Source organism: Pseudomonas sp. SCPG-7, from assembly GCF_002156405.1.
GTDB classification, from domain to species: Bacteria; Pseudomonadota; Gammaproteobacteria; order Pseudomonadales; family Pseudomonadaceae; genus Aquipseudomonas; species Aquipseudomonas parakoreensis.
The window spans coordinates 1-57,671 of record NZ_MVOO01000016.1; the positions used below are offsets into that span (position 1 = coordinate 1).

A 57,671-nucleotide genomic window follows, 5' to 3' on the forward strand; every position below is an offset into this window, starting at 1 on the left:
CGCGGTCGTCACCAATGGTGTGGCCGCCGGCTTCCCACAATCGGTGACTACACCGCTCGGCAGCACGCTGACTATCACCGGTTTCAACGCAACGACCGGTGTAGTGAGTTATAGCTACACGCTGGATCACAACGACGCCCACCCAACCGCCAACGGCGCCAACAACCTGCCCGAGCAGTTCGCCGTCACCGTGGTGGACGACAACGGCACAACTGCCAATGCGACCCTCGATGTGAACATCATCGATGACCTGCCAAAAGCGGTGAACGACAGCAACGCCAACACCGCGTCAGAAACCAATCTGACCTTGACCGGCAACGTCCTCACCAACGACGTACAAGGCGCCGACCGCGTACCGACCGGCCCCGTCACTGCCGGTACGTTCACCGGCACCTACGGCACTCTGGAACTGCATACCGACGGCACTTACACCTACACGCTCAACCCGACCGATGCCGAATTCAAGAATCTGCACGGCGGCGGCAATGGGACAGAGACGTGCACTTACACCATCACCGACTCGGACGGCGACACCAGCACTGCGAATCTGGTGCTGCAGATCCACAACAACGACGATCCGGTGGTCATCAGCGGCCTGGATGTAAACGGCGGCGAACTCACGGTCTACGAGAAAAACCTCAGCACCGGCAGCGCTCCCGACCCAACCGCGCTGACCCAAAGCGGCACCTTCACCATCACCGCTTTGGACGGCGTCACCACGCTGACCGTCGGTGGTATCGCCGTGGTCACCAATGGCGTGGCTGCAGGCTTCCCGCAATCGGTGACTACACCGCTCGGCAGCACGCTCACCATCACTGGTTTCAACGCAGCAACCGGTGTCGTCAGCTACAGCTACACCCTCGACCACAACGACGCGCATCCGACTGCCAATGGCGCCAACTCGCTTTCCGAACAGTTCGGCGTCACGGTGGGCGACGACAACGGCACCACTGCCAATGCAACCCTTGATGTGAACGTGATCGACGACCTGCCCAAAGCGGTCGATGACAGCAACACGGGCACGGCGTCGGAAACCACGCTCACGCTGACCGGCAACGTCCTCACCAACGACGTACAAGGCGCCGACCGCGTACCGACCGGCCCGGTCACTGCCGGTACCTTCAGCGGCACCTACGGCACCCTGGAACTGCACACCGACGGCACTTACACCTACACGCTCAACCCAACCGATGCCGACTTCAAGAATCTGCACGGCGGCGGTAACGGCACAGAGACGTTCACTTACACCATCACCGACTCGGACGGTGACACCAGCACCGCGAATCTGGTGCTGCAGATCCACAACAACGACGATCCGGTGGTCATCAGCGGCCTGGACGTGAACGGCGGCGAGCTGACGGTTTACGAGAAAAACCTCAGCACCGGCAGCGCTCCTGACCCAACCGCGCTGACCCAGAGCGGCACCTTCACCATCACTGCACAAGACGGTGTAACGAGCCTGACCGTGGGCGGCATCGCCGTGGTTACTAATGGTGTGGCTGCAGGCTTCCCGCAATCGGCCACCACGCCGCTCGGCAGCACGCTGACCATCACTGGTTTCAACGCGACTACGGGGGTGGTGAGTTACAGCTACACTCTCGACCACAACGACGCTCATCCAACTGCCAACGGCGCCAACAACCTGCCCGAGCAATTCGCCGTCACCGTGGTCGATGACAACGGCACCACGGCCAATGCGACCCTCGACGTCAATGTGATCGACGACCTGCCCAAAGCGGTGAATGACAGCAACACGGGCACGGCGTCGGAAACCAATCTGACCCTGACCGGCAACGTCCTCACCAACGACGTACAAGGCGCCGACCGCGTACCGACCGGCCCGGTCACTGCCGGTACCTTCACCGGCACCTATGGCACCCTGGAGCTGCATACCGACGGCACTTACACCTACACGCTCAACCCGACCGATGCCGACTTCAAGAATCTGCACGGCGGTGGAAATGGTACAGAGACGTTCACCTACACCATCACCGACTCGGACGGCGATATCAGCACCGCGAATCTGGTGCTGCAGATCCACAACAACGACGATCCGGTGGTCATCAGCGGCCTGGACGTGAACGGCGGCGAGCTGACGGTTTACGAGAAAAACCTCAGCACCGGCAGCGCTCCCGACCCAACCGCGCTGACCCAGAGCGGCACCTTCACCATCACTGCGCAAGACGGTGTAACGAGCCTGACTGTGGGCGGTATCGCCGTGGTCACCAATGGCGTAGCTGCAGGCTTCCCACAATCGGTCACCACGCCGTTGGGCAGCACGCTGACCATCACCGGTTTCAACGCAGCGACTGGAGTGGTCAGCTACAGCTACACCCTCGACCACAACGACGCCCATCCAACTGCCAACGGCGCCAACAACCTGCCTGAGCAATTCGCCGTCACCGTGGTCGATGACAACGGCACAACTGCCAATGCGACCCTCGATGTGAACGTGATCGACGACCTGCCCAAAGCGGTGAACGACAGCAACGCCAACACGCGTCGGAAACCAATCTGATCCTGACCGGCAACGTGCTGACCAACGACGTACAAGGCGCCGACCGCGTACCGACCGGCCCGGTCACTGCCGGTACCTTCACCGGCACCTATGGCACCCTAGAGCTGCACACCGACGGCACTTACACCTACACGCTCAACCCGACCGATGCCGACTTCAAGAATCTGCACGGCGGCGGCAATGGGACAGAGACGTTCACTTACACCATCACCGACTCGGACGGTGACACCAGCACTGCGAATCTGGTGCTGCAGATCCACAACAACGACGATCCGGTGGTCCTCAACGGTCTCGACGTCAACGGCGGCGAACTCACGGTCTACGAGAAAAACCTCAGCGACGGCAGCAGCCCGAATCCATCAGCATTGACCCAGAGCGGCACGTTCACCGTGACTGCGCTTGATGGCCTGCAAACCCTCACTGTCGGTGGTATCGCCGTGGTCAGCAATGGTGTGGCCGCAGGCTTCCCGCAATCGGCGGTCACGCCATTGGGCAGCACCCTGACCATTACCGGTTACAACCCGGCCACGGGCGTGGTGAGTTACAGCTACACCTTGGTGGACAATGAGGCTCACCCGACCGCTAACGGCGCCAACAGCCTCACCGAGAATTTCAACGTTGTCGCCACTGACGGCGACGGCAGCACCGCCAGCGGCCAGATCAACGTCAACATCATCGATGACCTGCCGACCGCCAAGGCCGACACCGGCTCGGTGGTGGAGGGCGGTACGGTGAATGTCAGCGTGTTGGGCAATGACGTCACTGGTGCGGACGGCGCAGCGGCAGGTGGTGCTGTGGTCGGCGTGCGCGCCGGCGGCGACACCTCAAGCTCGGCGATCGGCGGCCTCAACAGCAACATCAACGGCACTTACGGCTACCTGACTCTGGACGCGGCGGGCAACGCCATCTACCACAGCAATCCGAACTCGGTAAGCCCACCGGGTGCCACCGACACGTTCACCTACACCATCCGCGACGGTGACGGCGACGAAAGCACCACCACCCTCACCATTAACGTCGCTGACAGCAAACTGGTGGCCTCGGTCGATCAGGACGTGACGGTCTACGAAAAAGCCCTCGACCTGACCAAGGACGGCCAGGACCTGGCGCCCGGCACGGTCACCGGCAGCGACCCGAGCAACACCGGCGAAACCGCCACCGGTACGCTGGTCGGTGCGGTCACCGGCGGCAGCGGGGCGATCACCTATACCTTGGTCGGCAGCGCCACCGGCACCTACGGACAGATCCAGCTCAACGCCGACGGCACCTACACTTACACCCTGACCTCGGCACCGAAAACCACGCCGAACGCCAACGACGGCGCCAATACCCTGAGCGAAAGTTTCACCTACAAAGCCACCGATGCGCTGGGCAACAGCACCACCAGCACCCTCGTAGTCAACATCGTTGATGACGTGCCCAAAGCCGTGGCGTCGGACCGCTCGGTGGCGGCGGTGGAGATCGATTCCAATCTGCTGATCGTCCTCGATATTTCCGGCAGCATGGTCGACCCGTCCGGCGTGCCGGGCCTGTCGCGGCTGGATCTGGCGAAACAGGCGATCAGTGCCTTGCTCGACAAATATGACGACCTCGGCGACGTCAAGGTGCAACTCGTCACCTTCAGCAGCAGCGCCACCGACAGGACCTCGGTGTGGGTTGACGTAGCGACCGCCAAATCGATTCTCGCCGGCCTCACGGCGGGCGGCGGCACCAACTACGATGCGGCGGTGGCGATGATGCAAACCGCCTTCAATACCTCGGGCAAACTCACCGGGGCGCAGAACGTCGGTTACTTCTTCTCCGACGGCAAACCGACCACCGGCCAGGAAATCGGCACCGCCGACGAGACCGCGCTGAAGAACTTCCTCGATGCCAACAGCATCAAGAACTACGCCATCGGCCTGGGCAGTGGTGTGAGCAACGCCAACCTCGACCCGCTGGCCTATGACGGCATCAGCCACACCAACACCAACGCAGTGGTGGTCACTGACCTCAATCAGCTCAACTCGGTGCTGTCGGGCACTGTGGAAGGTGCGCCAGTCACCGGTTCGCTACTGGGCGAGGGCGGTACCTTCGGCGCCGATGGTGGCTTCATCAAATCCATCGTGGTCGACGGCACCACCTACACCTATGACCCGCGCGCCAACAGCGGCCAGGGCTCGTTGACCGCCAGCGGCGGCACCAACCACGGCACGTTCAACACCGTGAACAACACGATCAGCATCGCCACCAACAACAGCGGCACCCTGGTAATCAACCTCGACACCGGCGACTACAGCTACACCTCGCAGAAAACCACGACCACGGTGATCACCGAGAACATCGGTTTCACCCTCAGCGACAATGACGGCGACCTCGCCAGCTCGACGCTGACCGTGAAAGTGATCCCCAACTCGCCACCAGTGGCGGTGGACGACCACGTCATCACCAACGTGCTGTCGAGCAGCGTCACGGTGCCGGGCGAACTGTTGCTGGCCAACGACACCGACCCGGATGGCGACACGCTCAACGCCTCACCAACCACCTTCAACACCGGGTGGGTGGCCAAGGGCGCGGACTTCACCGGTACCGGCGCGATCACGTTCAACGGCACCAGCAACACGGCGGCCAACCAGAACCTGGCCGACGTGCGTAACGCGTTCGCGGCGAACACCGCCGCGATGACCGCGGTGCTGGTGGTCAGCGGTTACCTCGGTGCGGTGACCAACGCCAATGCCAACGATGAGGACTTGATCACCGTCAAACTGAAGCAGGGCGAAACCCTCAACCTGGATCACAACCTGGCGGCCGGCCACGTCACCATGGAGTACTCGGTCAACGGCGGCGCGTTCGTCAGCATCGCCGACGGCGGCACCATCACCGCCAGCGCCGACAGTACCTACCAGATCCACGTGACCAACATCAGCAATACCAGCGGCAGCAATCCGACGGCAGCGGAAAACTACCAACTGACCATGACGGTCAATTACGCCGGCGCCCACGACGTGACGCCGGACTTCAACGGCACCTACACCGCCAACGATAACCATGGCGGCAGCGACACCGCCAATGTCAGCATCACCTATCAGGATGGCCACACCCTCACCGGTACTGCCGGGGATGACATTCTGGTAGCAGGCAGCGGCAACAACCTCCTCAATGGTGGCGACGGCAACGACGTACTGACCGCCGGTTCCGGCAACAACGAGATGCACGGCGGTGCGGGCAACGACTTGCTCTACAGCGGTCCGGGCAACGACATTCTCGACGGCGGTACCGGCATCGACACGGTCAGCTATGCCCATGCCACCGCCGGGGTTACGGTCAACCTCGGCCTGCTCGGTGCGCAAAACACCATCGGCGCCGGCACTGACACGATCAGCAACATCGAAAACCTGGTCGGCTCGAACTTCAACGACACCCTGACCGGCGACAACAATAACAACGTGATCAACGGCGGGCTGGGCAACGACATCCTCAACGGTGGTGGTGGCGATGACCTGCTGATCGGCGGCATGGGCAACAACACCCTGACCGGTGGAGCGGGAGCGGACACCTTCCAGTACCTCAAGGGCAACACTGGCCACGACACCATCACCGACTTCACCCCCGGCACCGACAAGCTCGACCTGTCGCAACTGCTGCAAGGTGAAAACGGCACCACCGCGTCGCTCGACGACTACCTGCACTTCACCGTCACCGGCAGCGGCGCCTCGGTGCTCACCAGCATCGACGTCAGCGCCCTGGCCGGCGCCACGCCGAACCAGACCATCGACCTCGCCGGCGTCAACCTCGCCAGTCATTACGGTGTAACGCCAGGGGCGGGTGGAGTGGTAGCCGGTGGGCACGACACGGCGACGATCATCAGCGGCATGTTGAATGATCATTCGTTGAAGGTTGACACGGTTTGATCAAGGCCTGAAACGACAAAACCCGCCGCTCCGGCTGATTGGAACGGCGGGTTTTTCTTTGCTCAGGCGAGAGTGGCGCCTCAGCCTTCAACTGCAGATTATCCGGCACCCGATTCACCGCCGGCCCACCCAGCATGATCAGCTGCGCAATCCTCGACAACACATGCCGTTGCAATCCGTCCATCGGCCCGGGAAAGTCATTGGCCATGACCTTGGCCGAGTTCAGTGTCTCGCACCCATCGACCAGCAGTTCTTCGCTGTCGATACCGGGGCGATGAGGTACCGGGCACTGGCGCTAGGATGCGCAGCCTGATTCAGGCTCCGATCCGGTTTGTTGAACCGCTCTGTTCATGCCGTTCTGCAAGGTGACAGCGATCCAAATCTCCGACGAACGGTAGCAAAACCTGTAATTTCTGACAGTAGCCAGCGAATATACAACGCCGTTAAATCACTTCAGAGCAACGAATCCTCAACCTGCCGATAACGGGCAGATGTTTTGGGAGCGTGGGTCGATATCGTGAGAGGGCGTCTGCAATGCCGATGACTCAAAAGCTGGCCGATCCTGAGGATCCCGTCCTGGAGAAACCCAGAGTTCCCATCATTCTCAAGGATGAAAATGGCAACGAGAGCCCCGATGGGCTGCTGCCGCGCAATGCTCTGAACGATGATGTGAAAGTGATTGTCCCCAATTGGAAGCCGGCTTACTTCGATGCTCCGATCCCCTACATCATTATCATCAGTTGGGTGTTTGAGGGCGGCCCGTTCACTGAGGTCTACCGCGAGACATTTGATGAACCGGGGGAGAAGGTCTTGAAAGTCCCGCAGGACAAGCTGGATCCTGGCACTTATGACTTGTCCTACGAGCTGAACTACGGCGGGAACAAGGAGTATTCTTTTCGTAAACGAGTGACGGTTGATCGGGTCCCTCCGAATGATAATCAGCAACCGACAGCCCTGATCATGCTGAACGTTCCGGGCGATATCACCGATGACTATCTCATTCGTTTTGGCGAGGTCCGGTTTCAAGTCCCGTTCTATCCGGATGCCAGGGCACGGGATCGTGCGATCTATTTCCTGACCGAAAAAGAAAATCCGCCGGACTCCGAACAGGAAATACGTGAGCAAGCATTCAGCCAGCAGGACATCGATCAGAAGCAACTGATCATCACGATTTATGAAGCGGACATTCGGGCCAAGGGACACGGCCCACGTTACTTTTATTACAAGTTGCGGGACTGGGCCGGCAACATCGGACCGCGCTCTACTACGTTGCCGGTGTTCGTCGATTTGAAACCCGGGCCCGGCAAACTCAACCCGCCACGTGTCCCGTTATCGGCCAGGGGATTGATCGACCGCGAGCATGCCCGCGAAGGGGCTTCGAATCAGCAGGCTGTTACGGTCGAAATCGATAACTATGACAACCCGGATGCCTCCGACAAGCTTTTGATTCGGTGGAATGGTCATGATCTGGCACCGCTCGATGTCGATCCTTCGAAGCCGGTACAGATCGCGGCCGTGCCCTGGTCAACATTGACGGCCGACGGGCTCGGTCCCATGGACGCGCGTATCGACTATCGCGTCAGTCGGGGCGGGACGCCGACGCCGCCGTCACCGGAAACAACCGTGCCCTTCAACTTTACGGTCGCGGGTCAAGACCACCCCGATGCACCTGCGCTGTTGAACACCAGGCTGGCGAAGGTCGAGATTTACGGAGCCGTTTCAAAACAGCTGAACAAGCTGCTTCCCGACGACTATGAATTAAACGCCGATGGGTACCTGGCGCTGCATGACAACCCTTTGCCAGGGGAAAAGGTCTTTGTGTTCTGGGGAGCCATCAGCGCACCCGTCGCGGAGTATGAGGTTAGGCCCGGTGATACAGCCGGGAAAAAAATTCCCTTCAGCATCCCTTGGGAGTTTATCGACCAGGACAAGGAAAATCCGGCGCTGCCTGTGCATTACCTCACCGATAACGGTGTGAACCAGCAACTGGCCCGGACTACTCGGGTGGACGTGGCAATCGTCATCATCAGGAATATGCCCGAACCAACCTTCCCGGATGGCGGGCGGGAAGGGCTCCTCGATTGCTGCGCCAACCCACGGTTGTGGGTGCATGTGAAAGTTCATATCGAGGGTAATGACGCGTTCGATGAGAACGATATTGTCGAGCTGCGTTGGCAAGGGTGTCAGGGCCCCAACGGTACCTCTCCTATTTCGGGCGTCGCGGACTCGTTCGAAACGAAGCTGACTCTTGATCAGGCACGCAATGGCTTTGACGTGCTGGTGACGGACTATCAACGGTTGATTGAGCCCATGGTGAATAACGGGTCGGCGCTCTGTCAGTACTTTTTGAGAAAAAGTAATGGCGGTCGTGGAGTATCGAAATTCGATTTTGTAATTATCAATAGAACAATGCCCAGCGGCGCAGTTTGCGGGCCGGATGTGGATCTTTGTTCGAAGTAATATCTGTGGCGCCGGATCGTTTGAGTTGCCGGACGCTGACATAAGTTGTGCTGACTGCTGTTGAGGCTTTTGCAGTTCCCTGAAAGTTGTCAGTTTTCAATGAGTGCTGGTGCAGGCTTATAGCACCCTTGGCCAGCTATTTAAATTTGGAAAGGATAATGACAATGACCATTTTTAAACCGTTAAGTCCCGCAGAGAATCGTGCACGCTATCTCAGGGTTCGCCAAAGCATGGCTGTCGCTGATCTGGAACCACCCAAGTTGCATGCGGATAATCCTCTACTTGGCGACGAAGCCGATGACTTGCCAAATCAATTGCACAGCAGTCTTCGGGGCGCTGCACTCAAGGTTGTGATTCCTCGTTTTCCCAAGGCAGATGATCCCAATTCAGTACCGGGTTTTTTACGGTTGACCTGGGATGCTACTCCTACAGGAACTCGATTTAACTACACCACGCCGATTGATTCGGCAATAACTGAATTTGATCTGGTGCTCCCTGAGGGTTTGACGGTCGATCCAGGCTCGCATGAACTGGGTTATGTATTAAATCATGGTGGCAATACTGATCCGGTAGAATCTCTGATAATCAATATTGATACCCAGGCTCCTACTCCAAATGGTTTGGTGACACTTCCGCCCGAAGTGGAGCAGTTTGGTATTACTAAAACCTATCTAGATAACAATGGTGGTGTTGTGGTGGTGGGTATTCCTGAATACCCTACAAAAAAAATCAAGGATACCGTTCGCTGTTACTTCGGAGTCAGTTTGCCAAGTGCTGTCTTGATTGGAGAGTTTGAGCGTCCAGATACAACTACACCGGTAACTTTCGATCTGACCAGCGACCACATTGGAAAGGAGGAAGGCGAAAAAGAACTTTGGTATACGCTGGAAGACCGCAAGGGTAACCCGAGTGCACCTTCTCCATTCAAGAAGGTCAACATATCGCTGACAGATCCTCCTGCGGGATTGCTCCCACCTGATATCCCGCTGTTTGATGACGATACTCCCATTAAACTGGTAGATCTGGCGGATGCCCGGACGCCATTGGGGATCGGTATAACAACTCAGTACACCAACTTCATCGATGGCATGGATGAGTTGGAAGTTACCGTTGATGGCACCACATTAAAGGCTGTTCAAATTACAGGTTTTCCTTACTATCTGGATATTCCTTACGCTGCACTGTTCAACGACAACCTTGGCCCCAAGAAGATTACTACCAGCTATCAGATAAAGCGCGGGAATGCTCGCCATCCATTAACAGGGCCTCTCACAAAAGATATTGATGTCGATCTTCGCAGGCCCGGTCCAGGAGAGGGGGGAGAGAACCCTAACCCGGATCTCGCTCCGGTGACAGTTCAAGGGCAAGGAGGCAATCTTCCAAACGTTCTGTCTGAAGACGACATAGACCAGACGGTATCAGTGAAGGTGGCAGTTTTTGATGATGTGAAAGATGGGGACATTGCGACACTTATCTGGAAGGGCGTAGAAGTTTCCCAAGCGGACGGTGGTGTTATCGAGTTGGATGGAACGGAGACCGGTGAGCTGGAGTGGACTATTGAATGGTCGGTTGTCGACTTTGGAGGGAATGATGCAAAACTACCGGTAAGTTACAAGTTGACCAATCCAGCTGTTAACGATAACGAAGAGTTTTCATTGCCTCGGGAGGTTGAGGTGTTCATTCGTCCAAGCGTAGCGCCAGCAGTAACCTTTCAATATATGGACGATGATTTTGATCCTCCTCTGCTCAACTGTAATTCGTTACGAACAGATGCTGTCCTTGTCAAGTGTGCTCACGCGCTGGTTGCAGGTGGGGAGAATCAATTGAAGGGTCAGACCCTGTCTTGCGTTTATCAAGGTTATACCGATGAGGCGGGCGCTACGGAAAAGCCGAATACAAAATACGCTTTCACTTATACACCTACCGATCAGGAGGTGGATGCTGGGTTCATTTTGAAAATCCGTTATCAGGAACTGCTTGCAACAGGCAGTGCGTGGGGGAAGATCAGTTATGTGGCTGATATTGATGGAAGACCGGTGGAGTCCAGCGATTTTGTCAGGGTGCATATGGAATCAGGCAGTGGTAATCCTTGCCCGATTTAAGTGAGGAAGACGGGAGGTTCAATACCTCCCGTTTTTTTGCGGTAGTGCTCGGGTTATTTCCTCTTTGGCTTTCGGACTTTTCCTACAGTTTTTTGTGGGGGATCCGACTACTGTTCGCGCTCGATTTTTCATGCAGATGCTTCTTGCATTTTTTTGTAATGGTTTTGGAGGTGGACAAGTCATGAAGGCGTTGAGTGTCTGGTTTAATGGACCCGTTGTAAAAAGCACGTTGGGTGCGTTTATATTCATACCTGCATTCTCTTTTTTCGGTAGTGGTGTGCAGGCAGCTGTTATCGTCAACAACACTTCACTGGATATCGACGCAACGACTGCACCGATCGATTATCTGGTGCGCAACAGAGGTGTGTTGAACGTCAATGGCGCCACCACCCAATCGATCACCGTTCAGTCCGGCTCGACGCTGAACATCAATGGCGCCACGGTCGCCAGCAATCCTGGCGTCGAAGGTATTCTGGTCACCAGCAGCCGGGGCACCATCAACCAGGCCACTGTGACCAGCGACGACATCGGTCTGGCTGTCAACCGCTCTTCAATTGCCGCTGGCGGCTCCACCGTGGATGTTTCCAACAGTCAGATCCGTGGTGATGTTTTCGGTGCGCAAGTCACGGGGCTGAGCACGTTGTCGCTGGTCAATACGCAAGTGACCGGTACTGGCAGCAATGGCATTGGTGCGAATCTTCTTGGCGGTGCGCTCAACGCCTCCGCCGGGTCTGTCATCAGCGGTCAGGCGACAGGCGTGCGCATTGTCAACGACACGGACAATGTCGGCGCCCGTTCGCTCTCGCTGGATAACGCCACTGTACAAGGGATCAATGGCTCAGCAGTTCTGGTTGATCGCGGTACCGATGCCACCATCAACCTGTCGAACGGCGCCAGCCTGCTCGCCGGCAACAACAACCTGCTCGACGTCCAGGGCGCCTCCACCGCCACCATGACCGTCGCCAACAGCAACTTGCAAGGCAACATCAACATCGCCGGCAACAGCACCGGCAACCTGACCTTCGATCAAGGCCGGATGACCGGCGATGTGCTGGTCGAAAACGGTTCGACCGCCAACGTCACCCTGCAGAACAGTTCGCAGTTCACTGGCCGTCTCGACAAGGTCGATGGCGTAACCGTCAACAGCGGTTCGATCTGGACCCTGACGGGCAACGACACCGTAGGAACTCTCGCCATGAGTGGTGGGACGGTTCGCTTTGGTGCGCAGGATGTACCGAATACCTTCTACCAGTTGAACGTCGGTACGCTCGCCGGTTCGCCGGACGGTTCCAGCACCTTCGCGATGAAGGGCAACTTCGCCACGGGCCAGCATGACTTGCTCAATGTCACAGGTGTGGCGACCGGGTCGTTCGGGTTGCTGGTGGCGGCGTCCGGTCTGGATGCAGTGAACCCGCAGCAACTGACTCTGGTGCGCACCGCCGCTGGTGATGCGCAATTTGCTTTGACGGGCGGGCGAGTGGATCTCGGTACCTGGTCCTATGACCTGGCCCAACGACAAGGTGGAACGGGCGGTACGGAATGGTTCCTCGACCCGACCACCCAGGTGATCAGCCCCGGCGCCAGTGCGGTACTGGCCTTGTTCAATTCTCCGATTACCCTGTTGTACGGCGAAGCCAGCTCATTGCGCAGCCGCATGGGTGAGTTGCGGTTCAACGGTGGCCAGTCGGGCGCCTGGGTACGCACCTATGGCAACCAGTACAACGTGTCCGAAAGTTCCGGTGTGGCGTACAAGCAGAACCAGCAAGGGCTTTCCCTCGGGGCCGACGCCCGACTCAATGACAGCGATGTACTGGGGGGCGTGATGGTGGGCTTTAGTGAGTCCGATCTGAGTCTTGAACATGGCACCTCGGGCACGGTCAAGAGTTATTACTTCGGGCCGTATGTGACGTGGATGGACCGCGACACCGGTTACTACGTTGACGGTGTGCTGAAATTCAACCGTTTCCGGAACGAGGCCAAGGTCGGTTTGAGCGACGGCACGCGTGCCAAGGGCGATTACGATAACTGGGGTGTCAGCGCGTCGGTTGAAGGCGGTCGTCACATCAAGTTGAGCAACGATTACTTCATTGAACCCTTCGTTCAGTTTTCGGCAGCGCAGATCCAGGGCAAACGCTTCAGCCTGGACAACGACATGCAGGCCGAGGGTGATCGTACCCGCTCTTTCCTGGGCAAGGCAGGCGCCACGGCCGGGCGCAACTTCGACATTGGCAATGGTGCCGTTGCGCAACCTTATGTACGTGCAGCGATAGCTCACGAATTTGCCAAAAACAACGAAGTGCAGGTCAACAATAACGTGTTCAACAATGACCTGTCGGGTTCACGGGCGGAGTTCGGCGCTGGTGTGGCGGTGGCCATGTCGGACAAATGGCAGGTGCATGTCGATCTGGATTACGCCAATGGCGAGCATATCGAGCAGCCTTGGGGGGGGAATGTAGGGGTGCGGTATAGCTGGTAAGTCACGGCCCCCGAATATAGGAAAGCCGCTACTCCTTCAGGGAGTAGCGGCTTTTTTGTGCCTGGCCTTTATGCGCGTCGAATGCCTACGCCACCGGCGGAGCCGCCGGCGCCACCGAAATCGGGTCGGGTCTCAGTCTGGCCTGTGGCCGGGTAGATCACCATCCGTTTGGCGAAGCCGCCCGAGTCAGACGCCCAGCACCAGCCTTCGATCGTGCGTTGGCCGGCGTAGTTATTGATATAGGCTCGCCATTCGGCCAGAGAAGGAATTCTTCCTCCCATACCGGCCGCCGCGTTTGCACATGAGGTGTGGGTACCGAAGATGCCTGTGCCAAACAGATGGTCCACGTTTGAAGTGGTGACGGTGTAACTGGCGGTTTGATTGGCACCGTCCGTAACCGTGATGGTTGCCGAACCGTTGCCCTTGGAAATGACGCGCCCGCTGCTGATGTTGACTTCCGCAACGTTGGGGTTGCTGGAAGCATATCTGTAGGGAGGCACGCCGCCACTTGCCGATCTGTCGCCAAAGGCGCCGGAAGGAGGGTTGGTTGGTGTGTTGCCATCCCTGAAGTGCCAGGCATTCAGACTCATGGGTGCCGGGTTGATGGTCAGTGGCGGAATCGGTGAGATAACCCTGAACGTGCGCGCCCCCGAGAACTGCCCGGTGCTCACGGCCTTCGCCGTGATCGAGTGCGGGCCCAGCCCAACACCCAGTGTTGTGGTCCAGGTACTGCCTATGGCACGCACTGTGTGTTTGGGCGAGTTGTTGTCGTGGATTTGCACCTCGAAATCAGGGGTGACATTACCTCGCAGTGTGACGGAGGTGCTTTTGGTTTCCGCACCGTTCAGCAGCTCGCTGATGCCATCGTGCACAGACGTGATCGTCACTGGGGTGTGGGCGGCCACATTGAAGTTGAACGGCTGACTTTCGACCGGATCAACGGGGTAGAGCGCCTTTGCCGACAGGCTGTGTGACGTCACTCCCAACCCTGTGACAGTCGAGCGCCATTGCCGATCGACACCGACAGTGACGGGCGGGCCGATAGCTGTACCTTTGTTGTAAACCTGAATCTGTTCTTTGGGTGTCGCCTGTCCCAGCAGAGCAACCGTTGAGTCATAGGTGGTTTCGTTCTGCCTTAACGGCCCTCTGCTGTCGGTCACCGAGGTGATGCTCGGGGAAATGAACGCGGCAACGGTGAATACCCTCGGTGGTGCAGAGACAGGTTCGCTGCCGTACTCGGCTTTGGCTGTCAGACTGTAAGTTTTTAACGTCAGATTGCCGTAGGAATATTCCCAGTCGCCGCTGGGTTTGACGTCTACCGTGTCTATCGCAGTGTTTCCATCGCTAAGCGTGATCTTTTCATTGGGACTGGCTTTGCCGTGCAACGTGACACTCTTGTAGTAGGTCGTCCCGCCCGCTTCGACGTCGCCTTTCACATCGACCACACGAGAAATGGTCGGTGTGACGGCTTGCCCGACGCGAAAAGGATAGGGGGGGCTCAGCTCTGGTTGAATGTCATAAAGCGCCTTGGCATTGAGTACGTAACTTTTTACCGTCAATCCGGAAAGTGTACGTCGCCAGACTCCGCTTGGGTCGACAGGGAGGTCGATGATTGGTGTCCCGCTTTGTTGAAGCTGAATCCGCTCGTTGGGTGTAGCGCTGCCTTCGATCGCGACACTGTTGTCGTAGGTGATGGCGTTGGGGGCGACCAGGCCTCTGGAGTCGGTCACTTTGTTGATCTCCGGGGTTTCAGCGAACTTGACCTCGAAGGTTCTGGGATTGCTGGTGACCGGATCGGCGCCGTACAACGCCTTGGCGGTAATGCTGTAGGGTTTCTCGGTCAAACCGCTGATGATGCGGGTCCATTCGCCTTTTTCATCTACGGACGCGGTGCCCAGGGATGTCGAAACTGCATCAAAAAGCTCAACCGTTTCATCGCGAGTTGCAGTGCCTTTGACAGTGACCTGCTTGTAACGGGTTTTCCCCCCTTCGGGTACGTCGCCACGGGCATCTGTCACGCTGGTGATGACAGGCGTCACCCAGTCATATCGGGTTCTGATCGTCAGCGGCAACCTCGGAAACTCAATCGCATCGGCTTCTTGAGCACTGCCATCAAACGAGACTTTGCAAATCACGTTTGCCGGTGAGGAATGCCCCAGTTTCATCAATTCGCTTCTGAGCAGGATTTCATTCAGCCCGCTGCCGACCTGCGCCGGAGTGATCTCGTCGCCATCGAGCATCCGGATGACGTAGTCGCCGCCCGCCGTTGTCTTGCCTTCCACTTTGAGCCAGAGGCGTTGTTTGAGGGCAATGTAATGCCACTTGGCAACGAGCGTTGTGGCGTTCCCGTTGAACGTCATCAGATCCAGGACCCGGTTGCTGTCTGACTCAGATACGTCAGGGCGAGGCAGATCCTTCTCGGGGTCGTCGAATCCCGTGACTCTCAGGCCCAGCGACTCTGATTCAGTCTCGTGGCCATAGCGGCGCACCAAGTACTTCACGTCCACGGTTTTGTTGATGTTGGGGCCAATGAGCGTTGGGGGAAGATGAACGTCCACGCTGCCACTGCTGTGCCCGGGAAACTCAATATCTGTTGATGTACCGGCGCCTGGAGTTCCGATCCAGTGCAGGGGGATGATATCGAGGGCGGGATCCATACTGTCGTAGCTGACGTTGACGTCCACACCGTTCAACCCATCCATTGCTTTGAGTACGGCGTTCGGTGCCTGTTTGACTTGCGGCGGTGGCAATTCACCTACCAGCGACCCGATCAGCAGATTGAGTACGGCGGAGTGACTGTATAAACCTGTGGACGCGTGCTTTAGCGAGTAACGCACCTTGACGTACTGCCCGATGCTGATCGTCACGAAGTTCGCGGGCACTCGAAAACGCAGCGCTTTACCGGCGCTCAGCGAGGTGATGGGCACCCAGTCGCTGGTGCTGCCGAACGGGTGGGTCGCTTGCCAGTACCAGGTCACGATGTCGTCTTTTTGCGTCGGCGGATTTTCGATGAGTATGTGGACGACATCGAAGACTTTGGAAGGGTCGAGCACATCGGGGTTTTTGTCGGCTTCCTCCACCTCGGGCCTGGGCAGTGTCGCGGTGACGGCTTGCACCTTGACCAACAGATGCTCTGAATCACTGACGCCGAAGAGCTCCGACTTGTCATTGGACACGGTGTACCAAAGATCGAGACTGCCGTTGTCGAGCACGCCGATGTGCTCTGCGTCGACGTAAGCAGTGAAAAAGCCTTCCTTCGCCTCGTTGGCACTGACGGTGTGCGTGAATTCATGGACATAGGGCTGATCGTTGGACTTTTTTCCTATCCAGTGAATGGCGACCAGATCGCCATTGGCAATGCTCAGGTACTTGATCAGTACCGTAGCGTAGGGCCTGTCCGACTCGAGTAGGTCACCCAGTAACTCGACAATCGTCGGTGCGTCCGGCATCGAAACGTCACCCACCACGTCGGCGAATTCGCGTTTGGAGGATAACGGCGGACTCCCGTCTGCCTTCGTCAGCACGTAGGAGGCATCAGCCCGGCCCATGGCGATGGCGCGGACTTGCGCGTACGGCACCTTGAATTCCATGACACTCGGAATGTTCACCACCAGTCTGGTTTCGGTGTGAATCAACGGATTTCCGCTGAAGGGGGTGCCGATCCAGGTCATTTTCACAGAGTCGTTCAGCGCGAAATCCGAGCCCTGGATGTGGACCTGGACCGTGACGTCCTCCTTGTTCAAGTTGATGATCGTGATGATCTGATTGACCGACTCCTTGATAATCGGGGCAGCCAGGCGCCAGGCGCCGGCGTCGACGGCGACCCGCGTGCGTTTGGAGTGCCGGGAAGACCAGTTCCATACTTCATCGTGAGGGTCGTACTTGATTTCCAGTGCCGCGCTGTCGCCACCGGCCAGAATGTCTTCCTGCGTGGCGACGATCACGATGGGATCCCTGCCTTCCGCCTGCGTGAGTGTGACGAGGTGCGGCGCCAGGGTATGGCTGCCCCAGCGCATCAGAATCGTGTCTCGCACCCTGATTTCCGGATAAGCAGGAACCGTGAGGGGAACGCCTTTTTTTGCCCACTCCGCGTCGATCAATCCCTGATCGATGATTTCCTGTGGCAATTGCGCGATGTGCAGTTCGGAGTGCCCGTCGGGCAGATGAGGTTCCCTGTCTCGGCCACCGGGGTTGGTGAGCTTGACGAGAAACAGCGACACCACAGAGGGATCGTCCGGGGCGGTTTCGCCGAACCGGGTCAACTCATAAAAACACTCATGCAGACCGGGAGTGAACAGCGCTTTGTCCAGGTAAAAGAACAGGTGCGTGTCTTTTTCCCCCGCTTCAACCTTTCGGGTAAGCACAGGAGCGTCGTCCCAGTAAACGACATTTTCATCACCCTCCAGCATGTCGAGGTACGCCACAATTACGCACAGCACACCGCTGGCGCTTTCCTCGACCACTGCAATATTGATCCCGCCATCGGCCTCCTCGACTGGCGTGACTGCGCCGCTGATCTGCATGGGCCGAAGCGCCAGGGTGACGGGCTGGTCGAGATGGGGAAACAGAAGCGGACTGGGGGTGAGCATGACGAAACTCCTGAACGAGCACGCAATGGGATCGCAGACGGTTTTTTATTGAACCTGAGGGGCGGGGAGAGGGGTACTGTCAGATCTGACAGGTGCGCAGGGTCTTTCGACCAACGGTTCCAGGATCATGGTCTGCGTGCGTAGCCGTTCTGGATCCCGGGGCTATCACCCTAGTCGTCCCGCATCGCCCTTGGCTGGAACGGGATTGCTGTCGACAAAGCCTGCGTGCTCGAATCTCCCAGAGCCTGATCCTCGACGTCATAAGTGAACGTCGAACCAGGTGCTGCCGTTAACAGCACACGCACGACCGGAAGGAAGCGCCCCGTGACCTGGAAATAATCGCGTTGAATGTATCGAGCCCCTACCAGCCCGTCTCCAGCTTGGTGAGAGGGGGTGAAAACGGCGAACGCCTCGAGTGGCAGGTGTTGCGGATCGTCTTCGGTCCACGCCGCCATGATCAATTCGTTCCAGCCCAAAGGATCAGTGGCGTCGGGCCGTACCGTGGTCGCCAGCTGAAAGTTTTGCGCTTGGGTGTTGAACGCGCACGTGCGGGTGGGGCTGGTGGCGTAACGTGCAATCCACAGCTCCCGGGTGGTGATACCCAGCTCCTCGCACTGGCCGCCGTGGGTTCGACAGATATCGGCCGAGCCGGAGGTGCCGGCGTCAAACGGGTACAGACAGCGAACGGTCAATGGTTTGCCGGAGGGGGCAAAGGACTCCCGGACAATGAACCCCTGTGGCTTGTAAGTGCGGGTAATCCGTGTACCGTCCGCGATGTAGGTGAACGAAACCCCATTGCCGTTTATGGAGCTGTCACTGGGATCCCAGGAGTGATAGGCGGTGGAGACATTGGTCGAGCGCACCAGTACACCACTGCAGTGGAATGCAGCGCTATTGCCCAGACAGGTTGTTCGCGTGTCCACTGATCGCGCATTCAAACGCGCAACCACATCGTAGCCGATGTACAACTGGTCCTGAAGGTTGAAACCGAACACCCTGTCCGCAGGTTGGCCGAGATCCATGCGCAGGATCGGCAACCACTCACCGGTAGCCTTGAAATAATCGCGTTGATCTTTCTGTGCTCCGAGCAGTGAGCCGGTCTGCGTCACGTCATAAAACAATGCTTGCAGTGCCAACTTCGCAGGGTCCAGTTCGTCCCAGTTACGCACCTGCACCCGCATCGGCCGTGCAGACCACGTGGTGTCGAGCCCTTGGTGTGCAAGCAGGCTGGCCTTGAACTGTGCGGGGTTCTGGCTGCTGAGTGAGCATTGCGCGACAGCCTCATTGGATTGCTGTGCGAAGTGCACGAGCCAGCCTTGTGCGTCAGTCACGCCCAGCGCCGTGCAGGAACTGATGTCCGGCGCTCGTTGCACTGCGGCGGCGGCCCAGCCGCAGCCCATTTCCGGTCTGGTGGCGGGTATCGGAAATTCGAACGGATAGACGCACAGGACATCCAGCGATTTGCCCAGGCCGATCGCGCTGAACTGATCATTGAATACCGCACCGTATGCTTGCGCCAGCGTGCGGGTGTCGAGGTCGGCGCGCAGATAGTTCATGCCCTCTGCGCCGAGTTGAGTGGTGTCTGCATTGTGCTTCCAGAACTCTTCAGCTCCCTGGCTGCCACGCAGCAATACACCGCTGCAAAAATACGCCGGGTTGTCTCCTGGACACTGGCTGAGGGTACTCTGGTAGCGCTGGTTGAGCAGGTGAGCGGTTTCCGGACCGGTTGCGGCTTGGCTGACACTGCCGAACAGCGCCAATCCGAGCAACAGACATCTGATTTGCGATGTGCTGCGCATGGTGATCTCCACAAGTCTTTGGTCGCAGTCGCTCAAGTCTGGGAGATACCCAAAACCTGCCAGAACGAGGCCATGTCCTGGCTGGTGGCGTTGTCATTGACCGATGAACCGTTGAGGTCGTAAGTCCAGGCGGTATTGGCGCCAAGGATGTCGGCGGTCCATACCGGGTAGTTCAGCCACTCGAGGAAATCCGCGACGGGGCCGCTGTCGGGGAAATAAAGCGTCCATAGGCGTTTCGTCTGGGCGAGGGTGATCGGTTGCAGTTTTGCAGCGGTACAAATTCTGGTCATGCCCTCCCAATCCGCACCGGCACTCAGGAAGTGCACTTCCTGAATACCCTTGACGGTGAGTGGGTACTCGCGGCTCTGGCTCTGGCTGTCGGTCGCGCGAATCGTGCAGGCGCCGTTGCTGAGGGCGGTGATCTCGCCCGATTCTGCATCGGCACTGGCGATCAACGGATCGGTGCTTTCGTAGGTGTAGGGCGCCTGGCCCCACGTGGCTTTACGGGTCATGCGCGCCGCCGGCGGAGGCACAGGCGGGGGCTTGTCGACAGATACGACGTAGTGTTCAGTGCTCAGATCCAGTGTGGCGGCAGCGTCGAAACCCGTCTGCAATTTCAGATTCAGGGTGTCCGAAGGTTCGCGGGTACTCTGATACAGCTGCACTTCGTAGCGAATCGGTACGATGTCATTTTCGTCGGCAACAAATTCCGACGCGTCGACCTTGAACACGACATCCTTGTCGACTGCGCCGGCGCTGATCGGCAGGTCATCGGTGTAGGTATCGCCGACGAACAAGTAAACGTGATCGCGGAACGTCATGGGCGTCCAGGGTTTTATCCTGACGGTCGCTCCCCCGGGAGGAAGCGTTTGCGGATCCAGAATACCGAGGGGCGCTTCGTCTACAGAGGGCGCCCGCAGGTTGTTCTTGGTCTGGCTCATATCTCCCTCTCCTCAGAACAGATAGGCGGCGCTCGGGTGAGCGCCGCACAGCAAGGCATCGTTGAGAATGTCAGGGGGTGTTGAGCCTGGCCAAACGACTGGCCTTGAGGGCCAGGCCGCGGGTGGCCGCATTGGCGTAGTACGACACCTGGCCTTTGAGCCGGTCTTGAGCGGCGCTGCTGTCGCCGCCGGCGAGAGCATTGCCCCAGGTCACTACTTCGCCGTCGGAAGTGAGCGCCGTAAAAGCATGACGGTTGGCGTAGATGGCGGTGACGTTGAGCAGTTTGTCGGCTACGGGCGTGGTATCTCCGCCGAGCAACGGGTCTCCCCAGGCCACGACGGTCCCATCTTTGCACACAGCGGCGCACGCTCCAGCGGTAGCGGCCAATTGAACAAGATCGTCCCTGCCGGCGATCGTGTCAGGTATCAGGCCACCCGAATTGGCCGCGGGCCATCCAACGACGTGACCGCTGTGTCGAAGCGCTGCAAAGGCATTCGAACTGGAGACGACTGAGATGATATCCGTCAGGGAACGGATTTCAGCAGGAAGTTCGCCGCCATACGTTGAGGGCCCCCAGCCTGCGATTTGTCCGCTCATGAGCATGACGATAAAGGCTTGAGCATTTGCACAGGCAAGCGCCTTGATGTTGGTCAGGCCGGCGACATCGTCGGATACGGCGCCGCCTTTCACGGGATCACCCCAGGCGACCACACTGCCGTTGTTCCGAAGTGCAGCGAACGCGAAGCCATTGCCGATCACGTGTTTAATATCGGTCAGGCTGGCGATCTCTGGAGGAACAACACCGCCGAACTCCGTTCCACCTCCCCAGGCCATCACCTGGCCGGTCGTTCTGAGGACGGCGAGAGCATTTCCGGCGGGCGTCAGTTCGACTGCATCTCTCAAGGCCAGGATTTCGGCGGACGGGGTTCCGCCTTTGTCAGCGGTGCCCCAGGCATGGACTGTTCCATCGGTTTTGATGCCCGCAATTGCAACGCTGTTGCCCGCAAGCAGTTTGAAGTTCGTAGGGTCCACCGTGCCCATTTCTCCACCCTGACCTGCAGTCCCGGGCCATGCCACGGTGAAGTTGTTGGTGCGAATCACCGCGTAAGAACTGCCTGAACAAGCCGCCCTGGCAATGTCGGTGAACGTCTGAAAGGTTGGCGGGATTTTCTGGCCATTCAATGGGTTACCCCAGGCTGCCAGATTGTTCCTGTCCCGCAGCGCCACGAATGCCCCGTCATTGGCGGGAGTGCCAGGGCCGCCGGTGCCAAATATATTGACTCTGTTCAGGGTGACCTGGTCGTCGCTGGTGCGAACTTGCAAGGGGGCATACGGGTCGGTATCAGCCCAGATCTGCGCTTTCGTCCAGGTGCTGTCGTCAGCATATTTCCACTCTGCCTCTACGCGTTGCAAGGTGTCTGCGTTGAAGGCGGATATGAGCCAGCTGGAACTGCTCTCCCGATAAATCCCCTTGTTGTAACGCGCCCCGATGACCCGCAACTTGCCGCTGCCGATCACCTTGCGCACATCGTAGACCGTCGGGTTGGAAGGACCATCGGTTCCGCCAGCCTTGCGTTTGATTTCGTAGCTCAAGGCGATGCTTCGCCCGTCGTTGGCGTTGATCACGCTATGCGGGACCTTGATCACGGCCAGCTCTTTGTCGGCTTGCGCGGACGTCACGGTATGCGGATACGTGGTAGTGGTTTGACCCTCGACCGTTACCCTGATTTCGTCGTCTGTCTTCAGAAGGGCGGTTGCCGGTATCACCACCGTTGCGCCGTCTGGATAAACATCGTCGGGGTTCAACTGGTCTTTTTGAAGACCGGTTGCCTCCCTGAACGTGGCGTCTGGCAGCTTGAACTCCGTTGCCTCGACTCTCAGCGGATAATCCGCACCGGGGGCCTGGCCACCCTCCAACAATGCTACGTAATAACTGATCACCACATCTTTGTTCAGGCAGGCGAGCAGGATGGATTGCTCTACCGTGAACTCGACGGGTTTGCCCTGGTTGTTTGAGCTGACGGATCTGTCAGCCGTGTGCACGGTCACTCCGTCCGTTGTGGCCCACGTCATGTAAAAATGATCGCCGGCGTTTTCTGGCCGGTTGGCGGGAATTTTGACGGTTGCACCGTCCGGGGCATCGGCGGGGTCGAGGATTCCACCGGGGGCTTGCACCACTTCCGCTGGATCCAGCAGTGGTTGCTCTGCCTTGCCGACGACAAAGGTCAACGGATTGGAGTAGCTGGTGGTATCGGTTTCCTTGCGCCAGATCCGGTAAGTGACAGTTATCTTCTTTCCGCGATTGGGTTCAATGTGTGCCGCTACGAAGGCGGCATTCAGCGTGAAGGGCACATCCTTGTTGGCCGAGAGGGCGTTGAGAGAGATGGAGTCTTCCTTCTTGCCTGTGACCTCGCCATCCCACGTATAGGTGACTATGTCGCCAGACTTGCTTGGCGTACCGGTGGGTCTTGGCGCAGTGAGTTTACTGGCGCCTGCGGGAAGGTCGCCGGGTTCCAGTCCACCATTCTGCTCTCCCAGAACGATGGGCTGCACCAGCTCGAACTGCGGTTCGCCGATGTTGACGGGGGCCGCGGTTCGAGAGCGGCGCCTGATGATTTCGCCGTCTTCGTCCGCCAGCAGTGTATAGGACCCGTCGACAGTTCCGCCGTTGAGGGTGGAAATGTGCATGCCGTCGATAGGAATGACAAAACCATTTTCGTTGCTTACTTCGTCCTTGTCCGGAAAATACCAGTCGAAGCTTGGGTTATAGATGGTGCCATTTGGGCGCTTGCCGAACCATTCAACTTCGATTGCCATGCCTACTTCAATAATCGGATCGTGTGGAATCCGAAAAGCGGTTTGAGTGAGTTCGGGGTCAATAGCGCCATTTTCCTCATCATCGAAAGTTGGTGCGGCCAGTTGATCCGGTTCGCCCACAATCTGCACGAATTGGCCTTTGGATCGAAGCGGGTCTGCGCTTCCATCGCGTATCAGGCGGTAAGAGAAAGTGGCTTGGGTTTTTGCCAGCTTTCGCGCATCCGAGTTCTGGATTACCAACTCGTAGGTGTGTGGCAAGTTGTCAATGGTCACCAAGGGAGCAACGGCCTCGATCGGATCGCCCTCTACCGTGGTGCCGCGCATCTTCAGTTCGATTTTGTCGCCAAGCTTGAAGTCCGGGGCTCTGGCTACCACTTGAACGACGACGTTGTCGTCACCTAATTTCTCAAGATCAAGCACGTTGTTGATGGCCGGCGCGACAATAGGGGCGAGCAGAAGATTTGTGCCCACCGAGACTACGATCCGGGTTTCCGTGCACCAGTCTTCTGCGAAGTTTCCCGTGATGTCGAAAGCAATGAAGCTCACAGCAAGGCCTGAATCATCGGTATCGCCGGCCTTCTCGATCATGGCTTTGTCGACCACGATTTCGATCGGATTGTTGACGGGATCACTGATTTGCTCGGCGGTGACCGGATCGGATTCTTTGAACACTCCACCCCACGTCACCTTCATCCTGTCACCGACCGCCACATCAGGATAAGGCACACCGGAACCGGATTGAGCGCGGACGATAATCGGCACACCTTCTTCAGCGATGTCCTTATCCACGCCGCCATTGACAATTTCCGGATCGATATACATATACAGCCCGGAGTGGCCGGGGCCTGGCAACGTATCTTGCCCGCCCGGAATCTCGAGTTTTTCGTATATTGCGGTCGGGGGATTCTGGGGTTCCCACGCTTGATTGATTCGTTTAACTCGGTAATTCAGGGTATGTGAGCCGGTCCGGGCGTGCCGGGGGGCGACGAATAGTGTCACGCGCTGATTCACCTCGGCAGCTTCCCTGATGGTGGTCTGAGCAACGACGTTACCATCCTTCAACAGTTCGACGTCGTCACCGATGCCCATCTCGCCCCATGGCAGAATGTAAGTCAGCAGTCCTTTTTCGGGGTGTACCCCCATCGCCGCGGCCCAATTGATCCCCCACTCACCGGAAGGCAGTTTTTCGGGCTGCTTGTCGGGGATTTCCAGCTCGGCGAGTGCCAACGCGGGATTTCTTTTCGCAGGTTTTTTCAACATGGCAGACACTCCTGTCGAGGGATGGGCGACGGAGTGATTTAAGGATTGAAGCCGATCGCCTGGCTACTGTCAGATCTGACAGGTGAGCAGGGTTTTTCGACGAACGGTTGCTGAGCGCTCATCGTTTGTGCAGGGTTTTCTGTCGCAGAAGGTACACCGTCACCAACACCGCGCTGGTCAACATGAACCCCCGTGCCCAAGGCAGCGGCACCAGGTAGCACGAGAACAGAATGCTCGCCCACATCAGCCCGATCGCGTAGACCTTGCCCTTGAGCGGAATGCCGTTGCCGTCGAGGTAGTCGCGGATCCATGGCCCGAGCTTCGGGTGCTCGACCAGCCATTGATAGAAACGCGGAGAGCTGCGCGCGAAACAGGCGGCCGCCAGCAAAAGGAAAGGGGTGGTGGGCAGAACCGGCAGGAAAATCCCGATCACCCCCAATGCCACGCTGAGCCAGCCGACGGCCAGCAGGAAGTAGCGCAACATCAGGGGGCGGTTGCCTATGGGGTTGTCCATAGGCCGGATCTTAGTGGTGACGTGGCTTGAGGATCGCCGGTTTTTCGTCGGGCGCCTGACACAGCAGGTACAGCGCGGTCAGGGCCTCGGGGATCTGCACGATCATGTCGTCCATCAGGTTGGCGTCCTTGGCGATGTCTTCGAACTCTGGCTGCTCGTCGAACAGGCCGGAACCGACCATGATCGGCAGGAGCATTTCGCTGACTTCTTCTTCAGCGGTTTCGAACCAGGCCGCTTCACGCAGGAATACGCCTTCCATGAAACCGATGCACCAGCCGCGCAGTTCAGAGTCGTCCGGCTCATCACCGAGGTCCAGATCGCACGGCAGTTCGAATTCTTCGTCGGACGCCAGCTGACGGGCGATGTGTGCCTTGAGACCGATCAGCGTGGCTTCGATTTCTTCGCGCTGGGCCTCGCTGCTGTAATGCGGCTCTTCGGCGAACAGGGCGTCGATCCACTCACGCTCCGGTACGTCTTCTGCGCAGATCGACAGGGCGGTCAGGTAACCGTGGGCGGCCACGTAATCCAGCGCCTCTTCGTGCAGCTCGTCGGCGTCGAGAAAGACTTGCAGGCGGGTTAGTTGCTCAGCGAAGGACATTACGGGGCTACCTTGGGGGAATAAACAATGCGGGAATTCTAGGCCTTCTTGAGCGCTCAAGCCAGCCGCACGGCAGATTTGCCCCGCCACGGCCCGCAGATGCACCGCCCATCCCTGTAGTAGCTGCCGAAGGCTGCGATCTTTTGATTTTGTTTTTCAAGATCAAGATCAAAAGATCGCAGCCTTCGGCAGCTCCTACAGCAGAGGTGCAGGAATGAGTCTTCTCAGCGGCACCCCCTGCCGGGAAGGGCTCGGGTATACTGCCGCGTTTTGCGCTCCCTGCTCGTATTGCGGCTGTCATTGCAATGCGTTCTTACGTTTTGTTTAAGCAGCCCTGGCTGTTCTGAACCAGCCTGTGCAGGGATGTTTCGGTAGATTTTTGGAGTTTTTATGCTCGAACAGGCTCAACGCGTCCTCAAGGACATCTTCGGCTACGACAGTTTCCGTGGCCGTCAGGGTGCAATCATTGAGCGCGTAGCCAGCGGCGGTGATGCGCTGGTGCTGATGCCTACCGGTGGCGGCAAGTCCCTGTGCTTTCAGGTGCCGGCGCTGCTGCGCGAAGGCCTGGCAGTGGTGGTGTCGCCGTTGATCGCCTTGATGGACGATCAGGTCGCTACCCTCGAAGAGCTGGGTGTGGCGGCCGCCGCACTGAACTCCACCTTGAGCGCTGAACAGCAGCGTGATCTGGCGGCACGGATCAAGCGTGGTGAAGTGAAAATGCTCTATCTGGCGCCCGAGCGTCTGGTGCAGCCGCGCATGCTGTCGTTCCTGCAAGGCTTGAACATCGCCCTGTTCGCCATCGACGAAGCGCACTGCGTGTCGCAATGGGGCCACGACTTCCGCCCGGAATACCTGCAACTGGGCCAGTTGGCGGAAATGTTCCCCGACGTGCCGCGCATCGCCCTGACCGCCACCGCCGACAAGCGTACCCGCGAAGAAATCGTCACCCGCCTGCACTTGCAGAACGCCGAGCGCTTCCTGTCGAGCTTCGACCGGCCGAACATCTTCTACCGCATCGTGCCCAAGGAGCAGCCGCGCAAGCAGTTGCTCGCATTCCTTGCCGAACGGCGCAGCGATGCCGGCATCGTCTATTGCCTGTCGCGCAAGAAGGTTGAAGAAGTTGCCGCGTTCCTCAGCGAGCAGGGCTTCCCGGCGCTGCCGTATCACGCCGGTCTGCCCAATGATTTGCGCGCCTATCACCAGAAGCGCTTCCTCAACGAGGAAGGCCTGATCATGGTCGCCACCGTGGCGTTCGGCATGGGCATCGACAAGCCCAACGTGCGTTTCGTCGCGCACCTCGATCTGCCCAAATCCCTTGAAGCCTACTATCAGGAAACCGGGCGCGGCGGCCGTGATGGCCTGCCGGCGGATGCGTGGATGGCCTACGGTCTGCAAGACGTGGTGATGCTCAAGCAGATGCTGCAGAACTCCGAAGGCGACGAGCGCCACAAACGCCTGGAGCAGCACAAGCTCGACGCCATGCTCTCGCTCTGCGAAGAAACCCGCTGCCGCCGGCAGACTTTGCTGGCGTATTTCGATGAAGACATGCCCGAGCCGTGCGGCCACTGCGACAACTGCGTCGACGGCGTGCAGACCTGGGACGCCACCGATCCGGCGCGCCAGGCGCTGTCGGCGATCTATCGCACCGGCCAGCGCTATGGCGTCGGTCATCTGGTGGATGTGTTGCTGGGCAAGGACAACGAAAAGGTTCGCAGTTTCGGTCATCAGCATCTGTCGGTGTATGGCGTCGGCAAGGCGCTGAGCGAAAGCGAATGGCGCTCGCTGTTTCGTCAGTTGGTGGCGCGTGGTCTGGCCGACGTCGATCACGAGGGCTATGGCGGCCTGCGCCTCAGCGACACCTGCCGGCCGTTGCTCAAGGGCGAGGTGACGCTGGAACTGCGCCGCGACCTCAAGCCGCAGGTCACCGCCAAGACCGCCAGCAAGAGCCCGGCCAGTCAACTGGTGCGTGGCGAAGAGCGCGAGCAGTGGGAAGCCTTGCGCGCCCTGCGACGCAAACTCGCCGAAGAGCATGGCGTGCCGCCGTACGTCATCTTCCCCGACTCGACGCTGCTGGAAATGCTCCGCAGCCAGCCAACCTCGCTGGCCGACATGGCGCGTGTCAGCGGTGTCGGTGCGCGCAAGCTGGAACGTTACGGCGAAGCCTTCCTCGAAGTGCTCGGCGGCGAGGCCGAGGCGCCGAAAGTGGTGGCCGACGTGCGTCACGAACTGATCACTCTGGCTCGCGCCGGCATGACCCCGATGCAGATCGCCGGGCAGTTGCAGTGCTCGGAAAAGAACGTCTACACCATGCTCGCCGAGGCCATTGGCAAGCAGCAATTGTCGCTGGAGCAGGCGCTCGACCTGCCTGAAGAACTGATGGGCGAAGTGCAGGATGCGTTCCTCGACGGCGAAGGCGAGTTGCCGTCGGTCGCCGAAGTCGCCGAGCTGTTCGCCGGTCGGGTTCCGGAAGGCGTTCTTTATTGCGTCAGAGCCGCGTTGCAATCTGAGTTTGAAATGTAAGAGGGCGTTTGCGCCAACCGTCAGGCAGTTGTAACGATTCAGTACAGGTCGGCTCTTGCCTATAGCCAAATGTCATGCTTAGCTGACTAATAATTAGTTTTTCTCTATTTGTCAGTCTACTCATGAGTGTTTTATGCCGTTAACCGATCAACACCGCTTTGGCATGCAACTGGCCCAGATGTCCCGTGGCTGGCGCGCCGAACTGGATCGCCGACTGGCGGGTCTGGGATTGTCCCAGGCGCGCTGGCTGGTGCTGCTGCATCTGGCGCGATTTGAAGATGCGCCGACCCAACGCGAGCTGGCGCAAAGCGTCGGCGTCGAGGGGCCGACCCTCGCGCGTTTGCTCGACAGTCTGGAAAGCCAGGGCCTGGTGCAACGCCAGTCGGTGATGGAAGACCGCCGGGCGAAAAAAATCGTGCTCTGCGCGCCGGCGCTGCCGCTGATCGAACAAATCGAAACCATTGCCACGCAACTGCGCCACGAATTGTTCGAAGGCGTCGACGAGGCGGATTTGAAGGTGTGCATGCGGGTTCACGGGCACATTCTGGGCAACCTGGAAAAATCTTGAGGCATAACCGCGTGCCGGTTTTTTGAGAGATCGCGCTGAGCAGACTATAAGAACTACTGGGCAATATCGTGTTCGTACCGGATGTGCGAACGCATAGAAACCGGTTTTGCTTATCTAAGGGATGCTCATGCACGCAAGTCGGCACGTGGTACTGCGCAGTGGCGCCAAATGGCTGCTGGTCGCTGGCGTATTCAGCTATTCGACCTGGTCGATGGCACTGGGCCTGGGAGACATCACGGTTCACTCGGGTCTCAATCAGCCATTCAAGGCCGACATTGCGCTGGTGGATGCCGCTGGCCTGAGTGCCAGCGATCTCTCGGCCAGCCTGGCCACGGCAGATGAATTCGGCCGGGCCGGGGTGGAACGGGTGTTCTTCCTCAATGACCTCAAGTTCACCCCGATCCTGCATGGCAATCGGCAGATGATCCGGGTGACCTCGCGCAAGCCGGTCAAGGAACCCTTTCTGAATTTTCTGCTGCAGCTTGATCAGCCCAATGGCCGCCTGCTGCGCGAGTACACGGTGCTGATCGATCCGCCTGGATCGCCCAGTATCGTACCGGCCACGGATGAACCCGATCCCCATCCGCAATCCTCTGAATTTCCCGCCGTCGAGCCTGCCACCGCGGCGCCTCAGGCAGCCCAGGGCAAACGCGAGGCGCCGTCCTCAGCGCCGGCATCTCCAGCGGCGGCTTCACCCGCCAGCGATGCCCTCGCGGAGCAATTGGCGGCCAGCGTACTGCTCAATCAGCAACTGCAAAAGACGGTGGACGAACTCAACGTCAAACTGCAGGCGCAGGATGTGCAGATTGCCGACGGTAAAAAACAGGTCAGTGATCTGCAAACGCGGTTGACCGAAGTGCAAAAGCCTCCGGCACCGGTGGTTACGCCGCCAACCCCAGCGCCAGCACCCGCCGCGCCGCCAGTCGAGGACAATGATCTCAACTGGCCGCTGTTCGGCGGCTTGCTGCTGTTGTTGGGCTTGCTGGTGGGTGGGCTATTCGTGCGCCGTCGCCGTCAACTGGCCGAAAATGCAGCGCCGCTGGCGCTTGCCCCGACCGGTCACGAGCCGGATCTGGACGACAGACCCGCTGCGCCCTCGATCAGCCTCAGTGCAACACCCGAGCATCGTGAAGAGCCGGCGGCGGGGGATGTGCTGGAGGCGGTGGGGATTTATCTGGCCTATGGACGCCTGAACGAGGCCGTCGGACTGTTGCGCGATGCCTTGGACAAAGAGCCGGAGCGAACCGATCTGGGCGTGCAATTGCTTGAAGTGTTGGGGCGCCAGGGCGACAGTGCCGCTTATGAGCAGCAGGAAAGCCAATTGCGCGGGGCAGGAGTCGATCCTCTGCAACTGGAGGCGATCCGGGCGCGTCATCCAAAGCTCACCCGTGTTGCCGCGATCACACCGGTGTTGCCTGTCATCGCTGCAGCACCGATTGCGCCAGCAGTACCACCAGCGCCTGAGGATGACTTCGAATTGAACCTGGGCGAGCTGTCGATGGCTTCAAGTTGGGATCTTGAGGACAGTCGTAAGGCCGCAGATCAGCCATCCGCGGGCGCCCCCGCGTCGGACTCAAGCCTTGAAGTGCTGCCGGTGGACTTTGAGTTGCCCGAAGCCACCGTGAATGACGAGGCGGAGCTGGAGTGGATTCCCGAACCCGACGCGCAGCCGCTGGATGATGACTTTCTCAATGAATTTGGTGACCCGCCGCCATCACTGGCGCTGGAGCCACTGACGCTGCAGGAACCGGAACCTGCTGTCGGTTCGGTGAAGCTTGAACAGGCGCAAACCTGTATTGATGACGGGGATATCGACAGCGCCATTGCCTTGCTCAATGAGTTGCTCAAGGAAGGAGACGAGCCCCTCAAGCAAACGGCGCGGACGTTACTCGCGGGTATTCGCTGATGGTTGAGTCACCGCAATTGCGCGGTGACTGGGCTATCGCCTTCGCGAGCAAGCTCGCTCCCACAGTTGGAATGCGTTCTATTGTGGGAGCGAGCTTGCTCGCGAAGGCGTCAGGGCCGACAACATCAATCCACCTGAATGATCAGAACGTCTGCCCCAGATTCAGATAAACCGCCTGCTCATTCGCATCATTCAAGCCATAGGTGAAATTCAACGGTCCCAACGGCGTATCGAAACCGATGAACACACTGGCGGCATTGATGTAGCCGCTGTCGAATTCGTTGTCGTTGTTCCACGCCCGGCCGCGTTCCAGCGAGGCGCCGGCATACAACGGGAAGTCCAGTGGCAGATACGAACGCGGGGTCAACCGGCGGTAATACACCGCGCGCATCAGGCTGACGTTTTGCCCGGAGATCGAATCCTCGCGAAAGCCCGACAATTGCCGTGCGCCGCCGAGCAGGAAGCTTGAGGTCACCACGTTGGTGTCATCCAGCGTACGTCCATAGCGGCCACCGAGAATCAGCGTATCCGGACCGCGACTCATGGCTTTGTCCAGCTTGAACTCCCACTGGCGGTAACGCGTGTCCGAACCCAGGCTTGGTTCGAATTGCAGCAAGGTCAGGCTGATGTCTTTGCCGTCGTGGGGGTAGTAAACGTTGTCCAGCGAGTCGAACGAATATTTCAGCGAATAGAAGCCCTCGTTGAAGTGTTCGCTCGGCAGGTCTTGATCTCCAATGCGCACGTCGGCCTTCCCCCAGGCTTCGCCGACGCCGAAACGCACTTCGCCGTTGTTGCCGATCTGCCGTCCGACATTCAGGGCCATACCGTAGCGTTCGACCCGGTATTGGGCGATCGGATCGTTGTCGAGCACCGCGTCGACGTTCTGCGCCTGGAACACCAGAGAGGGCGCGATGAAGTAGCGCGAGCCGACATCCAGCGGTTGATAGAACTCGGTGTACAGCTCCTGTTTGTCGCCGATCTGCGCCCGGGTCAGCCATTCCGCGCCGAGACGGTTGATGCCGTTGATGCGATAGCTGGCGCCGAGGTTGAAAGCGCTGTCGCCGCGCATGTCGTCCGACAGGTTCAGGCCGACCCGCAGGTAATCGGTACCGCTGCGTTTGCCTCGGGCGCTGATCACCAGCGTGTGATCCTGGCCTTTGTGCACCACGCGGTACTGCACCTGTTCAAAGTAATCGAGGCCGTACAGCGTGCCCATGTCCGAATGCAGTCGACCGAGATCCAATGGCTCACCGATGGGCTGGCGGATGTAGTAGCGGATCACGTCGTCACCGACTTTCGAATTGTTCTCGACCTTGATCGCGGTAATGATCGGCGTGCGCTGGCCCGGGGCGCGGGCCGCATTGAGTTCGGCGTCTTGAGATTCGTGAGGTTTGAGCTGAGCGAGGCGGGTGTCGAGAATCCGCGTGGCGCGGTAACCGGCGTCGATCATTTCCTGGGCTTTGCCGAAATCAGTGACCCCGAATGCCGCCAGCGCCGGCTGGATCAGCACGTCGCCGGGTTTGAGGGCGGCCAGTTGCTCTTCGGAGTTGCGCCGGGTCATCAGGGTGATCGACTGGTTCAGCACATCGACCACGGTGGTCAGTTGCTTGCGGTTGCGCAGCGGGGTGCCGATGTCGACCACGATCGCCACATCGACCCCCATTTCCCGCGCGACGTCGAGCGGGATGTTATCGGTCATGCCGCCGTCCACCAGCAGCCGGCCGTCCAGTTCGACCGGGGCGAACACCGCCGGGATCGACATGCTGGCGCGGATCACCTGCGGCAAGTGACCTTTGCGGAACACCACTTTTTCGCCGTTGGCGATGTCGGTGGCGACCGCGCGGAACGGGATTGGCAGCTTGTCGAAGTCGCGGGTGTCGCTGGTATGCGCCAGCAGGCTTTCCAGCATCAGCGCCAGGTTCTGGCCCTGAATCACCCCCAGCGGCAGGCCGAGGCTGCCGTCATCGCGGAAACTCAGTTGCTGTTTCACCAGAAAGTCGCGGTCGTCCTGTTTGCGGCGAAACGGCACGTCTTCCCGGGGCGGGGCGTCGGACAGTGCCTGTTGCCAGTCGATGTTCAACGCGAGTTTTTCCAGCTCATCGATCTTGTAGCCCGAGGCATACAGGCCACCGACCACTGCACCCATGCTGGTGCCGGCAATCGCATCGATCTTGATGCCTTGCTCCTCAAGGGCCTTGAGCACGCCAATGTGCGCCAGACCACGGGCAGCACCGCCGGACAGCACCAAGCCGACTTTCGGGCGGGTGGCTTCGGTGGCATTCACAAATAACGGCAGCAAGCCAAGCAGCAGGCAGAACAGCAAACGGCGCATGGTGAGTCTCGGGGCAAGCGATAAAGCCGGCTATTATAGCGGCGCCCTCTGTCTCAGGAGTTTCAGCGAACATGTCTGTTGCAAAACCGGAAATCGTCATCACGTATTGCACCCAATGCCAGTGGCTGCTGCGCGCCGCGTGGCTGGCGCAGGAACTGCTCAGCACTTTCGGCGACGACCTCGGCAAGGTCTCGCTGGTGCCCGGCACCGGCGGGGTATTTCACATCAGCTGCGACGATGTGCAGATCTGGGAGCGCAAGGCCGACGGCGGCTTTCCCGAGGCCAAGGTGCTCAAGCAGCGAGTCCGCGATCAGATCGACCCTGAGCGCGACCTCGGCCACAACGATCGCACTCAGTGAGACGCCGCTTCGGCCGCGACGGTTTTCTTGTCGGCGCTGCCTGACATCCGCGCGGAGACCACGATGGCGACGATGATCAGCGCGCCGCCGACCAGCATGCGCACAGTCGGGTTTTCATCGAACAGCAACCAGGCGACGGTGATGCCGTAGACCGGCTCCATGGCGAACACCACGGCGGCGGTGCGCGCCTTGATCACCGCGAGGCTGGCGACAAACAGGCTGTGCGCAACGCCGGTGCAGAACACCCCGAGCAGGCTGATCCACAGCCAGTCCATGGCGCGTACTTCGCTCAATTGCGGGGCCGCGATCGGCAGCAGACACAGCGCCACCACCACGTTTTGACACAGCGCCGCCTGCACCGCCGGGATACGTCCGGAGCTGGCACGGTTGGTCAGCGACAGCAAGGCGAACAACAGGCCTGAGAGTACCGCCCAGAGCAGGCCGGTGGTGGCGCCGCTGGCCAGATCGAACGCCGGGGTGACCAACACCAGACCGACGCTGACCAGCACCACCAGCACGACTTCATTGGCGCGGATGCGTTCGCGGAAAATCAGCCCTTCAAGAATCACCGTGAACGCCGGGAAACTCGCGAAGCCCAAGGTCGCAATCGCCACCCCGGCGACTTTCACCGCGATGAAAAAACTCACCCAGTGCCCGGCCAGCAACACGCCGCTGAGTGCCAGACGGCGCCAGTCGACCGCCTGCAGTTTCTGCCAGCCGTGCTGGCTGGCGAAGCGGGCGAAAAAGGCCAGGGCGAGCACGGCAAACGCCGCACGTCCGAAGACGATCACCGCCGGTGAGGCGGCCGCGAGTTTGCCGAACACACCGGTCAGGCCGAACATCAGAGCGCCGATATGCAGGGCGCCGAGGGCAGTACGCGGAGTCATTGCAATCCTTAATCCGAACACGGTTTCAATGTTGCCCATTGAAACGTGTTGCGGCGCAGAAGTCTGTCGGCGAACTAGCGTTTTTTGTCGCAGGAATCGCGGCGTAACTGGCCCGGTGATGCGCCAAACTCCCGCAATACCGCCGCCGCGAACGCACTTTGCGAACTGTAGCCGACCCGGCAGGCGATTTCGCCGATGGGCAGCGCCGTGTCACGCAGCAGGCAAACCGCCTTGTGCAGCCGCCGGCTGCGAATGTAGTCCATCGGCGTCTGCCCGCATTCCGCCATGAACCGTGCGTGCAGGCGGGCGCTGGACAATCCGGCGATCTGCGCCAGATCGGCCACTTGCAGCGGGTAGGCGGCGTATTGTTCGATGTGCGCATCCAGCGCCGCGTAGGGCAGACGCCGCGCCGAGTGTTCGGCAGGTCTGGCGTGATTCAGGCTGGCGAGCAGCAACACCGCGCCTTGCTGGGCGATCAGCGGATCCGTGACCGGGCTGTGCGCCAGCCAGTTGACCAACTGGCTTTGCCCGGCATCAAGGGACAACCGCGCAGGCTGGTCGAGCAAGCGCTGACTGGCGTCGGCGTGCTCGCCCAGCGAGTCGTTCAGCCATGGCCCGTCGGGTACGTCCAGCACCAGACAACGGCTGCCATCGGGGCTGCCGCAGGCGTGATGCGCGCCGCCGGGGACGACCACGAAACTCTGCTGGCGCACCTGGCTGCCCTGACCCTCGACTTCGAAATCCAGCGCACCGGACAGACCGAACACCAGTTGCGCGTGGTCGTGGCTGTGGACGATCAGGTCGTGGGTGTATTGGCGCAGAGTCAGGATCGGGCGCATGGCAGAGGTCTCCGAAGTGAGCGCCAGTCTACACCGGGGCAACGGGCTTGCGCGCTGTCACACGACTGACGCCTGCCTGTCATGGTCGATTCACCCGGCGCGTGCACAGTGGCGAAAACATCGCAGAGGGTTGCCCATGACCAGCGCCGAGCTCGCCAGACCCAGCCGTAAACAACGGGTGCGCACCTTGTGGATTTCCGATGTGCATCTGGGCACACGGGACTGCCAGGCCGAGCACTTGTCGCAGTTTCTCAAGGGCTACCATGCCGACAAGATCTACCTGGTCGGTGACATCATCGACGGCTGGAAGCTGCGCGGCGGCATGTACTGGCCACAGGCGCACACCAACGTGATCCGTCGCCTGCTGACCATGAGCAAGCGCGGCACCGAGGTGATCTACGTCACCGGCAACCACGACGAATTCCTGCGCCGTTATTCGAAGCTGATCCTCGGCAACATCCAGTTGGTCGATGAGGCCGTGCATGTCACGGCGGATGGCCGGCACCTGCTGGTGATTCACGGCGATCAGTTTGACGTGATCACCCGCTATCACCGCTGGCTGGCCTTTCTCGGCGACTCGGCCTACGAGTTCACCTTGACCCTCAACCGCTGGCTCAATCACTGGCGTGCCCGTTATGGCTACGGCTACTGGTCGTTGTCGGCGTACCTGAAACACAAGGTGAAGACGGCGGTGAGCTTCATCAGCGACTTCGAAGAAGCCATCGCCCACGAATGTGTGAAACGCGAATTGCACGGCGTGGTCTGCGGGCATATTCACCATGCCGAGATCCGCAAGGTCGGGGAGGTGGACTACCTCAACTGCGGCGATTGGGTGGAGTCGTGCACGGCGTTGATCGAGCACTGGGATGGCACGATCGAGCTGTATCGCCTGGCGGATGCGCAGGCGCGGGAGGCGCAGCTCAAGGCGGCCAAGGTCGCCGAGATCGCCTGATTTCTCGGCTATACAAAAGGGCCTCATCGCTGGCAAGCCAGCTCCCACAGGTCTTGCGAACGCCCCCGATCACTGTGGGAGCTGGCTTGCCAGCGATGAGGCCGGTACAACATCAGGCCGGGGCGTGTTCTTCCATCGCCGCCTTGTAGATCGAATGCTTGGGCTGCGCAAACAGCCGTTCCATCATCGGCTCGAAGAAACTCAGCGGCAGGCTGTCATACGCCGGGTCGAACGCCGCCGCATCGTATTTGGCGCAGAATTCCGCCGTCGCCTGATACTGCGGATGCTCGGCGAATTGCTCGCGCAGGTGCCGATCCATGCCCAGATGATGGAAGAAGTAGTAACCCTGAAAGATCCCGTGCTTCTCGACCATCCACAGATTTTCGGCGCTGACGAACGGTTTGAGAATCGCCGCCGCGATGTCCGGGTGGTTGTAAGAGCCCAGGGTGTCGCCGATGTCATGCAGCAGCGCACAGACCACGTATTCTTCGTCACGACCATCGCGATAGGCGCGGGTCGCGGTTTGCAGCGAGTGGGTCAGTCGATCCACCGGGAAGCCGCCGAAATCACCTTCCAGCAACTTCAGATGCGCGACGATCCGCGACGGCAATTGCCGGGCGTAGGCGCTGAAGTCTGCGGCGATGATCGCCCAGTCTTCCTGCGTGCCATCCTGCATGTGGGTGAAGCGGGCATTGGCGTTCATCGGCAAGCCTCCTGGTGTGTCGGGTTTCAGAACGCCACGCGGCCGAGGATCATGTCGCGGTACATGACGAAATCGCCGAGCAGGCTGTACAGCGGATGCTGGAAAGTCGCCGGACGGTTCTTTTCAAAGAAGAAATGGCCGACCCAGGCGAAGCTGTAACCGGCCAGCGGCAGGGCCAGCAACAGCAGCCAGGCGCCTTTGGCGATGGTCATGGCCAGAATGAAAATCACCAGCGTGGTGCCGATAAAATGCAATCGGCGACAGGTACTGTTGGCGTGTTCGCTGAGGTAATACGGATAGAACTCGGCGAAACTATTGAATGGCTTGATGTTTTCCACGACTGCGATCTCTGTGGTTATTGTTCTGACGGCAAGTTGTTCGGCGGGTAGCCTATTTGAGTCTAGAGTGAACACTGGTATCAGCCAGTGACAATGGGCGCCACTTTAGTATCCTTCGCTAATCGGGTCGCAACATGTGATCCATCATGTAAAAGAATAACGCCATGAGCGAACGAACGACTTCTGCAAGCTGGGCGATGGGGATTGTCAAAGCATTGGAGATGGACGGCCTGGATTGCCGGGTACTGTTCAAGCAACTGGGGCTCGATTACGCCGCCCTGAATGATCCGGATGCGCGCTTCCCGCAAGATTCCATGACCCGCCTCTGGCAACGGGCGGTCGAGCTGTCCGGCAACCCGGCGATCGGCTTGAACATGGGCAAAGTGGTGCGTCCGGCCTCGTTCCATGTCGCCGGCTATGCCTTGATGTCGAGCAACACCCTGGCCGAAGGCTTCCAACGGCTGGTGCGCTATCAGCGGATCATCGCCGAGAGCGCCGACCTGAGTTTTCGCCTGCTCGAAGAAGGCTACGCGCTGATTCTGACCGTGCATGGCGATCACCTGCCGCCGACCCGGCAGAGCGCCGAAGCCTCGCTGGCCTGTGCGTTGGGCCTGTGCAGCTGGTTGACCGGGCGCACGCTGCATCCGGTCAAAGTGCTGTTCCAGGGCGACGAGCCCGCAGACCTGCAACCTTACAGGCAAGCCTTCCATGCGCCGCTGATGTTCAACGCACCGTACGATGCGTTGATTTTCGAAAGGGCCGACATGGAGGCGCCACTGCCCACAGCCAACGAAGCCATGGCGCTGTTGCACGACCGGTTTGCCGGGGAATACCTGGCGCGGTTTTCCGAAAGCCGCGTGACCCACAAAGCGCGCCAGGTGTTGTGCCGTTTACTGCCGCAGGGCGAACCCAAGCGCGATACGGTGGCGCAGACCCTGCATCTGTCGCAGCGTACCCTGCAGCGGCGGTTGCAGGAGGAGGGCACGAGTTTTCAGCAGTTGCTCGACGACACCCGCCGTGAACTGGCCGAGCAGTATCTGGCGCAGCCGAGCATGACCTTGCTGGAGATTGCGTATCTGCTGGGGTTTGCCGATCCGAGCAACTTCTTCCGCGCGTTCCGTCGCTGGTTCGATACCACGCCCGGCGATTATCGGGCGCGGCTGTTGCAGGCGCCGGTCAGTGACGCCAAAAGGCCGGAATACACAGCACAAACACCGTAATGATCTCCAGTCGGCCGAGCAGCATGCCGAACGACAGGATCCACTTCGCTGCATCCGGCAGGGTGGCGAAGTTGCCCGCCGGGCCAATGGTCTCACCCAGGCCCGGGCCGACGCCGGACACGGTGCTGGCGGCGCCGGTCAGTGCAGTCATCCAGTCCACGCCGAGCAGCGACAGCAGCAGGGCGATCACGCAGATGGTGATGGCGAAGAAGAACGAAAAGGTCAGAATCGAGCGCACGATCTCTTCGTCGAGACGGTGGCCGTTGTACTTCTGCTTGATCACCGCACGCGGGTGAATCAACTGGTTAAGGTTGGCCTTGAGCAGGATGTAGGCGACCTGGAAACGGAAGATCTTGATCCCGCCCGCGGTCGAGCCGGAGCAGCCGCCGACAAAGCCCAGATAAAAAAACAGCATCAGCGAAAAGTTGCCCCACAGGCTGTAGTCGCCGAGGGCGAAACCGGTGGTGGTGACCACCGAGGTCACGTTCAGTGCCACGTGCCGCAGCGCCTCCAGCCAGTGCAGCTTGGTGGTCCACCAGTACCAGGTGCCGAGCACCAGCCAGGTCACCAGCAACATGCCGAGCAGGCCCTGCACCTGCTGATCCTTGATCAACGCCTTACGGTTGCCGCGCATGGTCGCCACATACAGGGTGAACGGCAGGCTGCCGAGAATCATCACGACCACCGCGACCCAGTGCACCGCCGGTTGCGTCCACTTCGCCAAGGACTGGTCGGAGGTCGAGAAACCGCCGGTGGAAATCGCCGACATCGCGTGGTTGATCGCATCGAACGGGCTCATCCCGGCCCACCAGAACGCCAGGCTGCCGAGGATGGTGATACCGACGTAAGCCGCGACTATCAGGCGCGCCACCATGTGCGAACGCGGCATGACCTTTTCCGAACGGTCGGACGATTCGGTCTGGAACAGGCGCATGCCACCGATGCGCAGCAACGGCAGAATCGCCACCGCCATGCCGATGAAGCCGATGCCGCCGAGCCAGTGCAGCAGCGAGCGCCACATCAGAATCCCCGGCGACATGTTGTCGAGCCCGCTAAGCACGGTCGAACCGGTGGCGGTGATGCCGGACATGCTTTCGAAGAACGAGTCGGTGTAGCTGATGTGCTGGGTCAGCAAAAACGGCAGCGCGGCGAAAATACACACCACCAGCCAGCTGCTGACCGTCAACAGGTACATGTCACGCGGGCGCAGATGGATGTGTTCCGGGCGTCCGGGAATCACTAGCGCAAGGCCGGCGAGGAAGGTGATCATACTCGCCCAGAGGAACGACGGCAGGTCACTGGTGCGCTCGAAAATCACCAGGGTGGCCATGGGCACGACCATGGCGACGGCCAGGGTGATCAGGAAGATGCCGATGATGAAACCAATGATCCGTAAGGTCGGCAACGCCATGAAGTCCGCTCGGGCTGAAGTGGGAAGGGCGCCATTCTACCCGTGAGGCAAGGCATGTAAACCGGCATCCCGTTGGCAGATGAAGCTAGAATAGCCGCACATTTTTCTCAGGAGGTGGCCGATGCAGGCTCTCGACGCGTTGCTCAACCGTGTTTCCGTTCCACGCCTGGTCGAACCAGCCCCCACTGCCGAGCAGCGCGAAGCCCTGTTTGGCGCAGCCCTGCGCGCACCGGATCACGGCCACTTGCAGCCGTATCGTTTCCTTACAGTCGAAGGGGCGGCGCGCGAGAAAATGGGCGAGTTGCTGGCCGAAGCGGCGCAGATGCAGGAAGGTGAAGTCACTGAAGCGATGATCGACAAGGCGCGCAACGGCCCGCTGCGGGCGCCGCTGGTGGTCGTGGTGATCGCGAAACTGCAGGAACACGTCAAGTATCCGAAGGCCGAGCAGTTGCTGGCGGCGGGGTGTGCGGCGCACGGGATTCTGCTGGCGGCGTACGCGCAGGGGATTGGTGCGGTGTGGCGTACCGGTGATCTGGCCTATTCGGCGCATGTGGCCAAGGGGCTGGGCCTGGCTGAAGGCGAGCAGGTGATTGCCTTCCTGTACCTCGGCACGCCGCAGAAAGAGCCGCGCGTTGCCGAGAAAGTCGACCAGGCCGAGTTCGTCAGCGCCTGGCCGTCCAAGGCTTGAAGATCAAAAGCCCCTCGCCCTAACCCTCTCCCGGAGGGAGAGGGGACTGATTGGGGAATACTCCAGGGATGCGCCGACCGGAGCGATCTTCGCTGAATCCATAGTCGACACGGCTTGCCAGGTCGATGCAATTCGCATAACACCTCGGTCGGCTCCCTCTCCCTCCGGGAGAGGGCTGGGGTGAGGGGCTTTTAAGGCTGGACAATAGCGCCTGGCACCAGCGGCAATTCCAGGCTGGCAATAAACCCGCCCTCGGGATGATTGGCCAGGGTCAGACTCCCGCCATGCCGCTCCGCCGCCCGCCTGGCAATTGCCAGGCCCAGGCCATGTCCCGCCGCCGTTTGCCCCGGCGCCCGGTAAAACGGTTCGCCCAACTGGCTCAGGTGCTCGGCCTGCACGCCCGGCCCGTGATCACGCACGCTCACGACAATCCGCTCGCCCTGACGCGTAGCCTGCATCTCGATCGCCTGGCCCACCGGGTTGAAGCGCTGGGCATTGCGCAACAGGTTGTCGACGGCGCGCTCGATCATGGTCGGCCATCCGGTCAGATTCAACTGAGGCTCGGCGTTCAGGCGCACGGTCTGTTCGGGTGAGCCGAGCTGGGCATCTTTCTGCAAGGTGCCGAGCAGGGCGTTCAGGTCCACCGCTTCGGCACTGGCGTTGTCGGCATCGACCCGCGCCAGCACCAGAATTTCGCTGATCAGCGCTTCCAGCCGATCACATTCGCGGGTCAGGCGTGGCCAGAGTTTTTCCCGTTCTTCAGGATTGGCCCGTTCCGCCAGCGCCAGCGCGATGCGTAGTCGTGCCAGAGGTGAACGCAGCTCGTGGGACACATCGCGCAGCAACTGGCGCTGACTGCCGATCAGGCTTTGCAGGCGCGCACCCATGCGGTTGAAGTCGTTGGCCAGCACGCCGAATTCGTCGCGACGGTTGGCCAGTTTCGCCAGGCTGTTCTGTTGATAGGTGGTCTGCCCCAGATCATGCACCGCACCGCGCAAACGGCTGAGCGGGCGAGTGATGGAGAAGGTCACCAGCAGGCTGAACAGGGTCAGTACCACCAGCGCGATACCCAGCGCACTCAGCGGCCAGAGCAGGCTTTCACGGTGCCACGCATCGAGCTCCGGGTGCGGGATGCGGAAGATGAACAGGTAGGTGTCGCCGGTTTTTTCGCTGGTGAATTCGTCGGTCAGGCGGCGCCAGGGCAGACGTCGGTCATCGTTGTTCTGCCTGGCTTCGAAGGCGGCGGCGCGACGCGGGAAGGTGCCACGCACCACCGGGTCGCCGCTTTCATTCAGCACCTGGACGTCAATGTGGTACTGGCGTTTGCGCTGTTGAAGGATGTCCTGCGCGGCGTCTTCGCCCTGGGCTTCGTAGGTTTGCGTCCATTCGGCGGCCAGCGTGTTGAGGCCCGGATGGCGGCTGAGGATCCACGCGTCCTGATTGAGCATGTGCCCGAGCAGGATCGACAGCCCTGCGACCAGGGCGATGGCCAGCCAGAAGCTCGCGAGAATACGCCAGAACAATGAACGCACAGAAAATCCTCAATCAAACGCTTAACCCCTGTAGGAGCTGCGGCACGCTGCGATCTTTTGATCTTATTTTTCAGAAGCAAAATCAAAAGATCGCAGCGTGCCGCAGCTCCTACAGAGGGCGGATGTGAACAGGCCCGACGGTGTCAGCCGTCGGGCCTGTGATTAGAACATTATTGCGCCTTTTGCGGCTGTTGCGCTTTCCACGCCTTGAACTCGGCCCATTCGGCGCGACGTTCAGCCTGTTTCTTCTGGATCTCGTCGAATTTCTTCTGTTGATCCGGTTTGAGCAGGTTGCGTACGTCAGCTTCGGCTTTCTTGTGGTTGGCGGCCATCTCGTCTTTCATGGCTTTCTGGTCAGCCGGCGAGAGTTTTTCCAGGTACTTCTCGACTACCTGGCGACGCTCATGCATCTGCTCGCCCATGATCTTGCGGATCTGATCACGTTGTTCACGGGACAGGTCGAGTTGGCTGTACGGGCCTTTGCCGTGCTCGCCGTGCATCTGACCGCCGTGGCGTGGGCCGTCGAGCGGGCCACCCATCGGGCCACCATCCTGTGGCATGGCCATGGCGACGGTGGGCAGAGCGGCAGCGAACATCAGAGCGATAAGAGTCTTGCGCATGGTGTATCTCCTTGTCTCGTTCCCGGTACGTTCCGGATGAGTACAGATTACGGAGATCAAGGTCAGCGGCGGTCAGCGCTGCGTAAAGCTTGGGTAAAGACGCTTCGTACCCTGCCTGACAAATATCACCGGCAAACCGGCGTGTGGCGAGGGAGCTTGCTCCCGCTGGGCAGCGAAGCGGCCCTCGCTTTTCGAATCAAAAACGAGGGACTGCTGCGCAGTCCAGCGGGAGCAAGCTCCCTCGCCACATATAGCATTCAGGCAGGTCTTTCCCGATTTACAGGCTGTAGTAGTAACCGCGGCTGCGCAGGGCGACGATGCGTGGGCGGCCGTCGGGGTGCGGGCCGATCTTCTTGCGCAGGTTGCTGACGTGCATGTCGAGGCTGCGGTCGTACAGGGTCAGTTTGCGCCCGAGGGCCAGTTGCGCCAGTTCCTGCTTGTCCAGCGGTTCGCCGGGCTGCTTGAGCAGGGCTTCGAGCAGGCGGCTTTCGGAAACAGTGAGGGTCAGTTCTTTCTCGTCGATGCTGACCACGCCGCGCACCGGGCTGAAGCTCAGATCGCCGAGTTCGAGCTGGGTCGATACGGCGGCCGGGTGACTGCGGCGCAGCACGGCGCGCAGGCGCGCGGTGAGTTCACGCGGATCGCAGGGCTTGGCCAGGTAATCGTCGGCACCCAGTTCCAGACCGAGAATGCGATCCAGCGGTTCGCCACGGGCCGAAAGCATCAGCACCGGCAGCTCTGCGTGCTCGCTGCGCAATTGCTTGAGCAGTTCCAGACCGCTGCCATCGGGCAGCATCACGTCCAGCACCACCGCCGCCGGGGCCGATTCGGCCAACGCCTTGCGCGCGCTCTGGCCATCGTGGCAGGCACGCACCAGGAAGCCTTCCTGGCTCAGCCAGCTACTCAGGAGTTCACACAACTCCTGGTCATCATCAATCAGTAACAGCTCGCTCATGACTCACTCAATTTAGCCATTGCCGACGTTTTCGGCTTGCTCCACTGGCAAAGATACCGCACAGCAGCGCCAATAGCGCTACCCCGGCGCCCGTAACGAACCATTGCTGCTGTTCGGTCAGCAAACGCGGCAAGGGACTTGCCTGGGCTTCCTTGAGTTGCAGCTTCAGGCGCTGATTCTCTTGGCGCAACCGGGCGAGCAGGGCGCTTTCGCGGGTGTTGTCGGCATTTTGCAGTTGTTTGCTCAATTCTTCCCGCTGCTGCTCGCTGGCCTTCAGGCGCTGCTGCAACTCGGTAATCTGGCTGCCGGCACTTAATGACAATGGCGTGGAGCTGCCGCTTTCGGTGGTTTCTTCACCATGGGCGGGCGCCATGATCGTCAACGTGACCCACATCAGACACAACGGACCTTTGCGCATTGCGATTCCTGCTAGCAAATGGATATTGGGCAGGTTGTCGGCAGGCAAACGAGAATAATGAGCGATTGAGAGCGGTGAGAAGCGGGAAGGTTCAGTGCCAGAGGCAATGTCGAGCGTGGTGAGTTGAACAATTTGAGCTTGGGGAGTCATTGTGGCGAGGGAGCTTGCTCCCGCTGGGGCGCAAAGCGCCCCCCGCTTTTCAACTCATAGGCAATGGGACTGCTGCGCAGTCCAGCGGGAGCAAGCTCCCTCGCCACAGAGTCCCTCGATATCTTTTGAAGCTGGTTACGGCAGAACTTGCTTGAACGGCTTGACGATCACGCTGGCGTACACGCCTGCGGCGATGTACGGATCGGCGTCGGCCCAGGCCTGGGCGGCGCTCAGGGAGTCGAATTCGGCGACGATCAGGCTGCCGGTGAAACCCGCAGCGCCCGGATCATTGCTGTCGACCGCCGGGTGCGGGCCGGCCAGTACTATGCGGCCTTCGCCCTTGAGCACTTGCAGGCGTTCGAGGTGGGCCGGGCGCGCGGCGAGGCGGGCTTCGAGCGAGTTGGCGACGTCGGTGGCAATGATTGCGTAGAGCATGTCAGTCCTCGGTTTTTGGCGTTGTGGTATCGGCGTCGTGCAGATGGCGGGACAGGTAGATGCCCTGACCGACCAGGAACAGCACGGTCATGCCCAGGCTGCCGAACACCTTGAAGTCGACCCAGATGCTCTGGAAGGTAAATGCCACGAACAGGTTGGCAGCGCCGCAGAACAGGAAAAAGGCGATCCAGGCGATGTTCAGGCGGGTCCAGACCGGATCCGGCAGGGTCAGCGCGTGGCCCATGATGCGTTTGATCAGCAGGCGGTCACCGATGAAGTGGCTGCCGATGAAGGCCAGGGCGAACAGCCAGTTGACCACCGGGGCTTTCCATTTGAGGAAGGTCTCGCTGTGGAAGGCCAGGGTCAGGCTGCCGAACACCAGGCAGGCGATCAGGGTCAGCCATTGGCTTTTTTCCAGCTTGCGCTGCTTGATGAACAGCGCGCCGTAGACTACGAGGGAGCTGATGATCAGCATCGCCGTGGCGCTGTAAATACCGCCTACAGTCACCTCATGGCCGGCGATGTCGACGACCCGTGGATCCAGTTTGTAAACGATGAAAAACAGCAGAAGCGGGATGAAATCGATGAATTGTTTCACAGTGAGAGCCAGAAGCTGGATGTGGCGGCATAATAACAAACATATGGGCGCGCGATAGCGCCAGCTGATTTGAGGTTACAACTCCCCGTGAATGTTGATTTGCACTGCCACAGCACGGCCTCCGATGGCGCCTTGGCGCCGGCGGTTCTGGTTGCGCGTGCGTTTGAAAACGGCGTGCGAGTCCTGGCGTTGACCGATCATGACACCCTAGAAGGCCTCGCCGAAGCGCGCAGCGCTGCCGAAGAACTGGGCATGCAGTTGGTCAACGGCGTCGAACTGTCCTGCACCTGGGGCGGGGCGACCATCCATGTGCTGGGTTACGGTTTCGACGTCAACGCCGCGCCACTGGTCGAGGCCATCGCCAAATTGCACGATGGCCGCTGGCTGCGGTCGGAAGAAATAAGCCGCAAGCTCGGCCTCAAAGGTATGCCCGGTGCCCTCGACGGCGCCCGGCAGATCCAGCAGGAGCTGGGCGACAGCGGCAACGCCCCGGCCCGTCCGCATTTTGCCGACTGGATGGTGCGTGAAGGTTTTGTCAAGGATCGCGCCGAGGCGTTCCGTAAATGGCTCGGCGCCGGCAAGCTGGGTGACGTCAAGCAACACTGGCCGACGCTGGAAGACACCGTCAGCACCCTGCGCGCCGCCGGAGCGTGGGTCAGTCTGGCGCATCCATGGCACTACGATTTCACCCGCAGCAAGCGCCGAAAGCTGATTGCCGACTATATTCAAGCGGGCGGGCATGCAATCGAAGTGGTCAATGGCCATCAGCCCGCGGAACAGGTCGGCAGCCTGGCAATCCTTGCCCGCGAGTTCGGTCTGCTGGTCAGCGCCGGCAGTGATTTCCATGGCCCTGGAGGCTGGTCGGAGATTGGCCAGTACCGGCCGGTTCCCGAGGACCTTCCACCCCTGTGGTGTCGGTTCAAACATGACACAGTTATTGCCGCCGTCTGAACAGGTAGAAAACGTGAGTCAATTTTTCCAGATCCATCCGGAAAACCCGCAAGCGCGCCTGATCAAACAGGCGGTCGAGATCATCCGCAAGGGCGGGGTGGTGATTTATCCCACGGACTCTTCCTACGCCATCGGTTGCCAGATCGGCGACAAGACCGCGATCGAGCGCGTGCGCCGTCTGCGTCAGCTCGACGAAAAGCACAACTTTGCGCTGATCTGCAGCGACCTGTCGCAACTGGGCAACTACGCCAAGATCGACACCGGCACCTTCCGCATTCTCAAGGCGCATCTGCCGGGGCCTTACACGTTTATCCTCAACGCCACCCGCGAAGTGCCGCGCCTGTTGCTGCATCCGAAAAAACGCACCATCGGCCTGCGGGTGCCGAGCCATCCGATTGCTTTGGCGTTGCTGGCCGAACTCGGCGAGCCGCTGATGAGCGTGACCCTGATCATGCCCGGCGATGAAGATCCGCTGAGCGATCCGTACGAAATGCGCCAATTGCTTGAACATCAGGTGGACCTGATCATCGACGGCGGTTTCGGCGGGATCAAGGCATCCACCGTGATTGACCTGACCGGCGACGACCCGGAAGTGATCCGCGTCGGTTGCGGCGACCCCGCGCCGTTCATGGTCGAGGCCTGAATGTCCGCAGTGGAAACCGTTGTCGATCCCCAGGCCGGCGCCCAGCAGGAACTGCCGTTTGCCATGGTCTATGGCCAGGCTGTCACGGAAATGCCGCTGGACCTGTACATCCCGCCGGATGCGCTGGAAGTGTTTCTCGAAGCCTTCGAAGGCCCGCTTGACCTGCTGCTGTACCTGATCCGCAAACAGAACATCAACATCCTCGACATCCCGGTGGCGGAAATCACCCGTCAGTACATGGGCTATGTCGAGTTGATGCAGTCGGTGCGCCTGGAGCTGGCCGCCGAGTACCTGGTGATGGCGGCGATGCTGGCCGAGATCAAGTCGCGGATGCTCCTGCCACGGGCCGAAACCGTCGAAGACGAAGAGGACGACCCGCGCGCCGAACTGATCCGCCGCCTGCAGGAATACGAGCGCTTCAAGGCTGCCGCCGAAGGCATCGACGGCCTGAGCCGGGTCGGTCGCGATGTTGTGGTGCCCAAGCTCGACGCCCCGGAAGCCCGGGCGCGCAAGCTGTTGCCGGATGTCGCGCTGGAAGAAATTCTGATGTCCATGGCCGAAGTGCTGCGCCGTGGCGACATGTTCGAGAGCCATCAGGTCAGCCGCGAGGCACTGTCGACCCGCGAGCGCATGAGCGATGTGCTGGAACGGCTCAAGGGCGGCGGTTTTGTACCGTTCGTCGAGCTGTTCACCGCCGAGGAAGGTCGCCTCGGCGTGGTGGTGACCTTTATGGCGATCCTTGAACTGGTCAAGGAATCCTTGGTCGAGCTGGTGCAGAATGAGCCGTTCGCCGCGATCCACGTGCGAGCCCGAGCCGAATAACGAGTCGAAACATGAACCTGACTGAACCCCGCGAGCTGGCGTCCCTGCTTGAAGCCTTTCTGTTGGCCTCGGGAAAACCGCAATCGCTTGAACGCCTCTACGAACTGTTCGAAGAAGGCGAGCGCCCTGAACCGCCGGTCTTCAAGAAAGCCCTGAGCCTGCTGGCCAAGTCCTGCGAGGGCCGCGCGTTCGAGCTCAAGGAAGTCGCCTCCGGCTACCGCTTGCAGATCCGCGAGAAGTTTTCGCCGTGGGTCGGGCGTTTGTGGGAAGAACGTCCGCAGCGCTATTCCCGTGCGCTGCTGGAAACCATGGCGCTGATCGCCTATCGCCAGCCGATTACCCGGGGCGAGATCGAAGACGTGCGGGGTGTGGCGGTCAACACCAACATCGTCAAAACGCTGATCGAGCGCGAGTGGATCCGCATCGTCGGTTACCGCGACGTGCCGGGCAAACCGGCGATGTTCGCCACCACCAAGGCGTTTCTCGATCACTTCAATCTGAAGAACCTCGAAGACCTGCCGCCGCTGGCCGAACTGCGCGAGATGGAAACCGAGCCCGTCCTCGATTTCGACGACGCACCGGTGCCGCAGGGCCTGCAGGAACAGGCCGACGCCAGCGCCGAGCCGGAAGAACCGAAAGAAGAAACCAGCTTCCACAGCTTGCTGCTGGAGCTGGACAGCATGGAGGAGGGGATCAAGACCGACTTCGATGATTTGTTGCGCGATGCGGCGGATGGTGAAACGTCGACGACTGAGCCGGAAGTCGAGACCGTCGAGCCGGCGATTGAAGTTGAACTTGAGGCCGAGCCTGAAGCCGAACCGGAAGAAGATATTCTTGGCGTTGCCCAGGCCCGGGAAAAACTTCTGGCTGCCGTCGCTGCCCTCGAACAACCGACGCCCGAGCCCGAGCTGAGTGAGGAAGAAGCTGAAGCCCGCGCCCTGGCCGAAGCCATCGAAGCCGAACGCCGCGAGTTCGAGGACTGACCGAAATCCGGGGAGCAATGAGGCCCCTGTGGGAGCGAGCTTGCTCGCGAAAGCGGAGTGTCATTCAAAGATGATGCGTCTGACATGCCGCCTTCGCGAGCAAGCTCGCTCCCACAGGGCTCAGCGTAAGCCAGGAATATCAAATGAGCTCAACCAAAGACCCCTGCATCAGCCTCTGCAAATTCACCGACGACATCTGCCTCGGCTGTGGCCGCAGCAAGCGCGAAATCCGCGCCTGGAAGAAACTCGACAAGGACGACAAGCGCACAGTGCTGGCGGAAGCCGCGCTGCGCCTGATCAAACTCGGTGGCGCCGGTCGGCGGAAAAAGAAATAACTGTCGATCGATCAGCTAGTCTCTGATGCGCGATGGCGCACATCCGCGTATGATTCGCGACCCTTCGGCGATCCCTTCGCCCGAAAACCAGATTTCAATGCTTCAGGCGCCGCCTGAACAGACCACACCGGGAGGTGCCCAGATGAGTGACATCAATCAGAAAGACGACCAGGAAATCGGCCCAGCAGGCGAAAAACTGCAGAAAGTCCTCGCCCGTATCGGCGTCGGCTCGCGCCGTGACGTTGAAGCCTGGATCAGCCAGGGCCGGATCAAGGTCAATGGCAAAGACGCCACCCTCGGTCTGCGCGTCGACATGCACGATGCCATCACCATTGATGGCAAAGTGATCAAGCGCGAAGAGGCGGCCGAGTCGGTCCGCCGCGTGATCATGTACAACAAGCCCGATGGCGAGATCTGCACCCGTGACGACCCGGAAGGCCGTCCGACCGTGTTCGACAAACTGCCGCGTCCGAAAGAAGGCCGCTGGATCAACATCGGTCGTCTCGACATCAACACCACCGGTCTGCTGATGTTCACCACCGACGGTGAGCTGGCCAACCGCCTGATGCACCCGTCCTACGAGATGGACCGTGAGTACGCCGTGCGTGTCCGCGGTGAAGTCGACGATGAAATGATCGAGCGCCTGAAGGCGGGCGTGGTGCTGGAAGACGGCCCGGCGCGTTTCACCGACATTCAACAGGCGCCGGGCGGCGAAGGCTTCAACCACTGGTATCACTGCGTGGTGATGGAAGGCCGTAACCGTGAGGTTCGTCGTCTGTGGGAATCCCAAGGGCTGGTGGTCAGCCGTCTGAAGCGCGTGCGCTTCGGTCCGGTATTCCTCAACTCCGACCTGCCGATGGGCCGCTGGCGCGAAATGAGCCAGTACGAAGTCGACGTGCTCAGCGCCGAAGTCGGCCTGACGCCGGTGGCGATGCCGCAACTCAACGCCAAGAGCAAAGACAAGCTGGAGCGTATGCAGCGTAAATCATCGCGGCCGATGGCCAAGACCGAGCGCGTGCGCACCCTGCGTCCCGCCGCTGGCGCGCCGACCGGTCCGCGTCCGAGCCGTGAGCCGCAGATCGAAGGCGAGCGTCCGGGTCGCAAGCCAGTGGCCCGTGACGGCGAGCGCGCACCGCGTCCGGCCAACGGTCGCACCGAGCGTGGCGAAGGTCGTGCGCCGGCCGGTCGCGGTACGCCAGTGGCGGATCGTCCTGCGGACACCACCAACAAGCGTCCGGCCAAGCCAGCACCGAAGCGTCCGGGGATCAAACTGGTCGACGGCGACAAGCCATCGGGCAAGCGCCGTGGCGCACCGGCCGGTTCTGGTCAGCGTCCAGGCTTCGGTCGCAAGAAGCCAGAGTGATCGGGTTTAGTGCCTGAATGAAAGACGCCAACCGCAGGGTTGGCGTTTTTTTTCGTCTGGATTATTGGCGCGCTATTCCTGTAGGAGCTGCGGCACGCTGCGATCTTTTGCTCTTCAAAAGCAAGATCAAAAGATCGCGGCCTCGTTTTACTCGAGAGCTCCTACAGGGAGCAGTGGTTTCAAAACAGAAATTTCTGCTTAAAAGACAAAGCGTCCGTCAAACACCGGCTTGTCATCCAGCGCCAACACCCCGCCGGAGAAAATCAGGTCCAGGTGATGACTGCCCTTGGCCCCACCGCCGAGGCCCAGATGCAGCCCGCAATGGCGCTCCTCGAAACCGGCATTGCGCGCATACAGGTCTTTAACCCCTTCATTGGTACCAATCCCCAATTCCTCAATGCGCCGGTTCGACGGATTGGCGTCCAGGTACTTGTTGAAATCATGCTCCAGCCCCGGCACATCAGTGGCGATGCGGCTGATGGTCGAGTTTTCGATCCACAACTCCAGTGGCGACTCCAGTACGCCGTACTTGCGCGCAAACGGGATGGTGCTGAGGAACGTGCCCTTGAATTTCACATGGCCGTTGATGGCTTCGCTGTGGGTGGCGATCTCGCCGGGGGCCAGGTCGAAGTTGCCGACGCCGTTGATGTCGGTCCACTTCTTGATGCTGCTCAGCGGCGTTTCAAACCATGAGCCGTGGTCGTCCTTGAAACTCAGCGTGGTCGCTTGGGACATGCGCTGGATCAAGTGACTGTTGAGCCCGGCGATACGCTGCGGCGTCACGCTGAAGGTGTCGTAAAAATAGTCGCCGTAATCTTTGAACAACAGCGACTTCTTCCAGTTTTCCGCCATCACGCCTTGCAGGGCGCGGACGAACTCCGGGCCGTCGGGGCGCGGGTTGGGCAGCGTGGAAGAGTCATAGAAGAAAATGTACAGATCGCTGTCGGCAATCGCCGCCGTCAGCGTTGCGGTGCTTTCCAGGTCCAGGCGTCTGGCGCTGAAGGTGAAGCGGGGATGATCGCCGGCCTGTTCGGCGATGGCGCCGGTCAGGGCTTCGTAATCGGCGGTGTGGCCGAGCAGTACCTTCGCCGAGTCGAGACCGGCAAGGGCAGGGTGATGTTCGAGGTAGTAAAGGAAATGCGAGATCGCGCGGGGCTTATCCATGAGTCCTCCCTGACTGACCGTGAGAAAGCGGCAGGCACGACCGGCCGGATCGTGCCTGCCCGGGGATGTCTTACAGAGGCCACATCGCCGTGCCGAACGGAACCACCGCGTCGGCTTGCATCATTTCCACGGCGGCCTCATGGGTCGGTGCTTCGAACCATTCGTCCAGTTGCAGTTCGGTGTCCAGGTCTTTTTCCAGTGCTTGCATGGTCGATCTCCTAGATGACGTTCACGGTTATGACTGGCCGGTCGAGGTGGCCGGCAAGACGTGAAGAACCTAGTTCAGGGTGTTTTGTAATGCAAAAAATTATTTATTTAAAATTTAAATAAACTTTTTATTCTGTTTTTAAGCGGCGGTTTTCTTATTTGAAAACAAAAAACTAAGCGGCCACTTTCATTAGCAAGCTAGCTACCGTCAATTTGCAGACGTCCTACAGAATTTTCCGAAATGGAAAATCTGCGTTACGCGTTGTAAAGAAAAGTTTACGAAAACCCCGGTAAAGGCCAGTGGATTCACCCCGTTGCCGACTCTGTAAGGAAAACCTGCCGGGGCCAAGCGGCAAAGGCCCCGCGCAGGGCTCTGGCGCGCTTGTTTCAGCCTCGTTTGCAGGGTGAGATGCGCCTCATGCCTGTCGTGCAGGTGCATAACAAGAAGGAGGCGCAATGAACGCCGAGATTGATCTTCACTTCTCTCCGTGGGGCGGTTTTTCGCTCGTCCCCGTCGATGGCCTGCAAAGGCCTGACTCATTTTTTGCAGTCGCCCGAGTGTCTCGAGGCGGACCCACGCAATCCCGGCAGGCGCCACGCTGATCCAGCGGAGTCTGGCAGCAGGGGGTTAGCGGTGTACAATGCGCCGCGTTTTAACTGTGACCCTCTGCGTAATCGCGCAAACCTCAAGGCTATCCGCCTTGTTCACTCCGCCACGTCACAAGCGTGTCGGGTTCGATTTCGTCACAGATAAAAACAAACAGGTGACGCATGACCGTTGTAAAAACGCTGAATTCCTGGTGCTTGCGCTGGGGTTTGATCGGGGTTGTCTGAAATCGCAACCTTGCAGCAACGTCTACTGAACATCATCAAACCTTGCGTGGGACCTTTTTCATGAGTGGACAAAACTCGCAATCAGGCGAGCTGAAACGCGGCCTGAAAAATCGCCATATTCAACTGATCGCCCTCGGTGGTGCGATTGGTACCGGATTGTTCCTCGGCTCGGCCGGGGTCCTGAAATCCGCCGGCCCGTCGATGATCCTCGGCTACGCCATCTGCGGCTTCATCGCCTTCATGATCATGCGCCAGCTCGGCGAGATGATCGTCGAAGAGCCGGTGGCCGGTTCCTTCAGCCATTTCGCACACAAGTACTGGAGCGGTTTTGCCGGTTTCCTGTCGGGCTGGAACTGCTGGATTCTGTACATTCTGGTGGGCATGTCGGAGCTGACCGCGGTCGGCAAGTACATTCACTACTGGGCGCCGGACATCCCGACCTGGGTCACCGCCGCTGCATTCTTCGTGCTGATCAACGCGATCAACCTGGCCAACGTCAAAGTCTTCGGTGAAGCCGAATTCTGGTTCGCGATCATCAAGGTCGTGGCGATCGTCGGCATGATCGCGCTGGGCAGCTACCTGCTGGTCAGCGGCCATGGCGGCCCGCAGGCCTCGGTCAGCAACCTGTGGTCGCATGGCGGGTTCTTCCCCAACGGCGTCAGCGGTCTGGTGATGGCGATGGCGATCATCATGTTCTCCTTTGGTGGTCTGGAAATGCTCGGTTTCACTGCAGCCGAAGCCGACAAGCCGAAAACCGTGATCCCGAAAGCGATCAACCAGGTGATCTACCGGATCCTGATTTTCTACATCGGCGCGCTGGTGATCCTGCTGTCGCTGACCCCGTGGGACAGTCTGCTGGAAACGCTCAATGCGTCCGGCGATTCGTACAGCGGCAGCCCGTTCGTGCAGGTGTTCTCGATGCTCGGCAGCAACACCGCCGCGCACATCCTCAACTTCGTGGTACTGACCGCGGCGCTGTCGGTGTACAACAGCGGTACTTACTGCAACAGCCGCATGCTGTTGGGTATGGCCGAGCAAGGCGATGCGCCTAAGGCCTTGTCGAAAATCGACAAACGCGGCGTGCCGGTGCGTTCGATCCTCGCGTCCGCGGCGGTCACGCTGGTGGCGGTGTTGCTTAACTACCTGATGCCGCAACAGGCGCTGGAACTGCTGATGTCGCTGGTGGTGGCCACCCTGGTGATCAACTGGGCGATGATCAGCTTCTCGCACTTCAAGTTCCGCCAGCACATGAACAAGACGCAGCAGACGCCGCTGTTCAAGGCGCTGTGGTACCCGTACGGTAACTACGTCTGCCTGGCGTTCGTCGCGTTCATCCTCGGCGTGATGTTGCTGATCCCGGGCATCCAGATCTCGGTGTACGCGATTCCGGTGTGGGTCGTGTTCATGTGGGTCTGCTACGTGATCAAGAACAAGCGCGGTGCGCAACAGGCGCTGCACGCGGCGAGTGCTTCGAAGTAAGCGCTGAGGCAACAAACAACAAACCCGGCCAATGTGCCGGGTTTTTTATTGCCCCTTCGGCAGCTCCTACAGGGTTGATGGCGTATCCTGCTGCTTCTGAATACGGACGCTTTTCCATGCTGGTGATTTCCAACAATGTGCATCTGCCGGATGCCGAGATCGAACTGACGGCCATTCGCGCGCAAGGCGCCGGTGGGCAGAATGTCAACAAGGTCTCCAGCGCTGTGCACCTGCGCTTCGACATTCCGGCCTCGTCCTTGCCCGAGTTCTACAAGGAGCGGCTGCTGGCGCTGCGCGACAGTCGCATCACCAGCGACGGCGTGCTGATCATCAAGGCCCAGCAATACCGCACGCAGGAAGCCAACCGTGCCGATGCGCTGCAGCGTCTGACCGAGCTGATTCTCAGCGCCGCCAAGGTCGAAAAGAAACGCCGCCCGACCAAACCGACCCTCGGCTCGAAGAAGCGCCGGCTCGAATCCAAGACCAAGCGTGGCAGCATCAAGGCCGGGCGGGGCAAGGTGGATTTCTAATCTTCTCGGTACTTCGCCGTGTGCTTGTAAAGGTAAACGCTCAACGCCAGACCGCTCAGGGAGGCGAGGGCGGCGAACAGGAAGATCGAGGCAAAACCGAAGCCCGACGCAATGGCCCCGGCCAATGGCCCGGTAATCCCCAGCGACAAGTCGATGAACAGCGAATAAGCGCCCACGGCCGCGCCTCGGCTGGAGGCCGGCACCAGGTTCACCGCTTCCACGCCCAGCGCCGGGAACACCAGCGAGAAGCCGAAACCGCTCAGCGCCGCCCCGGCCAGTGCCCAATGTGCATCCGGTGCCAGCCACAGCAGCAACAGGCCCAGGGTTTCCACCGACAGGCAGGCAATCGCCACGCGAAAGCCGCCGAGGCGGTTGATCAGGTTGCCGAACAGCAGCCGCGCGCCGATGAAGCTGGCGCCGAACAGGCTCAGGCACAACACCGCGTTATCCCAGTGCCGAGTGGCGTAATACAGGGTGATGAAGGTGGCGATGGTGCCGAAACCGATCGAGCCCAAGGCCAGTCCGCAGCCGTGCGGGAACACGCGACCGAGCACATGCATGAACGGCAGACGCTCGCCGGCGACAATTGGCGCGGCGGTTTTCGGCCACGCCAGCAGCAAGCCCAGCGCCGCCAGCAGAATGATGCTGACGCCCATGCTCCACAATCCCAACTGGCCGACCAGCCACACGCCGAACGGCGCACCCACCGCCAGCGCGCCGTAACTGGCAATGCCGTTCCACGAAATCACTTTGGCGGTATTCGCCGCACCAACGCGGCCGATGCCCCAGCCGATTGAACCGGAGCCGACCAGGCTTTCCGCGCTGCCCAGCACCAGACGGCCGATCAACAGGCTGATCAGGCTGAGCATCGGCAGGTTCGGTGTCCACGCCGAAATCAGCATGAACACGCCACTCAAGCCGCAACCGGCCAGACCAATCATCACCGCGCGCTTGCTGCCCTGGTTGTCGATGATCTTGCCGGCGTACGGACGGCTGAGCAGGGTGGCGAGGTATTGCACGCTGATCACCAGCCCGGCGATCACCGCGCCAAAGCCCAGATCACTGTGGACGTAACCGGGCAACACCGCGAGCGGAATGCCGATGTTCAGGTAGCCGATGAAAGTGAAGAGGACGATGGAAACGACTTGCAGCGTGACCGCCAGGGGGCGCTGGGGTTGTGGCATAGAGGACGACATGGGGAACGATCCACGGCAAAGCAGGATTAGATAGGCTGCTTATGATACCGGCGCGAACGCGTCTGGGGCGGGGAAAAGTAAAACTATTTGCCGGACGGGGATGTCAGGGTTTGGCCGGGGCGACCAGTTGCGTGGTGACGAGGGCGGCGAGGGCGTTTTCTTCGCTGCCAAAACGGGCGAGCAAAGCAGCCTGTTTTTCCGGAGAGAGGCGCTGCCAGATCTCGATCATTTTCTCGGTGGCGCCGATCAGGACGGCGGCTTGGCTTTCGGAGAATTCGTCGGTCATGGCGGGCTCGGTTTCAGGCAGTGTGGAAAGCGCATCTTAGCGCTTTCCACACGGTCTGTACGGCGGGGTTTTACTCTTCGTGGTCGGCCTTGCGGCTGTCAACGGCTTCTTTCGGCTCGGGCTGTTGGGCACCGGCTTGTTGCGTGGTCGTCTGCTCAGGTACGTGCAGGCTTGGGAAGGGGAGATTAGGAATCTCGTGCATGGTTGCGCTCCTCGCTAAGTCTGTTGATAGATCTGGTAGATCCGCGCTTCTTGAAAGCCTGCGCAGGATACAGCAGGAAAAATGACAATCAGACTTTTAATTCAAAATAATGCGACAGATGGCCGCAGGGGGGCAAAAACAACTGTGGGAGCGAGCTTGCTCGCGAAATCGGTGTATCAGTCAACATATCTGTCGAATGACACTCCGTATTCGCGAGCAAGCTCGCTCCCACAGGGGGTTGTGTAGCTGGATCTACTTGCTGACGTCAGCGATGGCTTGTGCCAGCAGTGCCAGGCGCGTGGCATCGATCCCGGCGACGTTCGCCCGGCCCGAGCTGACCATGTACACGCTGTGCTGCTCACGCAGTTGTTTGACCTGCTCCGGCGACAGGCCGGTGTAGGAGAACATGCCGCGTTGCACGCCAATGTGCGCAAAACGCTCGCGCAAGCCGTGCGGTTCCAGCGCTTCGACCAGACCGCTGCGCAACTGCGCGATGCGCAAGCGCATGGCTTCCACTTCGTCGGCCCAGCGGGCTTTCAGCTCCGGATCGGCGAGGATGGTCGCGACCACGGCCGCGCCGTGATCCGGTGGTGTCGACCACAGGTTGCGCGCGATGTTGGCCAGTTGGCTGCGAATGTCGATCAGTTTGTCGGCGGTTTTCGCGCAAACAATCAGCGCCCCGGTGCGGTCGCGGTACAGGCCGAAGTTTTTCGAGCAGGAGCTGGTGATCAGCAACTCGGGCACTTCGGCAGCGAACAGCCGGGTCGACCATGCGTCCTGCTCCAGCCCGTCGCCAAAGCCCTGGTAGGCGAAGTCGATCAGTGGCAGCAGGTCACGCCGGCGCACGACGTCGAGCACGCGTTGGCAGTCGTCATGGTTCAGGTCGAAACCGGTCGGGTTGTGGCAGCAGGCATGCAGCAGCACCACGTCGCCTTGCGGCACTTGGTTGAGCACGGCAAGCATCGCATCGACGTCGAGGCGGTTGTCGCTGCCCACGTAGGGGTAGTGACTGACCTTGACCCCGGCGGCGGCGAAAATCGTTTCGTGGATCGGCCAGGTCGGGTTGCTCAGCCAGACGCCCTTGCCCGGCAGGCACTGGGCGATGAAGTTGGCTGCCAGACGCAGGGCACCGGTGCCGCCCGGAGTCTGGGTGGCGCCGGCGCGCTGTTCGGCGATCAGCTTCGAGTCGGCGCCAAGCACCAGCTCATTGATGACCTTGCCGAACAATGGGTTGCCGTGCCCGCCGATGTAGGTCTTGGTGTCCTGGCTTTCGACCAGTC

Annotated in this window: 43 protein-coding genes and 1 pseudogene (1 of these 44 running past the window's edge); 19 read left to right on the forward strand and 25 right to left on the reverse strand. The window is 59.9% G+C overall.

What is annotated here, in order from left to right; genetic code table 11:
- Positions 1–6,408, forward strand: a pseudogene (locus tag B1722_RS23380) (Ig-like domain-containing protein); the annotation flags it as partial.
- Here the strand turns inward: B1722_RS23380 and B1722_RS30190 are convergent.
- Positions 6,362–6,673, reverse strand: coding sequence for a DUF6124 family protein (locus B1722_RS30190; RefSeq protein ID WP_371851400.1), 312 nt, complete (start codon positions 6,671–6,673; stop codon positions 6,362–6,364). The pseudogene B1722_RS23380 and the gene B1722_RS30190 sit on opposite strands and share 47 nt — an antisense overlap.
- 269 nt (positions 6,674–6,942) lie before the next feature.
- Between B1722_RS30190 and B1722_RS23390 the strand changes: the two genes are divergently transcribed.
- The 3 genes from B1722_RS23390 (at position 6,943) to B1722_RS23400 (ending at position 13,446) form a co-directional block, all read left to right on the forward strand.
- Positions 6,943–8,868: a hypothetical protein gene (locus B1722_RS23390; RefSeq protein ID WP_086794519.1), complete on the forward strand. Its 1,926-nt coding sequence runs from the start codon at positions 6,943–6,945 to the stop codon at positions 8,866–8,868.
- Between the two features lie 164 nt (positions 8,869–9,032).
- The gene (locus tag B1722_RS23395) at positions 9,033–10,970 is read left to right on the forward strand and encodes a hypothetical protein (protein WP_174376942.1); all 1,938 of its coding nucleotides are present in this window, start codon (positions 9,033–9,035) and stop codon (positions 10,968–10,970) included.
- 277 nt (positions 10,971–11,247) lie between these two features.
- Positions 11,248–13,446 (forward strand): autotransporter outer membrane beta-barrel domain-containing protein, encoded by a 2,199-nt coding sequence (locus B1722_RS23400; RefSeq protein WP_256198934.1) that lies wholly within the window; start codon positions 11,248–11,250, stop codon positions 13,444–13,446.
- A gap of 68 nt (positions 13,447–13,514) precedes the next feature.
- On the opposite strand, the gene B1722_RS23405 is transcribed toward B1722_RS23400, so the two are convergent.
- The 6 genes from B1722_RS23405 to B1722_RS23430 all read right to left on the reverse strand — a co-directional run bounded on the left by B1722_RS23405 (position 13,515) and on the right by B1722_RS23430 (position 25,965).
- Positions 13,515–18,035, reverse strand: coding sequence for an Ig-like domain-containing protein (locus B1722_RS23405; protein ID WP_086794521.1), 4,521 nt, complete (start codon positions 18,033–18,035; stop codon positions 13,515–13,517).
- Positions 18,036–18,205: 170 nt separating this feature from the next.
- Positions 18,206–19,834, reverse strand: coding sequence for a hypothetical protein (locus B1722_RS23410; RefSeq protein ID WP_052510609.1), 1,629 nt, complete (start codon positions 19,832–19,834; stop codon positions 18,206–18,208).
- Between the two features lie 32 nt (positions 19,835–19,866).
- On the reverse strand, positions 19,867–20,775 hold the full coding sequence (locus B1722_RS23415) for a hypothetical protein (RefSeq protein WP_086794523.1): 909 nt from the start codon (positions 20,773–20,775) through the stop codon (positions 19,867–19,869).
- Positions 20,776–20,845: 70 nt separating this feature from the next.
- Positions 20,846–24,853, reverse strand: a complete 4,008-nt coding sequence (locus B1722_RS23420) for a hypothetical protein (RefSeq protein ID WP_086794525.1) — start codon at positions 24,851–24,853, stop codon at positions 20,846–20,848.
- Positions 24,854–24,971: 118 nt separating this feature from the next.
- Complete coding sequence (locus B1722_RS23425) at positions 24,972–25,367, reverse strand: YbaN family protein (RefSeq protein ID WP_086794527.1); 396 nt, start codon at positions 25,365–25,367, stop codon at positions 24,972–24,974.
- 10 nt (positions 25,368–25,377) lie between these two features.
- Positions 25,378–25,965: a YecA family protein gene (locus tag B1722_RS23430; RefSeq protein ID WP_007962155.1), complete on the reverse strand. Its 588-nt coding sequence runs from the start codon at positions 25,963–25,965 to the stop codon at positions 25,378–25,380.
- A 390-nt stretch (positions 25,966–26,355) separates the two neighbouring features.
- On the opposite strand from B1722_RS23430, the gene recQ reads away from it, so the two are divergent.
- The 3 genes from recQ to B1722_RS23445 all read left to right on the forward strand — a co-directional run bounded on the left by recQ (position 26,356) and on the right by B1722_RS23445 (position 30,959).
- On the forward strand, positions 26,356–28,485 hold the full coding sequence (gene recQ / locus B1722_RS23435; RefSeq protein WP_086794529.1) for a DNA helicase RecQ: 2,130 nt from the start codon (positions 26,356–26,358) through the stop codon (positions 28,483–28,485).
- Positions 28,486–28,618: 133 nt separating this feature from the next.
- On the forward strand, positions 28,619–29,053 hold the full coding sequence (locus tag B1722_RS23440; protein ID WP_027613988.1) for a MarR family transcriptional regulator: 435 nt from the start codon (positions 28,619–28,621) through the stop codon (positions 29,051–29,053).
- A gap of 127 nt (positions 29,054–29,180) precedes the next feature.
- A complete protein-coding gene (locus B1722_RS23445; RefSeq protein WP_041073110.1) occupies positions 29,181–30,959 on the forward strand; it encodes a FimV/HubP family polar landmark protein in 1,779 nt (592 codons plus the stop codon).
- A gap of 142 nt (positions 30,960–31,101) precedes the next feature.
- On the opposite strand, the gene B1722_RS23450 is transcribed toward B1722_RS23445, so the two are convergent.
- Complete coding sequence (locus B1722_RS23450; protein WP_086794531.1) at positions 31,102–33,291, reverse strand: patatin-like phospholipase family protein; 2,190 nt, start codon at positions 33,289–33,291, stop codon at positions 31,102–31,104.
- A 71-nt stretch (positions 33,292–33,362) separates the two neighbouring features.
- Here B1722_RS23450 and B1722_RS23455 point away from each other — a divergent pair, with 71 nt between their 5' ends.
- Positions 33,363–33,650 carry a SelT/SelW/SelH family protein gene (locus B1722_RS23455; RefSeq protein ID WP_041073093.1) on the forward strand — a complete coding sequence of 96 codons (288 nt, stop codon included), beginning with the start codon at positions 33,363–33,365 and terminating at the stop codon, positions 33,648–33,650.
- Here the strand turns inward: B1722_RS23455 and B1722_RS23460 are convergent.
- Together B1722_RS23460 and B1722_RS23465 are read right to left on the reverse strand one after the other, a co-directional pair.
- Positions 33,644–34,537, reverse strand: a complete 894-nt coding sequence (locus tag B1722_RS23460) for a DMT family transporter (RefSeq protein WP_086794533.1) — start codon at positions 34,535–34,537, stop codon at positions 33,644–33,646. The two genes, B1722_RS23455 and B1722_RS23460, sit on opposite strands and share 7 nt — an antisense overlap.
- A gap of 74 nt (positions 34,538–34,611) precedes the next feature.
- Positions 34,612–35,376: an AraC family transcriptional regulator gene (locus B1722_RS23465; RefSeq protein ID WP_041073089.1), complete on the reverse strand. Its 765-nt coding sequence runs from the start codon at positions 35,374–35,376 to the stop codon at positions 34,612–34,614.
- 136 nt (positions 35,377–35,512) lie between these two features.
- On the opposite strand from B1722_RS23465, the gene B1722_RS23470 reads away from it, so the two are divergent.
- Complete coding sequence (locus tag B1722_RS23470) at positions 35,513–36,328, forward strand: UDP-2,3-diacylglucosamine diphosphatase (protein WP_041073087.1); 816 nt, start codon at positions 35,513–35,515, stop codon at positions 36,326–36,328.
- 112 nt (positions 36,329–36,440) lie between these two features.
- Here B1722_RS23470 and B1722_RS23475 read toward each other — a convergent pair whose 3' ends face one another.
- Positions 36,441–37,031, reverse strand: coding sequence for an HD domain-containing protein (locus B1722_RS23475; protein ID WP_041073085.1), 591 nt, complete (start codon positions 37,029–37,031; stop codon positions 36,441–36,443).
- Positions 37,032–37,057: 26 nt separating this feature from the next.
- Positions 37,058–37,369, reverse strand: a complete 312-nt coding sequence (locus B1722_RS23480; RefSeq protein WP_041073083.1) for a DUF962 domain-containing protein — start codon at positions 37,367–37,369, stop codon at positions 37,058–37,060.
- 164 nt (positions 37,370–37,533) lie between these two features.
- Between B1722_RS23480 and B1722_RS23485 the strand changes: the two genes are divergently transcribed.
- Entirely contained in the window at positions 37,534–38,589 is a 1,056-nt protein-coding gene (locus B1722_RS23485; RefSeq protein ID WP_198759098.1) for an AraC family transcriptional regulator, read from the forward strand.
- Here B1722_RS23485 and B1722_RS23490 read toward each other — a convergent pair.
- Positions 38,546–40,000, reverse strand: a complete 1,455-nt coding sequence (locus B1722_RS23490) for a TrkH family potassium uptake protein (protein WP_086794535.1) — start codon at positions 39,998–40,000, stop codon at positions 38,546–38,548. The two genes, B1722_RS23485 and B1722_RS23490, sit on opposite strands and share 44 nt — an antisense overlap.
- 121 nt (positions 40,001–40,121) lie before the next feature.
- Here B1722_RS23490 and B1722_RS23495 point away from each other — a divergent pair, with 121 nt between their 5' ends.
- Positions 40,122–40,688: a nitroreductase family protein gene (locus B1722_RS23495; RefSeq protein WP_041073077.1), complete on the forward strand. Its 567-nt coding sequence runs from the start codon at positions 40,122–40,124 to the stop codon at positions 40,686–40,688.
- 191 nt (positions 40,689–40,879) lie between these two features.
- Here the strand turns inward: B1722_RS23495 and B1722_RS23500 are convergent, their stop codons facing one another.
- From B1722_RS23500 to B1722_RS23525, 6 genes are all read right to left on the reverse strand, one after another.
- Entirely contained in the window at positions 40,880–42,220 is a 1,341-nt protein-coding gene (locus B1722_RS23500) for a HAMP domain-containing sensor histidine kinase (protein WP_041073074.1), read from the reverse strand.
- Between the two features lie 170 nt (positions 42,221–42,390).
- Positions 42,391–42,840 carry a Spy/CpxP family protein refolding chaperone gene (locus B1722_RS23505; RefSeq protein ID WP_047600020.1) on the reverse strand — a complete coding sequence of 150 codons (450 nt, stop codon included), beginning with the start codon at positions 42,838–42,840 and terminating at the stop codon, positions 42,391–42,393.
- 277 nt (positions 42,841–43,117) lie between these two features.
- Positions 43,118–43,795 (reverse strand): response regulator transcription factor, encoded by a 678-nt coding sequence (locus B1722_RS23510; protein ID WP_041073070.1) that lies wholly within the window; start codon positions 43,793–43,795, stop codon positions 43,118–43,120.
- A gap of 7 nt (positions 43,796–43,802) precedes the next feature.
- Positions 43,803–44,213 (reverse strand): translation initiation factor 2, encoded by a 411-nt coding sequence (locus B1722_RS23515; RefSeq protein ID WP_086794537.1) that lies wholly within the window; start codon positions 44,211–44,213, stop codon positions 43,803–43,805.
- Positions 44,214–44,498: 285 nt separating this feature from the next.
- Positions 44,499–44,798, reverse strand: a complete 300-nt coding sequence (locus B1722_RS23520) for a YciI family protein (protein ID WP_025110562.1) — start codon at positions 44,796–44,798, stop codon at positions 44,499–44,501.
- A 1-nt stretch (position 44,799) separates the two neighbouring features.
- Positions 44,800–45,396 (reverse strand): septation protein A, encoded by a 597-nt coding sequence (locus tag B1722_RS23525; RefSeq protein ID WP_027613975.1) that lies wholly within the window; start codon positions 45,394–45,396, stop codon positions 44,800–44,802.
- Positions 45,397–45,483: 87 nt separating this feature from the next.
- On the opposite strand from B1722_RS23525, the gene B1722_RS23530 reads away from it, so the two are divergent.
- The 6 genes from B1722_RS23530 (at position 45,484) to rluB (ending at position 50,493) form a co-directional block, all read left to right on the forward strand.
- Positions 45,484–46,347 (forward strand): PHP domain-containing protein, encoded by an 864-nt coding sequence (locus B1722_RS23530; RefSeq protein ID WP_041073066.1) that lies wholly within the window; start codon positions 45,484–45,486, stop codon positions 46,345–46,347.
- Positions 46,348–46,360: 13 nt separating this feature from the next.
- Positions 46,361–46,990, forward strand: a complete 630-nt coding sequence (locus B1722_RS23535; protein WP_007966016.1) for an L-threonylcarbamoyladenylate synthase — start codon at positions 46,361–46,363, stop codon at positions 46,988–46,990.
- A gap of 123 nt (positions 46,991–47,113) precedes the next feature.
- Complete coding sequence (locus tag B1722_RS23540; protein ID WP_171061841.1) at positions 47,114–47,812, forward strand: ScpA family protein; 699 nt, start codon at positions 47,114–47,116, stop codon at positions 47,810–47,812.
- Positions 47,813–47,823: 11 nt separating this feature from the next.
- The gene (gene scpB, locus B1722_RS23545) at positions 47,824–48,795 is read left to right on the forward strand and encodes an SMC-Scp complex subunit ScpB (protein ID WP_041073064.1); all 972 of its coding nucleotides are present in this window, start codon (positions 47,824–47,826) and stop codon (positions 48,793–48,795) included.
- 143 nt (positions 48,796–48,938) lie between these two features.
- Positions 48,939–49,130 carry a DUF1289 domain-containing protein gene (locus tag B1722_RS23550; RefSeq protein ID WP_003222773.1) on the forward strand — a complete coding sequence of 64 codons (192 nt, stop codon included), beginning with the start codon at positions 48,939–48,941 and terminating at the stop codon, positions 49,128–49,130.
- A 142-nt stretch (positions 49,131–49,272) separates the two neighbouring features.
- Entirely contained in the window at positions 49,273–50,493 is a 1,221-nt protein-coding gene (rluB, locus tag B1722_RS23555) for a 23S rRNA pseudouridine(2605) synthase RluB (RefSeq protein WP_003222775.1), read from the forward strand.
- 198 nt (positions 50,494–50,691) lie between these two features.
- Here the strand turns inward: rluB and B1722_RS23560 are convergent, their stop codons facing one another.
- On the reverse strand, positions 50,692–51,657 hold the full coding sequence (locus B1722_RS23560) for a hypothetical protein (protein WP_041073062.1): 966 nt from the start codon (positions 51,655–51,657) through the stop codon (positions 50,692–50,694).
- 70 nt (positions 51,658–51,727) lie between these two features.
- Positions 51,728–51,865, reverse strand: a complete 138-nt coding sequence (locus tag B1722_RS29625) for a hypothetical protein (protein WP_003222780.1) — start codon at positions 51,863–51,865, stop codon at positions 51,728–51,730.
- Positions 51,866–52,758: 893 nt separating this feature from the next.
- On the opposite strand from B1722_RS29625, the gene B1722_RS23565 reads away from it, so the two are divergent.
- Both B1722_RS23565 and arfB read left to right on the forward strand, forming a co-directional pair.
- On the forward strand, positions 52,759–54,177 hold the full coding sequence (locus B1722_RS23565; protein WP_086794539.1) for an amino acid permease: 1,419 nt from the start codon (positions 52,759–52,761) through the stop codon (positions 54,175–54,177).
- A gap of 116 nt (positions 54,178–54,293) precedes the next feature.
- The gene (gene arfB, locus B1722_RS23570; RefSeq protein WP_086794541.1) at positions 54,294–54,707 is read left to right on the forward strand and encodes an alternative ribosome rescue aminoacyl-tRNA hydrolase ArfB; all 414 of its coding nucleotides are present in this window, start codon (positions 54,294–54,296) and stop codon (positions 54,705–54,707) included.
- Here arfB and B1722_RS23575 read toward each other — a convergent pair.
- The 4 genes from B1722_RS23575 to B1722_RS23585 form a co-directional block, all read right to left on the reverse strand.
- Entirely contained in the window at positions 54,704–55,903 is a 1,200-nt protein-coding gene (locus tag B1722_RS23575) for an MFS transporter (RefSeq protein WP_086794543.1), read from the reverse strand. The two genes, arfB and B1722_RS23575, sit on opposite strands and share 4 nt — an antisense overlap.
- 103 nt (positions 55,904–56,006) lie before the next feature.
- The gene (locus B1722_RS23580; RefSeq protein ID WP_007965516.1) at positions 56,007–56,189 is read right to left on the reverse strand and encodes a hypothetical protein; all 183 of its coding nucleotides are present in this window, start codon (positions 56,187–56,189) and stop codon (positions 56,007–56,009) included.
- 70 nt (positions 56,190–56,259) lie between these two features.
- Positions 56,260–56,391 carry a hypothetical protein gene (locus B1722_RS29925; protein WP_256198933.1) on the reverse strand — a complete coding sequence of 44 codons (132 nt, stop codon included), beginning with the start codon at positions 56,389–56,391 and terminating at the stop codon, positions 56,260–56,262.
- Positions 56,392–56,643: 252 nt separating this feature from the next.
- Positions 56,644–57,671, reverse strand: partial view of an amino acid aminotransferase gene (locus B1722_RS23585; RefSeq protein ID WP_086794545.1) — the 3' portion only. 166 nt of this gene lie beyond the right edge of the window; 1,028 of the gene's 1,194 nt are visible here — the last part of the coding sequence; its start codon lies off the right edge, out of view — the gene reads right to left on this strand; it ends in the stop codon at positions 56,644–56,646.

What these genes read in the sequence shown, in the direction of transcription:
- B1722_RS23390 (WP_086794519.1), top strand. Translation starts at nt 6,943, where the DNA reads ATGCCGATGACTCAAAAGCTGGCCGATCCTGAGGATCCCGTCCTGGAG.
- B1722_RS23395 (WP_174376942.1), top strand. Translation starts at nt 9,033, where the DNA reads ATGACCATTTTTAAACCGTTAAGTCCCGCAGAGAATCGTGCACGCTAT.
- B1722_RS23405 (WP_086794521.1), bottom strand. Translation starts at nt 18,035, where the DNA reads ATGCTCACCCCCAGTCCGCTTCTGTTTCCCCATCTCGACCAGCCCGTC.
- B1722_RS23410 (WP_052510609.1), bottom strand. Translation starts at nt 19,834, where the DNA reads ATGCGCAGCACATCGCAAATCAGATGTCTGTTGCTCGGATTGGCGCTG.
- B1722_RS23415 (WP_086794523.1), bottom strand. Translation starts at nt 20,775, where the DNA reads ATGAGCCAGACCAAGAACAACCTGCGGGCGCCCTCTGTAGACGAAGCG.
- B1722_RS23420 (WP_086794525.1), bottom strand. Translation starts at nt 24,853, where the DNA reads ATGTTGAAAAAACCTGCGAAAAGAAATCCCGCGTTGGCACTCGCCGAG.
- B1722_RS23425 (WP_086794527.1), bottom strand. Translation starts at nt 25,367, where the DNA reads ATGGACAACCCCATAGGCAACCGCCCCCTGATGTTGCGCTACTTCCTG.
- B1722_RS23430 (WP_007962155.1), bottom strand. Translation starts at nt 25,965, where the DNA reads ATGTCCTTCGCTGAGCAACTAACCCGCCTGCAAGTCTTTCTCGACGCC.
- recQ (WP_086794529.1), top strand. Translation starts at nt 26,356, where the DNA reads ATGCTCGAACAGGCTCAACGCGTCCTCAAGGACATCTTCGGCTACGAC.
- B1722_RS23440 (WP_027613988.1), top strand. Translation starts at nt 28,619, where the DNA reads ATGCCGTTAACCGATCAACACCGCTTTGGCATGCAACTGGCCCAGATG.
- B1722_RS23445 (WP_041073110.1), top strand. Translation starts at nt 29,181, where the DNA reads ATGCACGCAAGTCGGCACGTGGTACTGCGCAGTGGCGCCAAATGGCTG.
- B1722_RS23450 (WP_086794531.1), bottom strand. Translation starts at nt 33,291, where the DNA reads ATGCGCCGTTTGCTGTTCTGCCTGCTGCTTGGCTTGCTGCCGTTATTT.
- B1722_RS23455 (WP_041073093.1), top strand. Translation starts at nt 33,363, where the DNA reads ATGTCTGTTGCAAAACCGGAAATCGTCATCACGTATTGCACCCAATGC.
- B1722_RS23460 (WP_086794533.1), bottom strand. Translation starts at nt 34,537, where the DNA reads ATGACTCCGCGTACTGCCCTCGGCGCCCTGCATATCGGCGCTCTGATG.
- B1722_RS23465 (WP_041073089.1), bottom strand. Translation starts at nt 35,376, where the DNA reads ATGCGCCCGATCCTGACTCTGCGCCAATACACCCACGACCTGATCGTC.
- B1722_RS23470 (WP_041073087.1), top strand. Translation starts at nt 35,513, where the DNA reads ATGACCAGCGCCGAGCTCGCCAGACCCAGCCGTAAACAACGGGTGCGC.
- B1722_RS23475 (WP_041073085.1), bottom strand. Translation starts at nt 37,031, where the DNA reads ATGAACGCCAATGCCCGCTTCACCCACATGCAGGATGGCACGCAGGAA.
- B1722_RS23485 (WP_198759098.1), top strand. Translation starts at nt 37,534, where the DNA reads ATGAGCGAACGAACGACTTCTGCAAGCTGGGCGATGGGGATTGTCAAA.
- B1722_RS23490 (WP_086794535.1), bottom strand. Translation starts at nt 40,000, where the DNA reads ATGGCGTTGCCGACCTTACGGATCATTGGTTTCATCATCGGCATCTTC.
- B1722_RS23495 (WP_041073077.1), top strand. Translation starts at nt 40,122, where the DNA reads ATGCAGGCTCTCGACGCGTTGCTCAACCGTGTTTCCGTTCCACGCCTG.
- B1722_RS23505 (WP_047600020.1), bottom strand. Translation starts at nt 42,840, where the DNA reads ATGCGCAAGACTCTTATCGCTCTGATGTTCGCTGCCGCTCTGCCCACC.
- B1722_RS23510 (WP_041073070.1), bottom strand. Translation starts at nt 43,795, where the DNA reads ATGAGCGAGCTGTTACTGATTGATGATGACCAGGAGTTGTGTGAACTC.
- B1722_RS23515 (WP_086794537.1), bottom strand. Translation starts at nt 44,213, where the DNA reads ATGCGCAAAGGTCCGTTGTGTCTGATGTGGGTCACGTTGACGATCATG.
- B1722_RS23520 (WP_025110562.1), bottom strand. Translation starts at nt 44,798, where the DNA reads ATGCTCTACGCAATCATTGCCACCGACGTCGCCAACTCGCTCGAAGCC.
- scpB (WP_041073064.1), top strand. Translation starts at nt 47,824, where the DNA reads ATGAACCTGACTGAACCCCGCGAGCTGGCGTCCCTGCTTGAAGCCTTT.
- B1722_RS23550 (WP_003222773.1), top strand. Translation starts at nt 48,939, where the DNA reads ATGAGCTCAACCAAAGACCCCTGCATCAGCCTCTGCAAATTCACCGAC.
- rluB (WP_003222775.1), top strand. Translation starts at nt 49,273, where the DNA reads ATGAGTGACATCAATCAGAAAGACGACCAGGAAATCGGCCCAGCAGGC.
- B1722_RS23560 (WP_041073062.1), bottom strand. Translation starts at nt 51,657, where the DNA reads ATGGATAAGCCCCGCGCGATCTCGCATTTCCTTTACTACCTCGAACAT.
- B1722_RS29625 (WP_003222780.1), bottom strand. Translation starts at nt 51,865, where the DNA reads ATGCAAGCACTGGAAAAAGACCTGGACACCGAACTGCAACTGGACGAA.
- B1722_RS23565 (WP_086794539.1), top strand. Translation starts at nt 52,759, where the DNA reads ATGAGTGGACAAAACTCGCAATCAGGCGAGCTGAAACGCGGCCTGAAA.
- arfB (WP_086794541.1), top strand. Translation starts at nt 54,294, where the DNA reads ATGCTGGTGATTTCCAACAATGTGCATCTGCCGGATGCCGAGATCGAA.
- B1722_RS23575 (WP_086794543.1), bottom strand. Translation starts at nt 55,903, where the DNA reads ATGTCGTCCTCTATGCCACAACCCCAGCGCCCCCTGGCGGTCACGCTG.
- B1722_RS23580 (WP_007965516.1), bottom strand. Translation starts at nt 56,189, where the DNA reads ATGACCGACGAATTCTCCGAAAGCCAAGCCGCCGTCCTGATCGGCGCC.
- B1722_RS29925 (WP_256198933.1), bottom strand. Translation starts at nt 56,391, where the DNA reads ATGCACGAGATTCCTAATCTCCCCTTCCCAAGCCTGCACGTACCTGAG.